Raw genomic sequence first — 57,671 nt, 5'->3', positions numbered from 1 at the left:
GTAAAAGCAGGATTCTGAAAAGGTACAACGTGGAACGTTCAACGTTAAACGCGCGCTAATGCGAATGATAAAATCGTCAGAAAACAATAATTGAATTAAGAATGAAATTATCATCTGCAAGAACTAACGTTTAACGTTACGCGTTTAACTTTCCACGTTTACCCCCTCCCCTTCATTTTTCTCTCGATAAATGCGCGCGCTTCCGGCGATTGCTTGCTTAGCATCACGCAATTGAAATAGATCAGTTCGCGGCCATATTTTTCCTGCGATTTATAATGCAGTTTCTGAAATACCAGTTCCACACTGGCATCAGGAAACTCGCGTACTACCTGCACAGATGGTCTGCTTTTAAATTTCAGCGATATGAGGAAATAAGGCATGACACAAAGATATGGGTTTTGCTAAATATTTTAGTATTTTTTAGTGAAAAGTTATTTATTTAATAGTCAGGCAACAGGCCCACACAGCATTGTGGGGGGAAACAGGTAATGGATAGAACCTAAAATTATAGGCTCTCGAACTTGTCGGGTTGACAGCGCCGATCTGCTGCCGTTGCCTCCTAAGACCTTGCCTAAGTGTCCGTGACATTCACTAACTTCCGCTATTAATTATAATCAACATTACATATGAATTCCCGTCGTCATTTTTTACAGAAACTCACAGCATCTGCATTGACTATTCCCTTTCTCGGTGAAAACCGTGCAGCAACGCTGGAGAAATTTTACGAAGAGCCTTATGACGGACCGGTACTGCGGGTGGCGATTATGGGACTGGGAAGTTATGGTACACGTGTTGCAGAAGCGATGACGGCCTGCAAATCCGCAAAACTTGTTGGTGTTATCAGCGGTACCCCTTCAAAAATTACCGCATGGCAAACCAAATACGGAATACCGGAAAAGAATTGCTACAACTACGAGAATTTTGACAACATTAAAAGTAATCCCGATATCGATGCAGTCTATGTGATCACACCGAATGGATTGCATAAAGACCAGGTGATCCGTGTGGCAAAAGCCGGCAAACATGCTATCTGCGAAAAACCGATGGCAATCAATGCTGCAGAAGGTCGTGAAATGGTGGCAGCCTGCAAAAAAGCAAATGTAAAACTGCTGGTAGGGTATCGTATGCATTTTGAACCGAACACACTTGAAATTATCAGGCAAAGAGCTGCAGGCGAATTTGGAAAGGTCTATTTTTTCCAGGGTCTCAGCGGATTCAGGATCGGTGACCCTACGCAATGGCGACTGAATAGAAAACTGGCCGGCGGCGGTGCCATGATGGATATCGGCGTGTATTCGATTAATGGTTCCCGTTATATGATCGGAGAAGAACCGATCTGGATAACGGCACAGGAAACCAAAACAGATCCCGTCAAATTCAAAGAAGGTGTGGACGAAACGATCGAGTTCCAGATGGGCTTCCCCAGCGGCGCAGTCGCATCATGTCTTTCTACCTATTCCATCAATTACCTAGATAAATTTTTCCTTGTCGGCGATAAAGGGTTTGCAGAAATGCAGCCATCGACAGGCTATGGCCCTATCAAAGCAAAGACCAATAAAGGAGATCTGAGTTATCCGCATGTCACTCATCAGACAGTTCAGATGGATGAGATGTCGGCAATTATTCTCCAGAACAAACAACCAATTGTTCCTGTTGACGGAGAAGAAGGATTACGCGATCTCGTTATTATTGATGCCATTTTTGAAGCCGCGAAAACGGGGAAGAAAGTAACTCTCAAGGGTTAAACGTGTATCGTTGAACGTTAAACGTTAGCCTAAGCGACTACAAGCTTTTTCCTATTTTGTAATTAATTACCTTGGAGGTTGGTAATTATAACGTATCACGTATAACATACTCTCCAACTCTTCACGGAATTCAATTTTCTCAACATTTTGCTGTTTTATTACGGCACATTGAAGTAATAAGATTTGTGAAGAGGAAGGATTTTCCTGATTTGTCTTAAAATTGACATACACGATATTCTAACTTTTAAACCATCGCTCTCATAAAAAGCCAGGGGACAATAAAAATATTTACGGCAATCAGTACTGAACCATAAACTTTGTTTAAAACACCTCCGAATCGGTAAATAATTACTCCTGTTATTAACCCACCAAAACATAATATCCAAAAATCAAAATTCCCGGATATTTCGATAATTGGCAAATTCTTGAAGCCTAACTCAAACAGCAATTCAGTTATTACTACATATAATACATATAAAGAAGTGAGATAAAACAGAAGTTTTGCAATTGGTTTTTTCATTATCTAAGTTTTTCAATTTCCTCGGAAGTATAGGTCTTCTTTCACTTTTTCCAAACCAGAAAATATTTTCAATGATTGAATTGTAAATCTTTTGTTAGTGGCATCGTCAATATTATAATGATAAATTTTTTCTCCGTTGTACAGATGGTTGCTCTCATTAGTACCTTTAACCTATCCATTATCAACCTGATTTTCGTCACAGTGTGATTTCAATTAAAGGGCATCAAATGCTACAAAACAAGATTGTACCTGTTAAGCCCACCCGAAATAGTGAGGTGGCCTGGAATTAATTTGTATCGCGATCAGCCGGCACCTCCTCAAACTACTTCCCCAAATACTCACTCAACTCCTGCTCCGCAAACTGCTTCCATCCAAACTCAAAATTATGCGTCTGCAGTTCCGGTACATCCTGCGGGAATGTTTCAAGTCCCGTATGTGTAATCCTTAACATCGTTTGTCCTTGCCCGTCGGGAAGTAATTCAAATTTAACTTCTGAATTTCCGGGATAACCTTCATATCTCCATGTATATGCTATCACTGATAGCGGTATCACTGTTGTTACCCTGCATTTATGCAGCCATTTCTTTTTGTCGTCTCCGGCCCAGAACTCAAATTCAAACCCAGGTTCGGGTCTGAACTCCGCAAGTTCAAAATACCATTGTTTCATTTCTTCATTGACCGTTAAAGCATTCCATAACCGGGAAGCAGAAACGGGATAAGTTTTTTCAACTACAACCGGCATAAACTATTTTTTTAAAATTTAGATGAGTTTGTTTTTCATTGAAGATTCTACCATACACGGCTTTCATTTCTTTCTCCGGGTAGTATCCTCGCCGCCAAATGGACAAATTCCGGTTCTTCCTCCAGGTACCTCTTCCAGCTGATTGAGAATTATAGGTCAACCCACCGGCACAGTTTCGCACATGAATCAGGCACTTCACTTTAGGTGAACATAAGTTTACACGCCGCTTAACCTATCGGCTTTTATTGACACCTGACCAATTCATACCATCAAGTATAAATGATAAGTCAACGTGGATCGGACTTTAGGACTTTGCTGCTGATTTCCGTCCTTTGTTTATACGAACCAGATATTTATGTTACCCCCTCCTGCAAATCCAATTCCATATCGGTGAAACCAGATCCTGACCCTGTCCGGATCAGTAATTGTACTTCATACAATCGCTATCGGATCGGGCAGTTCGCCTGCGAAGCGGACATGGAACCCATACTTGTCGCCATCAATTCAGGGGTCTTGGAATTCATTGGCGTTTACTTTTTTTTGATGTCTTTGGTTGAGGATGGGTATCAGCAAGAAATTTTTCCAAAGCATCCAGTTTTTTATTCCAGAATTTCTGATAATAGTTTATCCATTCCTGCAGGGCATTAAAACCATCCGAACGGAGATAACAATATCGCTCTCTACCGATATCATCAATGCTGATAAAGCCAGCACTTGTCAGAATCTTCACGTGTTTGGAAACAGCCGGCCTGCTCATATCGAAATTTTCCGCAAGAGCATTGATTGTCTGCTTATTCTTCGATAGCAAATTCAGTATCTCCCGGCGACTAGGATCGGCAATAGCCTGGAAGGGATCACCCTGCAATGTTCGCATGTTCCACGCCGTTTAAATATTTCACTAATTTTTTCTGCATTATTTTTTGCCAGCCTTTTCCCATTACGATAAATGGTATAAAATTTTTCAGCCCTTTAAATCCACTATGCCTCAACGTCAGCAATGTGCCTCCGCCTGTGGGCTCAAGCGTCCAGGTAATAACAGTATCCAGGTTGATTTTACCATTACCTGGTCCTCCCTTCCACCCATATACTAACTTTCTGAAATGAATCACTTCCAGTACTTCACCATATATTATTCCATCAAAACCAAACTTCACTTTTGGCTTCGTTATAAATCTGAAGCGATGTCCGACAATAGGTTTGAAATCATTTTCCATGAGCCACGCGGCTAAAATATCAGCTTCAGTCAGACAGCTCCAGATGACTTCCGGCGGGTAATTGTATTGTTGTTGTAATTCAATCGTCTTCGGCATAATACGTAATTTAAACGTTACACAAACATACAAGTAACTTTTTAGTTACGCAAATTTTATTCTGAAGAAGATAATAATGCCCAGAGATAAAGACATATCCAACCATTGGCGGGCTGGATGCTCATCACTAAAAATATTAAAGCAGCGATTAAAAATTAGTATGAAGAAAATAAGATACTTTTTCCTTCAGTCGCCTGAATTCACAATTTGTCGCCCCTGCTCCGTCTGATCTCTGAAAAAAAAGTTGCTATTGATCAGCCTCATCTGAATTTCAGAAAGATGAACGAACAACGATGAACGATGAACGACGAACTACTTCTTCGGCCGCAATGCCCTCACCGGCGCCGCTGGTTCTTTTTGCAATTGTACCGGATGATCTTTCAACAACCGCAATGCCTCTTCAACAGCACGCTCCAGCTGAGGATCATGACCAGCAAGTACTTCTTTCGGCGTCATTTCCACATCGATATCCGGGGTGATCCCCACCCCTTCCACATCCCATTTTCCGTTGAGATCAAAAAAGCCACCACGCGGCGCCGTTATGTACCCGCCATCCATTAATTCAGGTGTATCCCAGATACCGACAAGCCCACCCCAGGTTTTCTTTCCTACCAGCGGACCAATCTTCATCTGTTTAAAAAGATAAGGAAGCATGTCACCACCTGAACCAGCCATTTCATTTATGATCATCACCTTGGGACCGAAAATGCCAGTAAGCGGTTCGGTCCAGGGACGCTGCTCACCAGAGACGTTATTGAAATATCCCCTCAGCTGACGACTTAATATATCCACAAAATAATCGGCAATAAAACCTCCGCCATTATACCTCTCATCAAGTATCACACCCTGTTTATCCTGTTGCGCGAAATAATATCGATTGAAATTATCATACCCATCTTCTGCAGTATTCGGTAACCATACATAAGCAAGCTTTCCACCGGACAATGAATCCACTTTTCTACGATTTCCTTCTACCCAGTCATATAATCTGAGTGAATACTCATTTGCAACAGGCACAACGATCACGTTCCTCGGACTCTTTCCATCGGCTGTCTTACTCACGCGAAGGGACACCTGCTTGTCTGCCTTGTTTTCAAAAAGGCTGTAAGGATTCATGCTGTCCGTAAGGTTAATACCATCGACAGCAAGGATATAATCTCCATTGTTTACATCAACACCAGGAGTACTCAATGGCGAACGCAACCCCGGATTCCAGTTCTCACCATTGTAAATTTTCTTTATCCGGTAACGCCCACCCGCAGTTTCGAGATCAGCCCCCAGCAGTCCGTTGTTGACATATCCCGTCGTTGGCAGATCTCCGCCACCAACAAACGAGTGACCAATACTCACTTCGCCCCCCAATATGTCCAGCAGGTAATTCAGGTCATTTCTATGCGCAACAAAATCCACCAGCGGACTGTACTTTTCATAGATTTTATTCCAATCATTGCCATGTACATTTCTTACATACAGATAATCGCGCTGGTATCGCCATGCCTCCCTGAAAATCTGTTTCCACTCTTTTCTCGCATCAGAATAAATCTGAACGCCGGAAACATTCAATGTCCCTGAGCCTGGCGCCGGTACTGCAGTTGACTCCGTTAGCACCCATTGCGCACCGTGGAAAAGGATCTTCTTTCCATCGGTCGAAAGTGTGAAGTAACTAACCGCATCAGCATATTTTTCTTCTTTCCTGCTCTTGAGAGTATACTTATATAAAGTCTGACCAGGTTGATTTTTTACATTTTCCAAAACAAAAATTTCACCCGCAACACCCGCTTTCAGATTTGTATAATCTCTTCCCGTCATCGAAGTTGAAAGTATACGCTGACTTAAACCATCAAGATCAATCTGTACCAGAGCTTTTGATTCTTCGGAAGTTTTTGCTTTTTCATCTGTTTTCTTTGTTGATTTTTTTGCCTGTACAACCGTACTGTCAACCGTTTTTTGATCCTTGTCTTTTTCTTCTTCATCGCTCTCCGGCAATAAAGGCGAAGGATCACCTTTTTTAAGAACCATAAAATAAACCGATCTGCGTACCGGTCTTTCAAGAGAGCTCATATCCAACCAGCCTGATGCAAGCGCGAGATTTGTACTTGCCAGAAAATAGAGATACTTACCACTTGCATCCCATGCAGGTGAAATGGCATCAGACATCCCGTCTGTTAATTGTAAAGATTTTGACTTTGCAATTTCATAGGCCATGATGACATGATACTGGCTGGGCAGGCGTTTTGTGTAGCCGATCCACTTACTATCCGGCGACCAGACAGGATTGATTGTTCTGTCGGGATGGAGGTAACTGTCTTTGTCAACCAGCGTTGTTTTGCCCGATGCAATTTCGGTCATCCATAGCTGTTGGATATGGTCTGTGAAAGCGATGTACTTTCCATCCGGCGACCAAGTAGGAGAATAATAAAATGTTGGGGAAGGAATTTTTATTTCTCTTGCTTTTTCGATACCGGATTGTGATCCGATCATCAGACTGTATTCGCCACTTGCATCAGAAAACCATGCAATCGATTTTCCATCCGGCGACCATACCGGATCATGCTCTCTTGAACCCGGGGCATTAGTAATATTACGGGCATCCCCTTTTTCCGCAGGTACTGTAATGATTTCTCCGCGTGCTTCGAACACGACGCGTTTGCCACCTGGTGAAAGCGAAGCTTTATCCAGATTATTTGAAACGTTTTTGTATTGAGGACGCAACCAGGGAAAATCACCGCGAACCTGGATAGCTAATTTTTTACTTGCTTTTACCGACGGATCAAACGTATATATATCACCACCATATTCAAAAACAATACTCCCTCCACCAGCAGATAATTGTTTTATATCAAACTCACTAAACGTTGTCAACTGTTCCACCTGTGATGTCTGCGGATCAAATGAGTACAGGTTCATGGCAAGATCGCGATCAGAAAGAAAATAAATTTTTCCTTTCAGCCAAACGGGTTGCATATCGTGACTGTTCTCCCAGGGCAACGTTTTGATGCTGTTGTCGCTCATATCCTGCACCCAGATCGGACGGTTCTGACCGCCACGGTAATTACGCCATTCTTCATCCCATGGCGATACCAATTCATAAGCGAAGAATTTCCCATCTTCTGAATATTCACCCCTGTATGCACGTGGGATTTTCAGTGCGTGCGGAAATCCCTCACCAATGCCCATCTCCCACATCTTCCCCCCGCCTGGCACCGATTCCCGCATGGAAGCAAACAATACTTTTCCGGCAGGGGTCCATCCATTCACTACATCCGAACCCGGGTGCCAGGTCAATCGTTTGGGTTCTCCCCCAATCGAAGGAATGACATATACGTCAACGTTACCATTGTATTGGCCGCTGTAAGCAATCATTGATCCATCCGGAGAAAACCGAGGATTGAATTCCGAACCCTGGAAACTGGTAAGTCTTCGGGCCTCACCGCCATTTTTGTCGGCAATCCAAAGATCATTTGCATAGCTGAACACGACTTGTTTCTCACTGATATCAGGATCGCGAAGCAGCCTGGTGTTCTGTGAAAACGCCGTTGCAGTAATAAAGGAATTAATCAAAATAAAAACGAATGATTTGCTCATGTTTGGGAATTTTCGAATATCAGGTGTCTGCTAAAGTTGCACAATATTTTTCTGCCTTTCGCTAGTCCGAAAGAAAAAACTTTTACTCGTTTAAAAAGGAAATTTCGCAGACAAATCATCAGCTTTAAAAATTTTGCAAAAAATGATGCTTTGAATCTTCCGGCACGCCAGAAGATTAGTTCAGACAGGCGTAATCTTTGATGTTGATATTCCTATGCATATGAAGTCACATAAGTTTTTTATTTTCCTGTATTTCCTGCTGCTGTTTGCAGCCTGTAAGTCGAATCGTGGATTGTTCAGTTCAAAAAAGTCCGCTCACAGCGAATATTCTGAGCGGTTGGAAAATGCCGGATTAAAACAGTCAGTACTGGGCAAAAAATGGAGCAGCTCGGCAGAAAAAAGCCTGGCTCAACCCGTGGATATAGTATTGCCGTATAGAGAAACCGGGTATTTCCAGGCAGCAGGTCCACGTGCGGAAGGACTACGATTTAATATTCGCCAGGGTGAAAAACTGGCCATTCATATTCATACAATTGCTGACAGCTCAGCTAAGTTGTTTACAGAACTGTGGCGTATTACCCCAAATCAACCTGCAAAATTTATTGCAGAAACCGATTCTTCCGGAGCGATTATTTTTGAATCTGACCAGGATCTGACTTTACTATTACGAATTCAACCTGAATTGCTGGTCAACCTGGAATACACTGTGAGTGTGAGCACGGGTCCTTCTCTCGCATTTCCGGTACGCATAACCGATAATCCGAAGATCAGCAGTTTCTGGGGTGCAGATCGTGATGGCGGAATAAGGAAGCACGAGGGTGTCGATATTTTTGCTAAGAAAAGAACGCCACTGGTGGCAGCCGCGAACGGAACAATTACGAGAGTAAACGAAAATAATCTCGGTGGCAAAGTGATTTTTTTGAGGCCACACGACAAATCTTACTCATTGTATTATGCACACCTGGACAGCCAGATTGCAACCCAGGGGCAGAAAGTGAAAACTGGAGATATTATCGGATTGATGGGGAACACCGGCAATGCAAAGACGACGCCTCCCCATTTGCATTTTGGAATATATACGAGAAACGGCGCAGTGGACCCATTTCCTTTTATCGAACGCGATCGCAAAATGCCGGCGCCTGTTATTTCGGATAAAAAGAATCTCAATGAATTGATGCACGCGAATGCGGAATCAACTGTTTTTACCCAACCGGATATAAAGTCAGGGGCAGTAACAAAGGTCAAGGATTCAGATCTTATGGAGATTGTCGGCGCGACCGATGAGTGGTATCGTGTATTGGTCAACGATAGTGTAAACGGATTTATCCCGGAGAAACTATTATCCAGCAAACCTCTGCAGAAAAAAACCATCAGCAAGACCGGAAGACTTCTGCACAGTCCTGATGTAACAACGGCAGCGCTCAAACTCGTTGCAGCCGGATCAACTATTGAAATTTTGGGGCGCCGAGGAAACTTTTTTTACGTGAAGGACAAGTCCGACTTTGGCTGGTTTCAAAATCCGGATTTGTTAACCACGAAATAAAAGGAAGAAAATTGATCTTCATGTCTTCCTGCCTTCTTGTAAAAAACCTCATCGCATTAAAAGTTTTGAACAAGAAGACGGTAAGTCAGGAAGAAAATTGATCTTCATGTCTTCCTGCCTTCTTGTAAAAAACCTCATCGCATTAAAAGTTTTGAACAAGAAGACGGTAAGTCAGGAAGAAAATTGATCTTCATGCCTTCCTGCCTTCTTGTAAAAAACCTCATCGCATTAAAAGTTTTTAACAAGAAGACGGTTAGCCAGGAAGCAGATTACTACTATCGATTTCATTTTCTCACAATCACCCTTCGCCGGTGAATCGCATGGCGCTTCTCTCCTCCTGGTTTCTCTTCTTCTTTTTCAGACTCCTCGATTTTGAGATCAAGATCATCCATGCCCAACGATTGCAGAATGTGGTTGCTTTTATTTCTTATTTCTGTCCAGACTTCATCATCGAAGACAGAATCACTTGAAAATGATTCTTCATCCAACCGCGCAACCATTGCACCTAATTCATCCAGTTGCTCCGCCTGGTCAAAACGAATCAATTTTGCCTGGATATATTTTTTGGCTGAGAGATCATAAAAAGATTCAAAATCCAGTACCATTTCTTCACCGGGATTTTCTGATTCACCGATGATGTCCATCTGTCGTTCCGGATCCGCAGCAAGAGTGATCAACGTCTTTATCAGCTCACTGAAATTCCATTTCAGGAGGTGATCTGCATCTCTGAGATTGTGCTGTCCGTAGTCGGTTAGCGGATCAAAATGCATGGAAGTTATAAGTTGTACGTGTTAGGTTATATGTAAAAACTCGGGCAGTGACTATTTTGCTGCGGCTATTGCTTCTGCAAATGCTTTTGTTAAAGTCACATTATCCTGATTGAGAAAAGTTTCATTGAACCTGATGCGGATGATTCCCTCTTTATCTGCGACTCCCGTAAAGATGGAATATTTGGTCCTGAGCGTAGTTTTGAATTTATCTATATCCATATTTTTCGCGAAGGCTAAATAATAGACATTCGTTCCACCATCAAGAGCAGTTAATTTTAACCCGGGAATTTGTTTCATTGTATTTATCCATTCCTTTGCTTTTGCGGCAACTGAAGAAAGGCGCTGTTCAATACCTTCAAGGTTATGCAATGCAATAGCTGCATTCGGCCAATTGCTGAAAATACTACCCCCATGAATTTTTATCAGGTGATCCATTTTTGAAATTAATGATTCATCACCACAAAGCACTGCACCACCATTTGCACCCAGATATTTATAGGTGCACATATAGACACTGTCGAAATACTTAGCATATTCTCCAACGCTCACACCGGTAAACGCAGCATCCAGGTGAATACGCGCACCATCCAGATGCATCTTGAAATTGTTCTTCCTGCAATAGGCTGAAATCTTTTTTATTTCATCGATCGGGAAAGTTCTGTTGTCGTTACGACGCACAGGAACTTCGATAGAAACGGCACCAATACCAGTTTTAAATACTTCTTCCTGTTGATGATAATTTACTGATGCCTCCAGTTCTTCAGCAGTAAAAAAGGGTTGGCCCTTTGCAAGCGGGATGAGTCTTTTGTTGAACAAGGTTTGCGCAGCATCGGCTTCATCACGATACACATGACTTGTTTCCTGTACAAACACTTTACTGTTTTCTCCACTGAGTGTGGCCAGTGCAAGCTGATTGGCAAGCGTACCTGTGGGGATAAATACAGCTGCTGATTTCCCGGTTATCGAAGCCATCTTCCTGCATAGTTGTTCCACTACTCCGCCCTGTCCATAAAAATCACGGGCCACCTCCTTACCAGTAGTAATCTCTTTCAATTTATCAATATACTGCGCCGGATTATACAGAGGGCCCTCAGAAACAAAAGATACCGTTTGCGGATTTGCAAATTGCATTTCCTCGTCGGCAGTTTTGTCCGCAAAAGCATGAGCAGGCACTGTTACAGGAATGGCAGCAAGGCCTGATAGTTGCAAAAATTTGCGCCTGTTAAATGAATTCATAATCATCTTTTAAAATATAGAATGCAATTGATATCCGAATATACCGACCCGATAATCAAAATTCGCAGCAATAACAGAAAAAATATTTCCGCAATCTATTGACAATAAATAATTTAATAGTCCTCTCATACAATAAAATTTTACCTTGCGACGATTATTTAAAAATCATTACAAGGCTTTGTAGCCACTGTCAGAAAATATTACACCTGGCGTCGCGCTAATCAAAAAATCACTACATGAAAAAATCATCAATTTTAATTTCTGCACTGGGATTTGTGTCATCGGTTGCTGTTGCGCAAACAGCAAAATTCGGAATGCCAGAGGAAATGCTTCAAAAAAGAACTTCTGCAATTGAAAACGCAGTCGGTGCGTTGAACAACAGTTACCTGGTCGTTGAAAGTGATTATGGGAAGGCATCAGATTTCAATAATAATATTCGCACCAATATCCGCAAATATGCTATAAACAATCTTGGAAATAAAGGAACTGTTTATTTGAATCCCCTCGTGGCGGACGGTCTTGATGAAGACAAAATCATTTTTACAGATGTATTTCAATGGGGAAACCGGGTTGCAGGATTTTACACCATCAAAGGAAAGAGTACTAAGAAATCTTTTCCGGTATACGCACGATTCTTTGATGGCAACCTGAAACCAATCGGCAAAACTGCGATTGATATCGGTGACTTTACGCATGGCCAAAGTTCAGGTGGAACAATCTGGCAATCCGGCACAATCATTAACGGACGTAACAAGCTGGCTGTACGCGATGAATTCAGGTTCCGGATCTGCAGTGATTCGTCTAAACTGGTAATGATCATGCATGATGGTGAAAAAGATGGATATAATCTTATACTTCGTCTTTTTGATAAGGACCTCAACAAACTGAATGAAGTAAAAGCTTCTGTTCCCATTCGCGAAAAAGGTGCTACTCTTTCGGATTTTGAACTCGGAAACAATGGTATCGTGTATGTTTTAACGAGGACACCTAAAAGCAGGGCCGATCGTAAAGAGGCGAAAGAGGATGACAATTTTAATTTCGAAATGCACGCGATCAATACTGCCGACGGTAAAGTGCAAACGAAAGAAATCGGTGCCCCAGGCAAATCCATGTTGAAGCCTTCTTTTACACTTGATGCAAAAGAAAGGCCGACAGTCATTTCTATGTATTCTGACAACAACAGAAATAAAGATGCCGGTGGTCACGGCATTTACACAGCCAAATTCGATCCACATACATTAGCGATTACAGTCCAGGATCAGCAGGATTTCAGTAATGAAATGTTGTTAAAAGAAATTGGTGAAAAAGACATTAAAAAAGGTCGGGGTATCAGAAGTGCTTCCTTAGCGAAGATCACGCGCAGGAGTGATGGCGGCATTTATGCATTAGGTCAGTCTGTATCAACGGTAGTAGTATCAAGAGGAACCACTGGAGCAATGAACAGTTATTATACAGAATATGGAATGACGGTATTTTGTTATATCGACACGGAAGGAAAAGTCCGTTGGAGCAGAGCGATCGATAACAGCAGCATGAACCAGGAAGCATTAACGACATCTGCCGGCGCGATTGCTCTTTACCGTGAAAACAAACTATTTGTTGGCACACTCGCAGACAACGGTCTTAAGAAAAAAGAGTTGAAACAAGGATTTCGATTCAACTCCTACGACGACTCCGGAAAAGAAGTGCAGGGAAAGTTTATTGAATTCTCTGAAGACCTGCAGGAGTTTGCCGTTATTCCGCAATCATTTTTCAACACATCTGACAATACAATTATGGCTTGCCTGTATCACGGTTTCGAACGTGGACACAAGGAAATGGAAGTGGCGGTGATGCAGGTAAAGTTTTAACGTTGAACGTATAACGTTAAACGTTAAACGTTGGCTTTCCGATGCCGGCCTGTTGTCAAAATACAATCAGCATTAGCGGCAGATATCAAAACCCTTTGCACCAGCAGGTTCTGCGTTCTACGTTCTACGTTCAACGTTTTACGTTTAACGTAGACCATACTTCAAAAAAAATGGTCCCGCTATGCGGGACCGCGAAAACATCCAGAAAGCTGACATTAAACTTCCTGGACTGTTTTCCTGGTTCGTGGTACAGACACCGATCTTTTCTTTCGGATAAAGAATCGTTGAACTATAAAGTAGATGACGAGAGCAGAGAGAACGCCGGTAAGAAAATCGGTAAGCGGCACCATCACTGCAGTGTATACCATCATCGAAAATTCAAACTTTCCGTGTGATTTGATTTCACCGATCTCCGAAGGCTTGATCATATTGCTGGCCACCCAAACAAGGATACCACCAATACAAGCCATCGGGATCAGCTCCAGGTACGGAGCTACATAGTAGGCAAGCACCAGTTTGAGGACACCTTTAAAATAACCAGCCATCGGCGTCATGGCACCGGCCTTAATGCTGGTTGCAGTGCGGGCAAGCGCACCTGTACATGGAAAACCATTGACCAGGGGCGTTACGATCTGTACAAGACCCTGCCCCCAGAATTCTTTGTCGGGATTGAAGGGCGTTCTTTTGTTGTTCGCCAAACGGTCAGCCATAGACGAACATAAAATGCTTTCGACCCCGGAAACAAATACGATCCCAAACACGAAGTATAACACATCCATCGCAACACCGAATGTAATCTCAGGCATCGATGGCCCGGTGAATACAAAGAAATTATTCGGAATGGATCCGTAAATATCTTTCACCAGGAGAATTCCTTTGTCTTTAAACAGGGTTGCAGACACTAACGTCATGGAAGCCATTGCAAGCAATGGCGCAGGAATAAATATGGAGATTTTTAACAGATAACGCGCCATTAGAAATGTGGTCACCCCTATCAGTACCGACCAGATATTTATTTTATAAAGATTACCAAAAGCGGTAGAGATATGATTCATCAATCCACCCCGGATATCTTCATCCTGGCCAAGAATAACTTTAAAACTTTCAATACCAAGAATGTCTTCCAGGTTGGTAAATGCAATGGCGAACGCAATACCAACGGTGAAGCCAACAATGATTGAATTCGGCACCAGCTTTGCATATTTCCCAAAGCCCAGCAGCCCCAGAATCATCAAAATAATTCCAGCGGCAATGGACACTGTCACCAGCATACCATGCGCCTGTGCCGCAGACCCTCCCCCCGCGTCTCCATACTTTAAATAAAGTGCTGCAAGCAAAGGAATAAATGCGGCTGTTGGTCCATATACCTGGTATTTGGAACCCCCGAATGTTCGTCCGACGATACATGCAAGAGCGCCTGCGATGATGCCCTGCTCAGGTCGCATACCCATCGCCATAGCAAAACCCATGGCCATTGGAATCGCTGTCATCGCCACAATAAGTCCTGCACTGAAATCCCGATAAACTGTCGTCTTCCAGTTCTGTCGCGTGAGGTCTTCCCATCGGCTGTCAAAAAACGTGAAGAATAATTTAAGCCGTTCGAGAACGGTTGTCTGTTTCTGTAATGTCTTCATGATGTTTTCGGTATTTATCGCTTTTAATCGAGGAACAACTCCGCGATCCTGTTTCTTTCCGGGTGTGCCCGCTGAGGATCCCAATCGACCTGGCGGATCGGCATGTCAATACGAAGAATGAATGGCACAGGATCGAAACTGCTTTTAGGCAGGATCAGCTTATACTTGGCAGGAATAATAGCTTCATCGATATTGTTCGCTTCAAGGAACTGAATAAATGCAGACTTTGTAAAACCGTGAAAAAGTTTAACCTGTATAGAAAGAAATTTTTTGGGGAATTTATTTTTGACAATGTTACAGGCTTCGTGAAAATCGTCCGACATCAACGGCTCAAGTATCCTTTGAGGAGAATAAAACATCAGGTCTGTTATGGAATCAGTTAGTCTCGTACAATGAATAAATACAATATTCAATTTATCAAACTCAGAAACTGTTGAAGCATATTTCAGCATCATCAATGACTCAATTGAAAAATCTGTAGGAATCAGTAGTGTACGCGCCATATCGGGAATTTGAATGCAATACTATATGCCGCATTTTAAGAACTGATGTGAGAAAAATTAAAATGTTATTATATCCTTTATAAGAACATTATCAGATCATTTTAAGAAAATATTAATTTTCGCCTATACTATACCGCTATATCACTACGGTTGATGTTTCCGGCTTGAAGAGTGGAAGACTGATCTGTACAGTTGTGCCTTTATTGATCTCAGCATCAACCTGTAACACACCGCCATGGAGGCGAATTATATTTCGGGAGAGAGGCAGTCCGATACCAAAACCTTCATACTGTTTTGTATTGGATGCACGAAAAAAGGGGTCGTAAATGTATTTTAATTCTGAAGAAGGAATACCGATACCTTCATCTTTCACAACAATAATGACATGCTGATTTCCAGTGCCGATGGAAATTTTAACGGGTTTATTACCGGAATACTTTATCGCATTGCTTACGATATTAGAAATTGCTAAGTGAAGCAACTGCATATTTCCCCGAACCTTTAATTTCTCGGGACTATCCGGGATCAGTGCGAGATCGATAATGATTTTATTGCCAGGAACCAAGCGGTCCATAGTCTCCTTAACATCCCAAATGATCTGATCTGCACGGATCCTGTCCATGGATTGTTTTTTACCGTCAAATCCTGTTTGTGCAAGGAATAGCAAAGATCGTGTAACTTTTTCTAGGCGCTCCGCTTCGTTGAGGATCACCTGAAGAGAATCTTTATAGTCTGCCGCTGCACGTTCCTTACTCAGCGTTACTTCGGCTTCTCCTATAATTGCCGTTAACGGAGTACTCAGCTCATGCGAAGCATTGCTGATGAAATTATTCTGTGTGGCAAAAGCTGTTTCCAGCCTGTCCAGCATATGATTGAAAGTAACCACAAGATCGCTGATCTCATCACTGTAATTTTTCTTCTCTACCCGGAGGTGCATGTTTTCAGAACTGATCTCTTTCACCTTCTGCGTAATCTGTCGCACGGGATCAAACACCTTCCGGGAAAAAATAACCGCGATCATGAATGTGAGAAGCGTTGCAAGTACTACTGCTCCAATCAGTACTTTCTGTAAATAAGATTGATGCTCCCTGTAAAATTTATTACTTGCCGAAACGATCACTGCATAAGTACCTTTGTCACTCTGGTATTTCAACCCTGTAAAAAGAGTATTGTTATCGCGATAGGTGGAATTGCCTTTCTGAATCAGGTCATCAAAAAATACTTCCGGAAGTTTTAAAGCTTTTGCTTTTTCTTTTAAACCAGCAGGAGAAGCAATAGGAAAAAAGAACTCCTTTTCGTCAGGAAGTCGCTCGAGATGTTGCTCACGTATCTCCCGATATGCGGGCGTGCGTTCATCTTCCACATCCAGCACCGCTTTTGCTGCAACTACGGCCCTGATCTTCAGCCTGACATTAAACTCAGTATAGAAATGTCGCGCAGAAAAATAATAAACAAACGCACTGATGAGCAGGATGATAGAAATACTGAAACCAAAAAAGAGAAGCGCAATTTTAGCTTGACTTTTCATACACTTCCTTTAATACATAACCCATACCCACTACTGTATGAATTAATTTGTTGTCGTGCGATTTATCGACTTTTTTGCGAAGATAGTTTACATACACATCAACAACATTAGTACCTATATTAAAATTAACGTCCCATACGGCCTCCAGTATTTCCGTACGTGAAAGGACGCGACGTTGATTTTTCAGGAATAATAAAAGAAGTTTATACTCCGTAGTGGTAAGTGTGACGAACTCTTGTCCACGTTTAACTGTCTTAGTATAATCGTCCAGTTCCAGGTCACCGATCGTGTACTTACTTTCTTCGCGCTGCTGTTGAGCCTGGAGGTTGGTATTTCTTCTTCTCAGGATGGCTTTGATTCGGGCAAGCAATTCGATAAACTTGAATGGTTTTACCAGGTAGTCGTCTGCTCCGCGATCAAGACCAATAACAATATTCTCAGCAGTTCCTAAGGCGGTTAAAAACAGGATCGGCGTTGTGATCTGCTGTTTACGAATTTCCCTGCAGATATCAAGACCATTGATACCAGGCAGCATGATGTCCAGTATAATCAGGTCGTACCGGTATTGCAGCGCCATTTTCTGACCCTGTTCTCCATTCATTGCAACATCTACCAGGAACCCTTCTTCAGAAAGACCCTTCTTAATAAAGGAAACAACGTTTACTTCATCTTCAACCAGTAGAATTTTATTCGAAGCAGTCATAACGTTCAGGGCTAAACGCCGTATTTTAATTTTATTTTAATAACGATGGTTGTCGTTCAAATATAGGTCAGAACTCTCAAAAGATTAGAAAATGTTAAATCGGAATACTTTAATCTCCGGCATGAAACTCTTATCGGATAAGGCTTCCAGTAGGTATAGCTGAATCGATTATCCGGAAAATTTAACAAAATAGTTCACAGTTAATTGTTGTTCGCTCATAGTTCTGAAATTCAAATGTGCTGAGTAACAGCAGTTCTTTTAATCCTGCGTTGTTCGTTCATCGTTGTTCATTTTTCGTTATGAAATTCAAACCAGGTTAATTTATTGCTGGTCAGTTTGACATTTTCAACCCAGGCAATGATACTTTAAATTCGATCAGGTCTCCCGCTGATTTTCGCAGATTGAATACACGCTGATCACGCAGAGTTGATCTGCGATCATCTGTGCGTCTTCAGATCCGCGGAAATCTGCGGGAAATTCTCTCAGCATTCGCATGCTCTGCCATTCCACCTACAGAACAGCAATTTATAACGAACACAGTAAAACGATCAACGAACACCGCATACTCAACTTCTTCCTTTACTTTTATTTTTCAAAAACATAGAATGAAAGACACAAAAACTTATCCCGATTATGACGATTACCTACAACCTAAAGGAAATGTCCTGGTAATAAGTTGCATTGATCTCCGGTTGACAGACAACCTGCTTGACTTTCTGCACTTTGATAACCTGATCAATCGTTATGATCATCTTGCGCTCGCGGGAGCATCGTTGTGCGGCACTTATGAAAAGAATAAATCAAAATTCAATCCCGATGCTATCAAATCATTTCCAAGCATACCCCAATGGGAAAAAATGATTGAGGACCATGTGAAAGTGGCAAAAGTGCTGCACAAGGTCAGCGACATTTATATTGTGGAACATGAAGACTGCGGCGCCTATAAAAATTTTCTTGCCGACGGCAATCCAAAAAACCGCGAAAAAGAAATTGATCTGCACAGGAAGTTTGCCGATGATCTGAAAAAACATATCAGGTCAGTACATCATCATGAATTACATATTCATAAGTTCATTCTTGATCTGAGGGGAAACGTTAGTATGTTATGAGGTTAAACGCGGAACGTTGAACGTAACACGTAGAGTGTTGACGGTACAATACTGACTCGGAAAGGCTAATAGGCGATCCTGATTTTTTGGCAGAGGGCATCGGGCACCGATCGTTTTCGCGGGTAATTGCATATCGACATTTTGTGTAGGATATGCACTACCGAGTTCCGACACATTAATGTTAAGAGTAAAAATGCAAGCGCGAAAATTAATCAAACCTGAATTCGAAGAGTTCTGCGTATAACGGTCAACGTTATTCAATTTACGTTATACCATTTCAACCTTCTTCCCCATAATCTTCTTCCGATGAGAAATGCCCCAGTTTCTTAATTCTTCAATTACTTTCCAGAGTGTCTCTCCGTGTTTAGTAATGTCATATTCTACCACCGGTGGAAAATCATCATAAACTGTTCTGCTGATCAGCTCATTCGCCTCCAGCATTTTTAATTCCTTGGATAACATCTTATCTGTGATCCCGGGGATCTCTCTCGAAATCTCTTTAAATCTTTTCTTTCCAAATGACAATGCGATCAGTATCGGTAGCTTCCAACGACCATTTAATACCTCGAGCGCATCTCTTACAGGCATAATGTTACGCGAACATTCCTGTGAATTATGGATTTTTTTATCGGCAGGACACATATTTTTTGAATTTACTTTCTCATTGGATAGTGCTATACGGTTGTATAGTACTATCCTTTGGAAAGCAAATGTACATAAGTTTGTGACTTCAAAAAACCAAAGTCATGAAAAAAAACAAAATTATTTACTGGATAGCCACAGGGCTGATTGGGGCTATGATGCTCTTCAGCGGATTCAGCTATTTCGCCAACCCCAAAGTGGCTGAAGGATTTCAGTTTCTTGGGTTCCCTGATTATTTCAGGATAGAACTGGGCATTGCTAAACTTGTGGGCGCCCTGGCTTTGCTCGTTCCAGCAATTCCACGCAGGATTAAAGAATGGGCATATGCCGGCTTTACCTTCAATCTGATCTCTGCCGCAGTGGCGCATATTGCTAAGGGGGATGTTGCTGGATCGATGAGCCCGATCATCATGTTCGCAGTGTTGGTGGTATCCTGGGTATTTGTAGACAGACAGGCAAAAGAAGCAGACTCACTGGCATTTGCCGCATAGGAGGATAGATTGACTGGGAAGAAAGGTATTCTACGGCGTACCTTTTGTTTGCACGACTCGTGTTTCGGCGAAAGTTCCCAGGTATCCGATCCCCGCTGTCTTGTGGGGATCGGATACCTGGCAGATTTTCAAATTTCGGAAAAGGGAAGGCTAAAAAACAAGTGTTTTTTCACGGAAGTTGACAGAATTTTCCCGGCAGACAATGTTTTATTCCACCTTCAATGCGCTCGCGGATTTGTAATATATTCATACCAACTTCCATCCTGTCTGTTTAAGTAACGGGTATGAAAAACGAATCTTTAAGTTCGCTGCGACCGGTGGGGATTTATTTGTTGATCACACTGGCACTGAGTTCTGTATTTTACTTCCTCATTATATCAAAAGGTTCACTCAGCGGCGGACGCGGAACTTTCGTTACCGGACTGATGTGGTGCCCGGGAATGTCGGCAATACTTACTTCGCTTATTCTTAATCGTAAGCTGAGCTTGCTGGGATGGCAATGGGGAAGAACCAGGTTCCAGCTTTTGAGCTATTTGGTACCGCTCATGTATTCTCTTATTGCTTACATCATCATCTGGTTTACGGGATTTGGAAAATTTTATAATACTGAATTCGTCGAAAATCTTGAATCCATTTTTGGTTTTAGGAAACTGCCTGATCTGCTTTCTGTACTTGTATGTTTTATACTGATTGGTTTGTTTGCCTTACCGGTATCCTGCGCCACAGCTTTGGAAATGAGATCGGATGGCGCGGGTTCCTAACGCCCGAATTGTACAAACGTTTCGGTTACAAAAAGGCCTCCTTTTTCACTGGCATTGTCTGGTCGGTCTGGCACTACCCTATCCTGATTTTTGCAGATTACAACAGCGGCACCCCGACCTGGTATGCGCTCAGTTGTTTTACCGTGATGGTGATCAGCATCAGTTTCGTGTTTACCTGGTTCAGGATAAAATCCGGAAGCCTCTGGACGGCCATGCTTCTTCATGCCAGTCATAATCTTTTTGTGCAGGCATTTTTTACACCGATCACTGCTGACACGGGTAACACAAAATATTATGTTGATGAGTTTGGGGCGGTATTGCCGTTGGTGACGGTGTTTTTTGCGATTTATTTTTACCGACATCGAAAGGAACTGGCACTAATGACCGTTTTACCGAAATTTACCACTACCGTATAATGCGTTGATTTTCAACAGCAAACATCTCAAATCAATCATGAAAAAAAATTTGGTGGAAACGCTGCGCAGTTTATCTTTGCACTCCCAAAACAGGAAAGGGAGTTTAGCTCAGCTGGTTCAGAGCATCTGCCTTACAAGCAGAGGGTCGGCGGTTCGATCCCGTCAACTCCCACTCAATACAGACAAGGGTTTCAGAGGATTCTGGAACCCTTTTCTTTTGCCCTGGTTTAAACATGGTTTAAACAAATCGCAAATAATTCCTCTCCTATAATTAGCATTCCCTTCAAATCTGTATCTTTTAATACATGTTCAATTTTCAAATAGCAGAACAAAAATTAAAGGATGAACCTTCTTTAGTTGACAACATTTCGTTGTTGCTAGAAAGAATATTTACAAACAAGAAATTTGTATTTGAACTTGATGGAGTTTCAGAATTACTCCCAATTTTACTCGAATATGGCATAATTGAAAAAAACGGTGAAAAGTATCAAGTAGCTCATAATAATCTGTTTTATTATGCCGTATATCGGGAATACACAAAAACTAAATCTTTTGTTGTTAATAATAGTGTCGAAGATTTATTTGCTTTCCTTGATTTGTTTGAAACTGAGTTTGATGGAATTACCCAAAAATTTGGAATAACACGATTTTTGTCAGGAGTATTTTCGATTGCAATTTATCATCAACATCTTAATTTCCAGACAGACATTATTGAAATTTCAAAAAAATGGGAAGGACTTCCTAATCGACAACTAGAAATATTTACAACTGCATTAATAAAATTCCTCCCTTTTCATAGGTACCAGTTAGATGATTTTCTTTTCTTGTTGCATAGGGTATTTACCCTTTACAAATACGAAGAAAAAGAAGTCTTTAATATAACATTAAATGAAATAGCTAAAAGTTTAACTGCTTATTCAATTCTGCAAGAAGGCAATTCCCTTGCGCTTCTTGAAAAAATAAAATCGAATCACGACCCTATAGATGATATAATAAACAATTCACTTTTTATTGGTTTTATTAACTCAATAGACAATTATCTAGAGAACCTGGTAATTTTATTCTCAAACAAATATTCACAGCCCTCAATAATAAATGCATTATCTGCAAAATTAACTTTTAACGAAAAGGAAACTGCAACAATTCTCGGCCTTCTAAAAACACATCAACCATTTGAACAAAAAGCTTTAGTTCAAATCCCCAGGCTGATTAATGCATTGGTTAACCGTACAAGTGAGATTACCGAAGAAAATATTAATACCTGTTTTGATATATTATTCGATTTGCTAAATATCAAAGAATTTGAAGTACAGATATCTGTATTAAATTCTGTCAGACACATAGATAATTATGATAGCAAGAAAGTAAAGTTGCTGGAAAAAGTATTAACTCTTAACCATTCTACAGAAAAGCTTATTCCTCATATTGCATGGGTACTCTACTCTTTCAAAGACAGTAAATTCTATTTTGATTTTTTAATCACATATGCATATACATTTAAATTCAGAATAAATGAAGATGTTTTTGAACACAATATACCTTGGATAAGAAATATTTCTCCTGAAGTATTTGATAAAGATTTGGTGCATCTTGTGATACATAATGATGGTGAAATAAGGTGGCTGGGACGCATTCTAGTAAAAACTGTTTCGGCACATCAAAATGGTTTTGAGTTGTCTAAAGCTTTATTACACCTTCCTGCAAAAGAACAATTTAAATTTTTTGTTTCAATCCTTTCATATTTACACGACCCAGAAATGGCGATTCCAATTTTATTGCCATTGCTCGAATCGAAGGATGATTTAGTTGTAGAGTCCTTATTATGTAAACTGGAGCTTTTAACCGAAGATTATGGAAGTTTAATAACTGATATTCTAAATCATCAATGGCCTGAAAAAACAACATTCCAAGAGTCAGTCATTTCAAGAATTCATGACTACTTAGTAAACCATTCAAAAATAATTGACGAAAAAAATAGTATTAAAGAGATTGATCCTTACTATACTCAACAACGTTTTCTAAATGAATATCTAAAAGTATATACCAAAAATTTACAACAAGGAGTTTCAGAGAACGTAGACCAAAAAAGCCAATTTTTAAGGTTTGCGAAAAAAGTTGTGGTAGCGAAAAGCGGTGGATGGAAAAATCCAGGAAGTGGTGAAATTACTAAACTCTCAACTTTTTCTACGAAAATGACACTGCCTATTAGCTATTTTATTTCCCCAGATAATTATGAGTGGGAAAAACTTATCGAACGAACGGAAAATTGGAGTAATTTTTTTCCCGAATGGAATCCCCAAACTTAATTGTAAGCGACTACCTAGCAAGTTTAAAAGAAGATGGCGAATTAGACCATCTCTTTCCAATTTTGCTAAGACTGATGGGGTATAACATAGTTGTCACCCCAAAAGATGCTAAAGGACAACCTCAGTTTGGAAAGGATGTCATCGCAGTAAAAATTGATGCAGATGGCATACGCAAAAAATTCTATTTTGAATTGAAAGGCCACTCTGATAAGGATATTGACGATACTGTAATGTCAAAAAAAGACGGGATTATCGAATCATTGCGGGCAGCAAAACTAACAAAATTCAATGACAGCTCCATACCAGGGTTTAACACGCTTCCTCTGAAAGTTATATTAGTTCACAATGGAGTTTTAAAATCCAATACGAGACCTTTTTTCGAAGGATTTATAAATGACGAATTTCCTGAAAACAATTTTGAAAGGTGGGATATTTATAAACTCACTGAATTATTTAGCAAATATTTTTTCAACGAATACCTTTTTATTGACCATGAAAGCGTTCAATTACTTAAAAGGACATTGATTTTTATCGATGTACCTGATTATAACTATTCAGATTTCATACAGCTGGTAGAATTGCAACTGGAAAAAATAACGACCGTAAAAGGCAGACCATTGTTGAAGTTCTTTGCCTCCATGAATATTCTGTCATTACTAATTATTCGATATTGTACAGAAAAAAATAACCTAGAACCTGCTAAACAATGCCTGACATTTCTACTTCTAAGGCTCTGGAAATGGATTTTAAGCAACAACTATTTTCGTAGAGTTTCAATTAGAAAGGCTTTCGAAAAACTTTGTGGAATTCAATTCGATCTATTGAAGGCCTATTTTAATAAAACTTTGCCTATAACATGTAAATTAAATGGTCTTTTTTCTGAAAGGGGCGGACCTTTCGAAACAATAGGTTTTCCCTTGAGATGTTTTGAGTACATCAACTACCTGGTATATTATTTTGAATATCAAAAATCTAAGTTTAGCCCAGATGAAAGTATTTATAAAACAATAAATGAGTTAAAAGAGAGTCAGAAAGAAATATTAAAATTAATCATCACAAATAATATTGGTTGCAAAAGAGCGATTTTCGATTATCACATAATCGCCATTCTAAATGTTTATTTATTTTTTCTTCGTTCTGGTAACATATCCCAAAGTGATTTCGATTTTTTAAACGAGTATTTGATCGAAATTTTTGACAATATACTTATAACGCATTCGATTCATAAAAGGTACCCCGAATTGCATGGAAATGTTCATGCAATGATTGAATTTCTTACCTCAAAAAATCGTCCTTACAATTATGTTGATGAATCGTCTTTGCTAATAACAATCCTTTTTGAATTATCCGCAATCTTACACAATAAGAGTATTTATGACTATTATAGTCCTGCGTTCAGAGAAAATATTGACTTGCAAATTGCATTGTCTGAACATGATGATATGGAGTTGGAAATTTTATTATTCAGCAAAAATTTGCAAGAAGACTTATATGTTGAAACCGGAATAATATTACCACCCTTGTTTTCCGAATTTAAAGCTCAACTGAAAAGCACGCTTGCCCCAAAAAGAAATTATGTGACTGATCGACTAGGATTATTTCATCTTAGACTCCTCGCTCACATTTATTACAAAAATGAATTCCTCCCGGATGAGTGGCGAAGATATCTTGACGTATTTGAAGAAGTAAAATGAAGCGTATTTCAATTAGAGTAAAATCTACTTTTAATCAAAAATATTGGAGTAATTCAACAGCAACTTAGTGAAACGTTAATTAAATGAACTTTTATTATTTCACAGACACCTTGAAAACAATCGGCTCGATATCGTATGTGCTTTCAAACATTTTGGCACATTCGATTATTTGAATCTCTCCTGTTTCATCTTCCATATTTATATTAAACACCCTGTAAATAAAGTAGTTCTTTTCATTCTTCATCAATGTGTATTCGATATCGCTTATAAAAAAAGGTCGGGTGCATTCTAGGTTTGTTGATTTTACTTCAATTAACTTTTTTTCTCCTTTTTGTGTAAAGGATAAAATATCATAACCTAGTGAATCATCTAATAACGACACATGCTCCAAGCTTATAATCTTATCTGAAATCCCTTGTTCGTAAAGTTGTGTTTTCTCATAATTGAGAGCAATCAACTCTCCTAAAATCCCTATGTCCTGTTTAATTCTATTTAGTTCCAGAAAATCAATTTTCCGGCCAATTCCGAATCTACCTTTTTTGCTTGTGTTTTTGTCTTCATTTGAAGCTTTCGTGGCGGCTTGCTTTTCACTTTCTTCTTCTTCTTCTACTTCTTCTTTTATCCTGTACAAATCATTTTGAGAAACTGATTTACCATCTGGCGACACATAGATTTCTTCTTTTTTAAGGAAGTTATCGGATTCTTTTGCATTACGTTCCCCCGATTTTTTAGATCTCTCTGAAAACGAACTTTCACTTTGAATCAGTTCTGTTTCTCCTTCAATGAATCCATAATTCGAATTATGTTTTTCCTGATTTATTTCAGTCCCTGGTTGCGAAAAATTAATTTGCTCTTTGGGATTACCTTCGTTGCCTTTCCTTTTTTTCTCACTTTTATATTCCTTTAGCAGGGTTTCATAAAAGGCCCTATCATAGTTGTTATACCAAAGTACTACTTTTGTTATCAGCTCTGATAAAATCAAACCCATAACCCCACCAATTAATAGTCCACACCATATTGCTGCAAACTCATCCGTAGACGAGAACATTAGCATGATTACAACACCTAAAATACTGCAGGTGTATTGACATATGTTTTGTGCTAGTACGATTTTCTTAATGATATCAATCGTTAATTTTTGTCGACTCACTTTTTTTAACATTTAATCTCAAATTATTTGATTGGGTATTTGGGTGTCTTAAACACTGATTTATTTCAAATAAATCTAAGATTGCCACAAACAATTTTTTCTAGATGCCTTAAATAATTTACTGTAACAGGGTCAATTTTCTGACTGCCTTTTAAAATTTCGGGAATTTCTAAATGTCTCAGGAATGCACTGCTCAGGGAGCTTGCTAGTTCAATAAATTCAATTTTGTTCAATTCACCATATAAAAATTTAATAAAAGACCATTGTTCAATTGACAGGTGTGGGATTTTCAAATTGAATAGTCGACTTGGTATTCCTCTCCGTTCAAAAGTTAATGCACATGCTGGATTGTCGTAATATAATTGCCACCTATCTGTACCAGGAGTAGCAGGTTTAAAATGGCTTTCTAATTTTTGATAACTTTTTACTTTTTCCTGGATTTTGATATAGTCTCTATAATCCGCCAATGAAAAATCAATTACGGCTTTAGTTTTATTGGTTTCTTGACTTTGTCTAATCACTTTGAGTTCAGCCCTGTGGTAATAGCCGAATTGGCGGCATTTGGACGAGCAATAGAGTTTTGATGCACGACAGTTGGAAAACATTTTATTACAGATAATACAATGAGTGTTCTTTATAGGATGGATTGTTACGCTTTCGTTATTCATTTTCTTACAGATTTCAACTCTGTATAGAATGGAAATTATGCAATATCCAGTTGAATACCCATCCATTTACCCACTTTTGTTTGCATTTTAAACAGACAGGGGCGCTAACATCTGCTACACAGTATCCACAAGTCCATTTTTTTTAGGCGCTGTTGTTATTCTGTGCTTTTGGATCTTAATTTTTGTTAATTGGGCACTCAAGGAAATGAATAAAAAGGCAACTACTCCAGGTAAAATGAATTATTTGGACGGGAGGGCACGAAAAAAATAATTATGGGGTACCCTAAATTTTAGCACGGAAAATAATGTATCTGTTCGCCCCGCTTTTTATCTCGTCGTCTTTAGTTACTTCAGCAAAACCTGGGGTATATCTGGCGAATAATTTCAGTGCCTTCGTAAACCCAGCCATTTGACCTAGGTGAGATTTGCCGGTGTATTCTGGATAATCCCTTAAAAAGAGTATATGAAGGTCTTTCTTAAGGCATTTTTCACCAGTTTTTAGATTACCAGACTCAAATAACCCTTCCATGAACTCTATAAAATCCGAGCTTGTAGCCTCTATCAATTTTCTCCGATCAAGGGAAATTGACTCCGCTGCTATCAAGCCCTTTTCAAGATATACTGAAACACAGTATAACATAAAATTGTCAAATTGGCACCAATCCTGGTCGGTAAAATCGTCTTTAAAAAACCACTTTCCGAATTCATCATAAGGACTGAATTTATCGCTGTAGTGATCAGCAAATTCAAATTCGAAGGCTCTATCTTTGGCACTCGCACCTTCAATAGATATCGTCCGATTTGTAGTAATTGCAATTTTAGGCCGAACAGAAAGCGGTTGTTTGTTTTTCTTGTTTACACGAACCCCTTCTGTTATAACATTAAACATTGTTTCTATATTAAATCTTGGCTTTACATCATCGAGAGCAAGTAATTTGGTATCAATATCTAACTCATCATATTTAAATTTGTCTCTGTCATCAAATTCTTTACCCTTTAATATCGTGGTCTTTTTCATTTGCGATAATGCTTGAAGGACTAGCGATTTCCCAGTTCTTCCATCCGGAGATTCTGATATTTTTCCGTCTGTTAATATTATAGCTTTGAGTTTCATATTCATATAGCTGTGTAACATGTAACCCATCGCTGTGCATAGGCTAGCGATGCGTTTATCCTTACCTGCGCAGACATTGTAAATAAATTGAGCGAAGATTCCCAAATTCTTAAACTTTGGAATTTCCTCTATCTGTTGATGTAGGAATATTCTGTCCAGAATCTGGCTTTTCCAAATAACTTTCTCTAACTGATCATATGACTTTAGGTACCATCCAGAAGGCGTGCATTCAACGTAACCGTTCCGGTAAAAGAAGTACGCTGACGTCATGCTGTCTTCTAAAAATTCAAACTGCGTGTCAGATCGTAGTAATGAAAACCTCTTGGTTGAGAAATATGTATCTGGGCTTTTGTTGAACTTTTCTATCAACATCTCCTTACTTAATCCCCCTGGTAACTCATCCGGAAACTCTTTGATATGATCAAAGAATACATCTTGAATCTCATGAATACTGACTGGCTCTATGATATTATTGTTTCTCTTCACCATTATAAATTCACGGCCAATATCAAAACGGAAAAAGCCCAATGACATCAGGAACTCATATAGCTTTGTATAAATGACTTTTACATCTTTAACATTTCCGTTCCTATCAACTAGTCGCTCAAAAAAAATAATACCTCTATATTCCTGTACAACACTAGAACTAAGCGTCTCTAAATTCTGAATTTCCTGTGTGATCATAAAGAGTTATTAATTTTTACTCCATACAGTGCTGCCATGTAGAACAATGATTTAATAGTTGTAGCAGGCTTGATATTTTTTACACATGCTGAGTATTGTCGATTAGTCCGACTTGCATCATATTGTGGGCTCAATGCAGAAATCCTATGAAAATACACCCTGCCATTTTCTCCCAAGTGACTTGCTAACGCAAACCCAATTTTTAGCCAGTTACTATATCCGTTTGTAATGTCAACTTTATATTTTTCAAGGTGCAATACAAGCTTCTCTATTTCCTCAGTGAACCTCCGCGTTATACACTGTTCAGTCCTTGTAACTTCGACAGGTAATCGAAAATGTTCAACGATATATTTCTTTGCATCGGGATTGAGGTAAATCTTTGGATCGTGGCTTAAAAAGCAAAGGCGCCCAACGTCTTTGCACTTCTTATCTATTTGGATTTTGTATTTTTTAAGAAAATACTGTTCCAGGCTACCAAAAGCAATTGAATGCTGTTCGCTTTCAATTTTTACCAAAATTTTGAAGCCATTTCCTGAAGGAGAAGCAAATAATGCAAAAGTGAATAAATCATCTTCGAGACTTTTCCTTAAATCATCCTTAGATCTCCAGCTTTCAGATACTTCATCGATATCAATCTGGATTAGGCCGCTGTGTGAGATAATATCGCCACTTCTATGTCCGGAATGGAAAGTTCCGCTGGCTGTAAATGCAGGTAGGTTTTTAAGTTTATACTCCAGCTTTTCATCTTTATACTTTAAGGATCGAAGTCTTTCACAACAGAATTTCAAGTTTCTATCAAAAGCAACTGCATGGAATATATTGTTAATTGAGACTGTCTGAGGGTCTTTGTCATAGACATGCCTATATAAAGACACAGAAATGTTATCTTGCATCAAAGTAAATTTATAGGTGAGTTAATGAAGCGTCATAGCAGTGACGCTTTTTATTTTTGAATTTTATTTCCCGCGTTAAGCCATTTCAAAATATCAGATCGCTTGAAATAAAGTTTTTTTCCCTTCTTGATAAATGGTATGGAGCGATTTGAAGTATATCCATACAAAGTCTGTGGGGCAATATTCAAAAAGTCCGCCGTCTCTCTAAGACTGAGAATTTCCTTTTGACTTTCCTTCTTAATCTCATTAGAACTCTCAAGCAATTCTTTCACAGAATTCTTGAGCAGTTCTTTAAATTCCTTTTCGCTTAATTGAATAAAAAATGCGTTTTGCATAACGTGAGTTTGATCATGCAAAACTTATAAATTTTACTACAAGTCTTATTGAAAGCTAATCCCAGTGGGATTGAGGTGGGATTAGTTTTTCCTATTTAGCCTTATTTTTTGCCCTATTTTGTTTCTGGCTATTGGCATATAGGATGTAACTACTTTTTAGCTTATCAAAAATTTGAATTTGGTAGTCGTTTTTTCTATTATGAATGCTTTTAGAGTGATTGGATTTCCAATTTTTCCCTAATTCATAATTAAATGCTGTGCAAATACTTTGAACTACGGAATCTATTCTATTGGGCTTGCATGAAATAAAATCGCCGTGAAACATTGCGTAGATGAGATGAATAAGTTCTGTTTCATTCTCTCCTTTCCAAATAATGTTTGATCTCTGGTCATTTGATTTCTTTGAGACTTTCTTGTTCTGAATACTAATTTTTTTGGTTTCCAAAAAAGCCTGAAATTCAATGATAGCTTGCCAAGCAGCAAGGTTTTCGATTACCTCTTCAATTTTTTCAGAATTGATTTGTGCAAACTCGAAATTGTATGCTGCCTCCAGTGATATCTTTCGGTCACGTTCATAATTATTTTTTGCATTATTGGGGATATTCATATTCAAACTTAGTTTGTTTTGAATCTCTCCAAACGGCTGTCTAAAAAAGGTATCAAAGTAAGTTTCAATGACCTTGTCCCTATTTCTTGCTTCGCTTACTCTTGCCCGAAATTCTGACTTATAATAGTTGAATTTCTCCTTTTTGGTATTCTTATAAGTCGAATAGAAATTATTCATGTCCTTAATTTATAAAATTGATCTACTTGCTTGATCTATGATATCATCTTCAAAACTTTCCAGATAAATTTGAGTCGTCTTTTCACTGTCATGCCCCATTGCCTGGCTTATAACACTTGTTGAAATTCCGCTCTTTTTTAAAATGGTCGCATAACTATGTCTAGCAACATAGGTCGTAAGTTCAGTGTCCAGTTTAGCCAATGCTCCTATTTCTTTCAAGTCTTTATTAACCTGCCTCAACATTTTTATTTGTCTGTTGTGCAATTTCTGTGGGGTACTGTGGGATTCGTCAAAAATTGGGAAGACATATTCGTCCGGTAAACCAGAAGAATGTTTTCGATAGAACTGCAATATCTCTAACGCAGGATCAAGAATCAAAATATTAAACAATTCCTTCGTTTTTTTACGGGTATAATTCAACCTATCAGCTTTTATATTTTTCCACTTCAAGAAGGAAATATCTATGAAATTCATTCCACGGCAATAGTAGCTGAACATGAAAATATTTCTGGCATCAATTAAATGCGGACTTTTTTTGAGATTGACTTTTGCAACTTTTAAAATATCCTCCTTAGAAATCGCTCTCTTCTCAGTCTTGATCTTGGCATACTTCGCCAAACTGAATTGTTTGAAAGGATAGTATTTTTCACTGCAAACATCTTCCTTAATAGCTTTATTCAACAATGCCCGAAAAGTCCGCAGGTACAAATAAATAGTATTGTCTCCTTTCCCTCGATTGCGTAGGAATTCAACAAACTTGTTTAAAAAGGCTACATCAACATCAGAGAAATGTATTTCATCAATCTTACAGAAGTGCCCCAGATTCCGTTTACAATCCTTGTAGATGTCGCCATTTTTTAGCTGACCACTATTCTTGAATCTTTCAATCACCTGGTCAAAATATGAACCGACAATGGGATTATTCACTTTGGCTCTTTTCAGCTGCTTTTTGATTTCATAGGCTGATAGGTGCTGATTTTCATTTTCGAGATCCAGGATCAGTTTATCCGCTTCAAGCTTTTTCCTGCCGATCAAGATCTTTGCTTCTTTGTACAATGGATGTTTTTTTATTGGTAATCCTTCGACCTCATTCCACATATCCTTTGTACAAGAAAATCCAACTGACAGGTATTTGGGTTTCCGGTTTTTAATGATGCGAAGCATTACCGGATGTTCACCATTTTTGAACATTTTTGAAGTGAAAAGTATAGCCTTGACCGATGTATTCATTTAAACCTGGTTTAAACATGGTTTAAACAAATCTAATAAAAATGGGTAATCATCGATAATTATCGGGAAAATGAAAACGTTTATCTAATTGATAATCAATATTAAAATAGACAAAGAAAAATATCGGTAAATATAAATTGACCGCCTTACAAGCAGAGGGTCGGCGGTTCGATCCCGTCAACTCCCACAGAGGGTCTCATTTGAGGCCCTTTTTTATTTCAGTTAAGATTTATTTTTTGCAAGCAGAGGGTCGGCGGTTCCCTGTGCGACTGTCCCGAAACATTCTCTAAATATATTCTGTGAGTCGGTCAGGCGGGGATCGCGTCAAAGCCATCAACAGCATTTTAGAGTAGATTTTCTAAAATCTTTAATTCATTTCGGGTCAGACTAATTGCTGTAGAATTATCAGGGAGCATAGTATTTGAAGTATCCCATTTAAAAATTACAATCCGGACTATATCATAATTTTAGTTTCTATTGTGACCGTTTTCTGTCATTTAATTTTTACATCTGCAGAAAATAAACTGTTACAATTATTGCCGCTAAAATGAAGAGATTACTTCTCATGGACTCTACCTTATCAATAACCTCGATGATCAAATCACCTTGCACACAAACGTACAGTAATATATTCCTCCCAGCGATGGTCCTCCAATATAACTGTAGTAGTACCGGTTTAAAAGATTAACACCTCCGATCTTTACACTCCAGTTATCTTTCTTTGGATGATACTGAACCTGCCCATCCATAGAGGAGTACGCTTTCACCTCTCCTGTCGCAAGTGACGACTGCCAGAGACATTCGCTTTGCCAGCGGAAATTAATCTGAAACCCAACCCCCGACCACAGATCCGGATTGCCGACCGCAACATTATAGATCCACATGGGCGTGTTAAAAGCATCCTCCAATCCATCGTTATTGGTCTTCCTGTCGAGTTTTGCCAGTGTCACATTTCCCGCAAGCGTATAATTCTTAAAGAAATTCCAGGTCAATCCTAACGTGCTCCCATAGTTGTAGCTTACTGTTTTGGAATTCGTCCATAAACGATACCTGGCCTGCCTTTGCCTGTTGTTCAGAATATAGAGTAAACTATCAGGCGCTGTCGAATTAGGGATATTTGCTTCGACCTGGGCCATCAGATTTTTGTAAACGTTGTAATAAAGATCGAGATCAATAACTATTTTATTATCAAAAACCACTCCCCGATATCCGAATTCGATACTCTGTATTTTTTCTGGTTCCAGGTAAGTATACTCATTCTTTTTCAGCAATCCCTGGTTTTTCTGTACAGCCTCATCCAACGTCAACCCACCTGAATTAATATCTTTTGTATTTGCAGCCTGGAATGCATCAATGGATGAACGCAAATAACTGTTCTCGAAAATACCATTAGACATGACCGGTAGTCCGCCCACACGCTTCACTCCTCCACTGTTGATATTTGAAAAAGCTTCGAACAGGCTCGGGAAACGATCTCCCTGCTGAAACGCAATTCGGAAATTGTGTTGCTGAGAGGGAGAATAGACAACAGCAAATCGTGGGTTTAGTTTCGCCTCGTAGTACTGGTTTTTATCAATTCTAAGCACAGCATTCAGTTTTAATTTTTGCTTGAACAGCTGTTGCGTAGCCTGGATAAATCCACCAGCTTTCCTGTAGTGAAGGTTGCTTCCGGGTTTGGAAGGATTGATAAAATAGTTTCCATCCGGTACTACTGCATATTCGCGATAATCGAGCCCGTACATGATGGACAATTTGTGCACCGATTGTAATTTTTTAAAAATATCATTGGTAATCGTATGCTGAATTTCTGCATGATACATCTGTGCTTTTACACGCAGCGCTGCTCCCTGGTCCCAGTTATTGATATCGCGCAATTTATCGATAAGAGAATCCATTTCAGGTGTGTGCGGAGCGGGCCGGTCATTATCTGCATATGATCTTGCTATATTCATTGCATCACTTACATCAGAGCCTTGAGAAATTGCATTATTGTAACTATTGGTAAAATCAGAAAACCAGTTATTGTCCGATTTAAATCCGCGGTCAACATTTTCAGCCATCGAGCGGATATTGTATGAATCGCCCGTATTCTCGGTATTTACATAAGCTCTGAATTGTATACTACCTGTCTTCAAAGAAATACTATGTTGCCCGGTGGCATATCTATCCAGCCGGAAACGATTGGTACGCTGGTAAATCGTATTGGTATGTGCAAAGCGAAATGTATAGTTGATGTACATCTTCTCTGACGGTCGGAATGCAAGAGAAACATCGCCTTTAAAGTTCCCCAGGTCATAACTGGCCATATCTTTTTCTGCATACCCCGACCGGCTTACGATGTATTGTTTTCCTCCGAGAGTCAGCGTTCTTCGATTTGAAGCCTCATCACCATATATATTTACAAGGTCTTTTCCAGGATTGAGTTCACCGGTTAAACCTGTAGACGCATTGAGATTCGGAGCCAGGTCCATCCGGTTGTCCGCATACCAGTCTACTCCGGCTGTGTAACTAGTATTTATTTTGAAAGCCCAATTACTTCCAAGAACCTTTGCCCATCGCAAAGATGTTTCACTATTCAATGCAGCACTATGTTCGCTGCTATTGATGTGATTGACTCCTGTTTTCTGGTAAATGCTCAAACCTTCTGTATTGAATGGATCATTGAGAAGAAAGTTGGCTGTTCCGTTGATCGCATTCATGCCATACAATGCAGAAGCAGCACCGGGCAATACCTCTACCGATTGAATATCCAGATCACTAGGACCCAGCGAATTTGCCATTGGTGCGCCGATATGTGGTGCCTGGATATCCATTCCGTCAACCATCTGTACAAAACGAACATTTGTGGTGTTGCTGAAGCCACGCGCATTGATCACTTTAAAGCCCAGGCTCGGAGTGATCATGTGAATCCCTTTCAGATTTTCAATGGCGTCAAAGAATGAAGGTTGAGCTGTCTGACGAATATCGCGCGGACTGAGTTTTTCAATACTTACTGGTGCCTGCAAAAGTTTCTCGCCACTCCTGGATGCAGAAACGACAATTTGCGATAATTCAACAACACTGTCTTTTATGCCCGGCTTCTCCTGGGAATGAGCGCTGAACGTCATCGATGGAAAACAGAATACCAATAATATCCATAAAGATATTTTTATAACCATAGCTGGAAATGCAGGCCTCATTAATTTATCTCCTCTACCATTGATAAAAACAAACAGGATAAGTTGATGTTCTCGCAGCCATTAATATTTTAAGATTAAATGGGAAACCCAAAACATAAACCCTGTCCGCATACACTACATACGTTGTGTAAGCGAATATACAACGCTTCCGTCATTATCGATTTCTGACTTGTTAATCGACTGACGAGGGCATAATAAAAATTTGTAATTGCAAGCCAGCTGAGATCCGGCTAAATCTATATCAGTAATGACGAGGTAGAAATATTTTAATCAATTTATTGAAAAAGTAACAATAGAACCCGAAGGCTTTTCTTTCGTGCCACTTACGCAAACTGAAACGTATTGCTTTCCTTTCACTGAAAACGTACAGGCGGTCGCGTTAGTGATTCCAGGCAATACCGTTTCCCAAACAACTATCCCCGTTTCCTTATCCAGGGCTCTGAATTTTTTATCATCACCACCACCAATAAAAATTAATCCCCCGGCAGTCACAATAGGTCCAGCCTTTCCCTCCTGACCAGTTTCAGGCTCTCCTGCTGCCTGTCGTTTATCATCATTACCTAGCGGAATTTGCCAGTTGTACTCGCCTGTTGAAAGATTCAGTGAATGCAATCTTCCCCAGGGAGCTTTTATCGCAGGATTACCTGAAGGATCTTTCCAGGTAGCATACCCTGTTGTATTGAGGTATAGCTTTTTTTTCTCTGTTGTATCAGCTTTAGCTTTCGCAGCAGTATCCTGAGTTTTTCCTGCACTATGAACAAATGCAAGTATCGCCTGCTGCTCATCTTCTTTTAATACTCCTGCAAATGGCGGCATTAAACCCCCACCCTTCTGAATTTTATCAAGAGCAGCTTCACGACTCATTCGTTTATTCAAGTCAGTTAGGGATGGATATGTTGGAGTGTTACTTACTTTATTTGCACCATGGCAGGAAGCGCAATACACGGCATACATTCTACGACCCTGATCAATGATCGGCATATCAGCCACAGCGTTTGGATCCACTTCAATAATCGTTTGTATATCCGGTGCTTCACTTGACCTTACATACAATGTGTTTGTTGTTTCATCAAAGGCAGCACCGCCCCAATTTGCGCCACCTCTCGTTCCCGGAAACATCAATGTACCTTTTAAATCCGGTGGTGTATAGATCCCTTCATATCGCATTGACCTGAACTTTTTCAAAACCGCCTCATGACCGGAATCTGAAAAATGAGACAGATCGTTTTCCGAAATCAGCTGTCGTGCAAATGGTGCGGGTTTGGTTGGAAATGGTTGTGTGGGCCACGCCTGTTCTCCAGGCAGATTTGATGCGGGTACAGCACGTTCTTCAATCGGAAACACCGGCTGACCGGTTTCACGATCTAAAATGTAAATGAACCCTTGCTTACTTACCTGGGCAACTGCATCAATTGTCTTCCCATCTTTTTCCAATTGTACAAGGTTGGGAGGTGAAGGCAAATCATAGTCCCATATATCATGATGAACTGTTTGATAATGCCATTTATGTGTACCTGTTGCAGCGTCCAATGCGAGTACACAATTCCCGTAAAGATTTTGTCCGATCCTGTCTGCGCCGTAGAAGTCATAGGTTGGCGAACCGAGTGACATGAATACCATTCCGCGTTTTGTATCTACCGCCATCCCGGACCAGTTGTTTACACCGCCTGCATACTTATATGCATCCTTCGGCCAGGTGTCATACCCGGCTTCACCAGGTAATGGAATCGTATGAAATGTCCATACCAATGCACCCGTTTTGCAATTATATGCGCGAACATAACCGGGTGGTGTTCCATACAGATCGGGAAGTCTTGAACCAATAATGATCAGATCATTGAAGATGATTCCTGGAGTAGTTAAGGTTACTGCAATTTTTTCCGGATCATCACGCACACCTTCATTGAGATTAACCTTACCACTATCACCAAAGCTTGTTATCGGTTTACCATTTGTTGCGTCCAGTGCAACGAGGAAACTCCCTGCTGCATAAATTATTCTTTTGTCCCAATAGGTCACTCCACGGTTTACACCACCACCGCCACCTCCGTTAAAAAAGTCATACGCCCAGATCTGTTTTCCCGTAGCTGCTTCAATTGCAAATACTGAACGTTTGGGTGAAATGGCATACATGATGCCATCAACGATAATCGGATTGCATTGATTGTTGGCAGCCTGTGCAGATGCAGGAAGGTCATTCATCTCAAACGTCCATACCTGTTTAAGCTGGCTTACGTTGGCAGCGTTGATTTGGTTAAGTGATGAATAACTGCTGCTTCTTTCATCTCCTTTGTATACACTCCATGATCGTTCACTTTCATTTGATTTACAAGCCATCATTCCAATCAAGGCAAACATGAAAGTTAATTTGGTAAACCCGATCCTTGTTGGTTGCATGTTTTCTGTTTGTAATTATTATAATGTTGGAATAGCAGCTGATAAATTAATCCAACTTCTTTTCCTTAAGAAATGCAGACATCAAGTCTGCAATCTGAATATTGTTCAGGTCAGAAAATGGAAAATGCGTATTGCCTTTGATTCCTATTTCCGGGAGATGAACAACAGTTACATCACCACCGTGTTTGTTTACTGCATCACGCCAAAGCCTTGCCATCGCCAGTCTTGCGCGCCATCCATCTGCACCACCATTCGGAGAAGGCTTATCAGGAATATTATCTCCGTAGTAAATAATGATCGGAATTTTTGTGAGTTTCATAAAATCCGACATGGGAACTGGTACTGCAGCCAGCGTGCCACCAGAACTTTCAATGGGCGCCGGTACTTCTCCTTCGGGAAAAAGAAAACCGCTGCCAGGTTCATAAGAAACAACCCCTTTTACATTTTGATTTTTAGTAACCGTCAACCATCCCATTCCACCGGAGTGTGAATGCGTAACAAGAATTGCGGGGCCAATTTTATTAAACAATGCTGATGCTGCTTCAGCATTGACATTAATATCGATTGGTCCGATATTAGGTACCATCGAACGGAAATACTGATTCAATGTATTTGTATCGCGTGCAAATTGTACACCTTCAAAATAGTTAGGCCATATACCTACGCGAAACACACCAAACCATTGCTGCTCGTCGGGGTTAGGGTTAACAGTGCCGCCTACTGTACTTCTTCCTGCATCTCCTCTCCTGGGCTGGTCCATTATGTACACGCCAAACCTGCGACGTAAAAATATATTCTGGTAACCTTCGCGTCCGTCCGGTGTTGTTTCCCAGGTTTTTGAAAACTGACCGATACCATGCCACATGACCAGCGGATATTTTCTTGCATTAACAGGAACCTGGTAAAAAAGATACGCGTGATCACCGCGATAGGTTTGGCCTTCCGGTGTTGGCTTATATGGATCAAAAGTTCCGGGGTTAGTTATTATTGTACCGCCTACTGTAAAACTTCCCTGTTCGATGATTGTAAGTGCCTCCTTATTTGCATTTTTTTTAGATACACCACATGATGTGCCAAGTAGTGCGATGACGGCTGCAAGAAGAAAATCTATTTTTCGTTGGGAATGTTTCATGCAGAATTCAATTTTATTATCGCGATCGCCGATTTCGAAAAGGACATTTGTACTCTGCAAAAATCTGTCAATCTGGAAAACTATCAATTATATGAATTCCGGCTTTCTCTACCAATATTACCGATATCCCGTGGAGACTGATAGTGTAATCGTATACTATGTCAAGAGAATGAATATCCAGTGCGGTTTGAATATCGCAAAATCCGAAGTGAATATTGCGGGTAGGCTGAATGAAGAACGTAGGATTAGGTAGTTAGACCGATGAGTCGCTTTGCATCTGGATTTACTTGATGTGATTAGGGAATTTATTTACCGTTTCTTCATTCCCCCGCCGTCACTTCGTTTAGTCGGTCAGGCGCTCTTGCCGCCTTCCCGACTACGTCTATTTAATAGCAACAAGGATGATATTATTCAGAGGTAGACGGGAAGCCGGTAATAACGGAAAGAATACGGGAAATTATACATGCAGAAATTGAACTACAAAAAACAATTAGGCCCACCCCAAATCAAGATTGAATTATCGCATAAATTACCTAATGTTATGAAGAACCTTTCGCACCAACTTTTTACTACTTATTTCCTGGGTGCATAACCGCCTGTATTGATCCAGGTATCCCAGGCTTTCACAAATTGAGAATAAGTCAACGGCGGAGGTTTTCTTCCTTCTCCCATATCCCATGCTGCTTTCACAAGTGTGTCACGCGCATGTTCGATGAGCATTTCCTTCGTCTTGTGCCCGTTTCTTTTTATATCCAGGATTTGCTGAGCCAGCTCTCGGGCAGATTTACCTTCAAACACCATTTTCATATCTGCTGGTGGTAATGCCCATTTAGGATTACCGGGAGGTGTATTTAATCCAGGTGTATTTGATGGTTGATGACAGTTTTTACATTTCATGGCATAAATACCGTTTCCATCCTTGCCTCTTTTGGGAAGCATCTGGTGAATATGACTATCATCTCCCTGTAGCGGCACTTCGCCTGCGGGATGACAGTTCATGCAACGTGGACTCATTAATACACGGTATACGTCAGCAAATGCTTTTACGGAAGCTGCGCTGTCTTTCGCTTTGTATCCAAGGTATTCATTACCAGTTGTTGAAGAAGCCGGCTCCAATAAAAAAGCGCTCATCCCAATAAATAAAATCAGGCTTATAACAATCACGAAAGCTTTTGATAGCGGGCTTTTGACATTTTTCATCTGATTTCATTTTGTTTGGAAAAAATCTGGAGACGATTATATTTTAGCACCTTGCTTTTGCATATCAGCAGCCAGGTGGATCGCTTTGCGGATCAGCAGATAAGTTCCGCAACGACACAGATTACCGTTCATAGCATCATCAATATCCTGGTCTGTCGGATCTGGTTTTTCACGCAACAATACTGCCGCCGACATGATCTGTCCTGACTGACAATATCCGCATTGCGGTACATCTGCTTCCAACCAGGCTTTTTGAAGCGGATGATCTCCGTTTGGAGATAGTCCTTCAATTGTTACTACTTCCTGGTTTGCTGCGCGACTGATTTTTGTTACGCATGAACGAACTGCATCACCATTCAAATGCACCGTGCAAGCACCGCAGGAGGCAACACCGCATCCGTATTTTGTACCTGGCATCTGGAGTACATCTCTAAGCACCCACAACAATGGCATGTCCGGGTTAACATCAACATCGTATTGCTTCTGATTTATTTTTAAGGAGATCATGAGTTGTTATTTATTAAAACCTGGTAATGAAATTTTATAAGAAAACGTTCACATGATGTCTACGGCGTCCGACCTTTTTTAATTTTTGGTTGCGGCAATTTTTTGTCGCCCTGTTGTTTTGTATTTTTTTCAGCAACACCAAATTTTTCACTGATAGTACTGTTGAAATAGGGCTGATTATACACGCGCTTCCCGGTGGTTTTATATACTGCATTTGCCACTGCTCCAAATACCGGTGGGAAAGGCGGTTCGCCTAATCCTGTTGGATCGATCCCGTTTTCAACAAAACTTACATCGACAATTTGTGGTGCTTCCCGCATCCTGATAATGCGGTAGCGGTTCAGGTTATTTTGTTCCGGTGCACCATCCTTTAGTGTTAATCCACCATAGAATGAATTACCAATTCCATCAACAACGGCACCCATCACCATATTTTTTGCTGATTCAGGATTGATCACAATACCGCAATCAATTGCGCTATACACACGTTCGACATATGGCTGACCATCTCTTTTCACCATATCTACTACATGAGCCGCATAAGAGTTATGGCAGAAATAAGCCGCAACACCACGGTTGTATTTTTTATTCTCTGTTTTATTCCATCCGGATTTCTCTTTTACCAATTCCAGAACAGCTGCATACCTGTCTGCGCTGTATTCATTGTTTTTTCCGACTGGATTTTCCTTTGCTCTTTTCAGCAGTTCCAACCTGAAATCAATCGGATCCTTGCCCATTGCCTCTGCTAATTCATCAAGGAAAGATTGCTCTGCTGCCGCATTGAAGTTTGATCGCGGGGCCCTGAATGCACCGATAGTAATATTTGATGGCAGTTCCCACCCTTCTGCGAGATAATTGTCAACTGCTCCTGCAGGAAATCTGTTTGCATGAATTGCATGTTCAGGAATACCACCTCCTTTTACATGAAAGCCAATCAGATTTTTATTCGCGTCCAGGGCTGCGCGATAGGTTGCGATATACATTGGCCGGTAGATACCATAGGTCATATCATCTTCACGGCTGTAGATCAATTTGACAGGCGCCTTTATTTTTTTAGAAATAAGTGCGGCTTCAAACATGTAATGTGCATAAGCTCTGCGACCAAAACCACCACCCATGCGGGTCATCTGAATTTCAATCTTTTCAGCCGGCAGGCCTATCAGCTTTGCCAGGGTAGGTTCAGACCAACCCGGGGCTTGCTGAGGTCCAACTACCAGGGCCTTTTCATCTGTTACATCAGCAAAGAAATTCATCGGCTCCATTGTATTATGTGCAAGGAATGGAGCTGTATATGTACGTTCAATAATTGTAGCCGCGTTTTTGAACGCGGTTTCAGGATCACCATCTTTTCGCAAAACCGTTGCTGGTTCTTTTGCCCTTTCCTGCATTTTTGCATATTGAGATTCGGTAGTTTCCAAACCTGCAGGTACAACCACTTCCTGTTTCCCTCTGAAGCCCCTGATGGTTTCTTTTGTATCTGCAATCGGCTCCCATTGCACACTCAATTTCTTTCTTGCATTCATCACGTCCCATGTTGTTTTACCAACCACCACCAGGATGTCATTGAATGTCCTGGTATCAAACCCCGCCTGTTCAAAACCATCTTCATACAATTTTAAACTGAACACATCTGTGATGCCCGGCATTTTTGACGCCTCCGATGCATCAAATGATTTCAGTTTCATCCCGAAGGCAGGCGGGTGATGAATCATGGCGATCTTCATGCCTTCTTTGTAATAATCCAAACCAAATAATGGTTTACCAGTTACAATCTTCAGTCCCTCCACATTTTTTTGTGAGCTACCAACTACATTAAAACTTTTTACCTCTTTCAGCTTTACTCCTTTCGGAACAGGTATGGCTGCGGCTTTTGATGCAAACTCACCATAAGTACCGGATTTTCCGCTTTTCTCATGATAAAGCATTCCGGATTTTGCAGTAATTTCTGCCGCGGGTACATTCCAGGTTTGTGCTGCTGCTTCAGTCAGCATCACCCGTGCGGCTGCTCCTGCGTCGCGCAAAGGTTTCCAATACATCCTGACCGAATTACTTCCGCCGGTAAATTGCGAACCTAATTTCACGCTATCGTGAGGCCCCATTTCAACCACCACCTTCTTCCAATCCGCTTCCAATTCTTCTGCAACGATCATCGGAAGAGAAGTCATTACATTTTGTCCGAATTCCGGATTGGGATTGAGAATTTTTATAACATTATCCGGAGTGATTTTTATATACCCGGTGAGTTCAAACCACTGATCAGGCATTCCCGGACCAGCCAACTTTTTCGATGGCAGAAATTCAGCCAATGCGCTAAAGCTGATCATCAAGCCACCACCGGATAACAATGAAGATTTCAGAAAAGATCTTCTGCTGTGTAAGGCGTCCTGTTTTTCCATTATTCGGGAATTTATTTTTTTGCGTATATCAAAGTCAAAACTGAAGATTAATATCGGTCAACCTTGGTCTAATCCCTCCTGGTTAAGCGCATTTAGTAAGATACTGCTTCATCACTACAAAATTGTGCCATTGCAGGTTCACTCCGTGATATCTATTTCAATATTTTAATTTTCTTCAGCCAGCTGACGACTTCTGCTTCTGCTTCAACGGCTTTATCGTCCTTTATCACCAGGAGCTTACCATATACTTCTTCTCCCCCCTTCATGGAAAATCCCTCCGGAATTTCACTCGCAGGACAGAGTTCTTTTACAGTCTGAAAGCTTGTTCCGATGCCATATCCACCGTTGGTATTAAAAGGTATTACTTTCTTACCGCTTAAATTGTACTGCTTCAAAAACGTTTTCATCGGTGGCGGTAATTTCATTCCCCAGGTTGGGAAACCGACAAATACAATATCATATCTCTGAATGTCGTCAATTTTTGTTTTTAATGGCGGTAGATATCCCGATTCATTTTCTTCAACTACCTGTTGCACAGTCGCTCTGTAGTTTTCCGGATAAGGTGTTGCTAATTCCAATGCAACTAAATCCCCACCCGTATTTTTATGAATTATTTCAGCGACTGCTTTTGTGTTATTGGTTCTTGATAAATACACAATCAGAATTTTATCCGCATGCAGGTATTCTTCAGATTTTAACCCAGAACATTTCAAGAGGCTACCAGAACCCAAGGAAATGAAATAGAAAAAAATAGGAATTACTTTAACCATATCAAATTTAAATTATGTGTACTATAGCTAGACTACTTATCAAAAGCTGTTCTTAATAAATGGTTGATGATAAAAGCGTTTGCCCGTTGCCTTATATAGAGCGTTTGCCAGGGCGCCAAATACTGACGGGTAAGGTCCCTCTCCTAAGCCTGTTGGGGCAATATCATTTTTGACAAAATGTACTTCAATATTTTTGGGAGCTTCATTCATACGGATCAAGCGATATTTACCAAGGTTCGAACTATCAGGTTTACCTTTGGTAAAAGTTAATTCTCCATACATTGCGTGCCCGATAGCATCGACAACATTTCCTTCTACCATATTAGTTGCGGAATCCGGATTTACCACAATCCCACAATCAACAGCAGAAAAGACACTCTGAACTCTTGACACATTATCTTTCACTACAACATCAATCACGTGAGCGGCATAAGCCCTATGACATAAATATGCAGCAACGCCACGTTTTTTATTTGCCGCCCAGTTGGATTTTTCACGGACAAGCTCAAGTACACCTGCATATCTTGAAGCATCATAATCAGCTCTCGCACCAACAGGCTTTTCTTTTGATCTCTTCAAAAGCTCCAGCCGAAATTCTATCGGATCCTTACCCGCAGCCTCAGCTATTTCATCAAGGAAGGATTGCTCAACACCTCCTATAAAGTTATCACCAGGCGCACGGAACCAGCCAGAAGTTATATTGGATGCTATGCTAAAACTTTCTGCCAGATAATTATCTACAGCCCCAGCTGGAAATGCATTTGCGTTTAATCCGTTATCTGGCACACCTCCAGCCTTTACATGGAATGCTATCAGGTTATTATCCTTATCAAGTGCTGCTCTGTAAACAGCTAAACATGCAGGACGATATGAACCCATATTTGTGGTATCCTCACGAGTGTACTGAAGTTTAATCGGAGCTTTAACTTTTTGTGAGATGACAGCCGCTTCAGTAAGACAATGGGCGTGGAAATGTCTTCCGAATCCGCCACCCATACGTGTCAATTCAATATGGATTTTTTCTGGTGGCAAGCCTATCCTGGATGAAATGGTATTAATTGTAGTTTCCGGAGATTGAACAGGTCCTGCAACAAAGAGTCCTTCATCGGTGTAATGCGCAAAACTGGTAATAGGCTCCATCATATAATGCGGTAAAAATGGAGCTGAATATGTGCGTTCAATTACTTTTGCTGCGTTCTTAAATACCTCTTCCGGATTCCCATCTTTTCTCATTTGACGTCCTGGTTTATCCGCCGCATCCTTCATTTTTGCTTTGTGATCTGATGAACTTTCAAGACCTGGTGGAACTACAACAGTTTGTTCGCCTCGGAATCCTGCCATCACAAAGGATTGTTCAGTAAATGGCTGCCACTCTACTTTTAGTTTATTTTTTGCATTCAGTACTTCCCAGGTTGAATTCCCTACAATAGCTACAAGTTCAGGGAAAGCATTTGTATCGAACATATTTCTTTTATATCCATCTTCATAGGTTTTGAATGAAAAAACATCCTTGATACCAGGCATAGATTTGACTGATAAAGCATCAAAAGATTTCAATTTCATTCCAAACGCTGGTGGAATCACAACCATCGCATAAAGCATCCCTTCTCGGTTGATATCAGAAGAATAAGGAGCTTTTCCAGTCACCATTTTTATTAAATCAACATTTGCGCGAGAGGTCCCAATAATTTTAAAGTCTTTCGGATCTTTCAATGCGACCTTTTCTGGCACTGGTATCTCTGCAGCTCGTGCTGCCATTTCCTCATACTTCGCAGATTTTCCACTTGCTTTGTGATATAACACTCCACCTTCAGTTGTAATTTCTGCCTCCGGAACATCCCAGGTTTTGGCTGCAGCCTTTATCAACATTTGCCTTGCGGCAGCGCCAGTAGTACGAAGAGGGACCCATTTTTCCATAACTCCTCTACTACCGCCAGTATACTGTCTCCCATAAATACTTGGTTTATAGTCTGCTTGTTCTACAACAACTTTTTTCCAGTCCACGTCTAGCTCTTCTGCTACCATCATAGGCAAAGAAGTCCTTACATCAGTTCCAAATTCCGGATGTGGTGCTTTGATAGTGAAGACACCATCAGAACTTATTTTCAGGTATGCATTAATGTTAAACCATTCGTCAGGTATTGTCTCAAGTGCTCTTCCCTCAGTTATTAGCGAGGCCAATGAATTAAAGCCCAGCATCAAGCCGCCTCCGGCAAGAAAAGAACTTTTAATAAATGATCTCCTACCGTATTTTGTATTAATGACTGACATACCTATCGGGTTAAATGATAAAATTGAACTGTAGTTATTTACCAGGTGAATAAGTTAAGTTCGCGAGACTGATTTAATCGCCTCTTTAATCCGCACATAAGTTCCACATCGACAAATATTACCTTTCATAGCTGTTTCAATTTGTTCTTCACTGGGTTTAGAATTATTCTTTAACAGAGCAGCTGCTGCCATAATTTGACCGTTTTGGCAATAACCACATTGTGCAACATTGTGTTCGATCCACGCTTTTTGAACCGGGTGTTCACCAAGTTCAGATAGACCTTCAATAGTCGTTATAGCCTTACTTCCAATTGAGGATACCGGTAAAATGCAAGAACGCGTGGCAACACCGTTTAGATGAATCGTGCAAGCGCCACATTGTGCAATGCCACATCCGTATTTTGTGCCAGTTAGCTTTAGTTGGTCTCTTAAAACCCAAAGCATAGGAGTCGCACCGTCAACATCGACCTTTTGTTTCGTTCCATTAACATTTAAATTGAATACTGCCATACTCGATAAATTTTCAAGCACTTTGTATTGAAATTCTAAATTGAATTTTAAATAGTGCTTGTGATTGCTGCTTTAAAGAATTTCCTCAAGGATTTTATGTCTATTTCTAATTGCAACATCAGCCAGAATAAAGAGAAAAGGCCGGGATAAAAATCCCAGCCGACGGTCGAACTTTTGATTCAACCGTATGACTAAAGTTGAAAAAACTACCATTTTATATGTTTACAAGTCATCTTCAATTGAATCTTAATGTTCAATCTTATGTGTGTCCCTCACACTGCTGAACGTTAGCGCTAAAAGCTGCCAATTCTTATTTTGTTTTTTATAAACCTCGGTAACTGTAAACTCTGTTACTGCATCATTACCTCTCACATCTGCTGTTAATGTGATCCGACTCCAGACTGTGGCAACGTCGTCAACAATTTCTACAGCAACATCATGAACATCCGCTTTCTTATACCAGATACGACCTGTCTTAATAATATCCATTTCTTCCGGTTTCCTCCAGGTGCCACTCATATGCACGAATTTGGATTTTTCGTGAAAGAGCTTGTCCAGTTTTTCTACATCTTTATCTGCCATCCATTGCCACTTTTGCGCAGATAGATTCTTAATTTCCTGTTCAGTAGTGTTCTGTGCAAATGTTAATTGTGTACTTATTATTACCAGAAAGCCGAAAAGTATTTTTTTCACTTTATAAGTTTTTCAAAGGTTTATGTTATTGTTGCGCAGGTGTGGTACCTGTCTTAACAGGTCGCATCAGTCTCGAAAACGAAAGTGAACCCATTTTCCATTTTCCATTTTCTTTAATAAAAACTTCTGTAACCATAAAAGGATTGACTACTTCATTTCCACCAACGGCAGCGACGAGATCAATATCACTTAAAATAATAGCGGTATTATCAATAAGATTTACAATTGTGCTGTAGACAGTAGCCGTTTTATAATGGATACGTCCGGATTTAATAACATCAATCTCCTGAACTTTACCCCAGCTTCCTCCCATATGGACGAACATGGATTTCTCGTCAAATAACACGCCTAATGAATCGACATTTTTTTCAGACATCCAGTTCCATTTCTTTTTTGAGAGATTGATGATTTCCTGTTCAGCCGCAGTAGGTGCCGGCTTTGGCTGTTGAGCAGAGGCAGTATGCATTCCAAGCACAAATAAAAACATTGCTAACATTGACAATTTCATACGTTGAATATTTATTTCTTCTTATTTATTTTTTCCCAATACGGTATAATTTCCCCTGATCAGTTATCGCATATAATGCGCCATCTATCCCCTGCTTGATATCCCGGAATCGTTGTTTCTCGCCAGATAAAAGTCTTTCTTCTCCAACCACTTTATTATTCTCAATTACAAGGCGGCAGATATGCATTCCACTAAGTGATGAAATGAATAAGTTGTTTTTCCATTCGCTTATGCCGCTACCATCATAAAATGTAATTCCGCTTGGTGAGATCACCGGATCCCAATAATAAACAGGTTGTTCCATCCCTGCTTTCTGTTGAATAGAATCTCCAAACTTTTTTCCGTTATAATCTATCCCATAAGTGATGATCGGCCAGCCATAATTCTTACCAGGTACTATTCGATTTACCTCATCACCACCTCTTGGACCAAATTCCGCTTCCCACAAATCTCCGGTCTGCGGATGAAAAGCAATACCCTGAACATTTCGATGTCCGTAAGAATAAACTTCAGGTCTGGCATTTTCCTTTCCTGCAAAAGGCCCTCCGGGTGCAGGTTTGCCTTCAGTTGTAAGACGAATTATTTTTCCTAATCCGGAATTGATATCCTGTGCCTGGAACCTGCTGTCCGGATCAGCATGTTCGCCTGTAGAAAGAAAGAGAGTTCCATCCTTTGCAAAAAGGACACGACCACCATAATGGTAAGGACCTCTCACAGCGGGGGTTGCGCGATAAATTACGGTTACATCTTCCAGGCTTTTCTCATCTGAGGAAAGCTTTGCCTTTCCGACAGAAGTAATGTTTCCTTCTGCCAACGGTTCGGAGAATGCCCAGTATATTAATTTGTTTTGTTCAAACGCGGGGTCAATACAAATACCCAATAAACCTCCCTGGCTCCGTGGATTTACTTTTGGCACTCCACTGATATGTTCACCCGGCTTCCCGTTTGCTGAAAGTATACGTATGTTACCTTCCTTTTCTGTCACAATAAATCTTCCATCGGGAAGAGGAGCTATTCCCCACGGTGAACGTAAACTGGAATCAAGCAGTTTCACTTCGTAAGTAGATTTTGTAACTACTGCACCTATGCGCGTCTGTCCAACAAATGCGGGTTTATAGGTTGAATTGGGAGTTTTCGTTTCAACAGGCAAGCCAGAAGCCTGTTGCGCGTTTAATCCTAATAAAGGAGTTAAGGACGCCAAACTTCCAATCAAAACAAAAAGCAATTTTCTCATTCCTGTAATACAACTGTTTTAAGCTTCTGAATTATGCTAATTGACGACAAAAAATGACACCGATTGAATCGAATCAATGGTCGTCCTAAATCACTCACCGAAATAACCGATTTCATCTACGATTGAAAAATGGCTAGGTTAAACCAATGGTTACGTCGGCCACATTTGACGAGAAAAAATGGTTATCGGTAGATTGTATTGTGAATTTGGACGATCGATGATAATGGAAAATTTTTTATTGCTTACATTTCGAAATGAAACAGGATGTCTTGTCGCGTGGGACCTTTTACACTCTTAATATACTTTTCTGGTTCTGTTATGGAGCGATTTTATATGCTTCACTGACTACCTGGATTCATTCTTCATACGAAATCTGGAGCGCCGTTATTTCAGATGTCCTTACTTCTTCGGCAATATGCTATATTAACTTCTTTTGGTTTTTACCGAAACTTTACGGGAAAGGCAGATACACCCTGTATCTTGCGGCCTCAATCGCATTGATTGTTGCTATCGTATTTCTAAGGGTCAGCGTCCTGGGAATGACCCATCGATCGGTTGTTTATACCTACTTTATCCGATCAGTTCCCGCTATCGGATTTTATTTAATTACCACCGTCATCTGGTTTTTCAACAACATGATCACTGCGCACAGGAGAGAAATTGAACTTCGTAACAGCCAGCTGAACTCGGAACTTAAGTTTTTAAAACTTCAATTAAGCCCCCATTTTCTATTCAACACATTGAACAATATTTATTCAATGGCTTATTTCAGCGACACCAATACAGCACCCGCTATTTTAAAGTTGTCAGGACTGATGCGCCATATGCTTTATGAAGACCAGGGAAAATTCATTTCTCTATCCAGGGAAATAGCATTTATGGAAAACTTTATTGAGCTCTGGCGATTGAAATTAGATGAAAAACCAAATGTTGTTTTCAGACACTCCGGTGTAAATGAAGGACACCAGATTGCCCATTTAATTTTCCTGGTATTTCTTGAAAATGCTTTCAAGCACGGAAATACAATGAATGGCTCTATATTCATCAGTATTGATGTAAACCAGGAAGACATACTCACCTTTCAACTCAAAAATGATGTGATTGATACTGTTAATACCCTGGAAGAAAAAAGCGGAGTTGGTTTATCCAATGTAAAAAAGAGACTAGAACTGATATATCCTGGTAAGCATAAACTGATTTTACACAACGACTCTAATTCATTTGAGGTAAATTTAACTATAGATCTGAAATGAAATATCGATGCCTGATAGCAGATGACGAAGCGCCGGCACGGAAACTGTTGACGGATTATGTTTCAAAGACTGCAAATCTTGAACTGGCTGCAGTGTGTAACAACGGCGCTGAAGTGGTTCAATTCCTGGAAGAAAATGCGGTTGATATCATGTTGCTGGACATTCGGATGCCTATAAAAACAGGCATAGATGTTCTAAAGAACCTGAATGAAAGACCCATAACAATTCTTGTGTCTGCTTACGAGGAATATGCAATTAAAGGATACGAGCTGGACGTTATCGATTACCTGGTGAAACCAGTATCGTTCGAGCGGTTTAAAAAAGCAATTGATAAGGCTATGGACTTTCTTGCTGTTCAGGTCGCGGCGCATGAAAAAGGCGATAAACCAGATTATTTTTTTATCAAAACTGATACACGAATTGTAAAATTCCTGTTCTCGGATGTGAGTGCCATTGAAGCTCAGAGAGAATATATTAAAATTATTACTCCTTCAAAAAAGGTAATGTCGTTGGTAAGCCTTTCAAGTATTGCCAATGTATTGCCTCCTGATTTCATAAGAATTCATCGATCATTTATAATCAATATGAGGCATATTGATGAAGTGCAATCAAATGAAGTGATCATTGGTAAAGAAATCTATCCGATAAGCCGTAATTACCGGGACACTTTCTTCGCAAAGCTCGGAGATAGAAAACTATTATAAGTGAATGTACCTGTCCATCAATGAAAATTATACGACTAATTTCCTTGTACCTAACCATTCGACCATCGCAGGATCTCTGTGATCAAAAAACAAACTTGTTTTTGTATCGAGTTGTTTGATGGATTCCATATCGTCGTCTTCTATATGAAAATCGAATATGTTGAAGTTCTCTTCCATTCTTTCTTTACGCACCGATTTGGGAATGGCAACTACATTTCTCTGCACCAGCCAGCGTAGAATAATCTGTGCGACGGATCTTTGATATTTCTTAGCCATCGTCAATAATAACTGATTCCCGAATATGTTATTTTTCCCTTCCGCAAAAGGGCCCCAGGATTGAATGTGGATATTATGCTTTTGAAGAAATTCCTGTGTTTCCATCTGTTGTTGAAACGGGTGGGTTTCAATCTGGTTGACTGCAGGTACAACTTCGTTATGAATGATTAGATCAATTAACCTGTCCGGTGTAAAATTACTCACGCCGATTGCCCGCACTTTTCCAGCTTTATACAAATCCTGCATTGCGCGCCATTCACCGAATACGTCCCCATAGGGTTGGTGTATCAGGTAAAGATCCAGGTAATCCAGTTGCAATCTTTTCAGTGAGTTTTCGAAAGCTTTTATTGTACCATTGTAACCATCTGATTGAATCCAGAGTTTGGTTGTAATGAACAAACCCGACCTTGGTATCGAACTATTTTTAATCGCTTTGCCAACTGCAACTTCGTTCAGGTAAGAAGCCGCGGTATCAAACAATCTGTATCCTGTCAACAGTGCATTTGACACGGCGCGTTCACATTCCTCCGCGTCGGGTATCTGAAATACGCCAAATCCGAGGACAGGCATTTCGACTCCGTTATTCAGTTTCACATTTTCCATTTTTTATAATTGTTCTGTAAAGGTCACCAAAGCAATCTTGTTGTACGGTATACACATTACAGTTATTTATACCAAAATCACTGATACTGTTCAAAAATGTAATCTTCGTTAATATAAAGTTGCTTTTCCTTCAAACAGACTTACCACTGTCATATCAATATTTCATTTCAGATACTCTTCATCAGACACAGCATTTAGCCATACCGTTTCACCTTTTTCCCTGCCGGTAATAGCTAACTGAACAAAGAAGGTATCCGGGCTTGCGCCATGCCAGTGTTCTGTATTCGGAGGACATTTTACGGAATCGCCTTTGCGGAGGATTTTCTTTAACTTCCCCTTTTCCTGGTAATAGCCAACGCCATCTGTTACTAATAAAATCTGACCAGCCGGATGCAAATGCCATTTTGTTCTGGCACCGGGTTCAAAAGTTACATTTCCGACTGATGTCTGGTTCAGACTATCAGCGTTGATCAGCATTTGCAGGTATGCGTTCCCGGTAAAATTGTTGTTGGTTATTTTTTCACCTTTTGCGAAAATCAGTTTCTGATGAATAGCATCCACATTTGATTTCTGTTCTTCAGCATCCCGGCAGGAAGAAATGGTAATCATGATCACTACGATAGAAATGATCGCCAGATCTGTCCTGCTATAAATTTTTGCCATAAAAAACTTTTAGTTTTTCAACGAATTGTTTCACATACGCAGGTTTCCAGTAGGTGGTGATATGCGTGGCTCCATCAACAACAAACAGTTCCTTATTTTTTGCATTGACGGCCTTACTGAATGCCTCATCTGTCATATACTTTGTGTCTGCTTTGCTACCGGCCATCATCAGCAAAGGCTGGTCAATTAATTCCATATTGCTCGTGGCATCCCAGGTCATTAAATCAAAAAGACTACTCATCGTATACAGGAAAGTTGAATTTGGATGCGCATGAGTTCTATAATAATACTCATACCCTTCACGGTATAAATCCGTTGGGATTTTTGCGATCTCCTCATCCGTGACACTTGCTACACCGGCATAAATTATTTCGCCGCCTGCAGCCTCCTGCGCCCGGGCATCAGAAGCTTTTTTCAACCGATCCTGAATTGTGTTCAACTGTGAATTCTGAAAACCATTGCGCCTTACTTCTCCTGAATTAAACATGCTCAGGGTTGCCACTGCTTTAAAGCGTTTATCCGATTGAACGGCTTTCAATGTATATCCTCCGCCACCACAAATACCGAGAACGCCTAACCGATTCTCGTCAACACCTGCATACTGAGTAATAAAGTCAGCCATGCCATGAATATCTTCCACCCTGTTGGAAGGTTTATCAGTATGACGTGGTTCTCCACCGCTGGCGCCCTGGTATGCTGCGTCAGCTGCAATAGTTATATAGCCCTGCTCAGCCAGCCGTTGGGCATACAATCCTGCAGTCTGTTCCTTTAAGCCACCATTGGGATGTGCCACAACAACGGCAGGATAACTTTTTGAAGAATCATAATTGGCTGGTGTATATACATTCGCTGCAATATCAATACCGTTCAGCTTATAATTCACCGGATGTATGTTTACCTCTCCCGGTACATTATTGGCGATGGCCCCTTCATATACCAGCGTATATGGATTTGCCTGCGTTTTGCTTTTCCCGGTTTGGGCCTCAGCGATATTAACTGTTGCCATGGACATGGTTAATACCGTCACTATAGATAATTTTTTCATTGTTTCTCTTTTTTTAAACCACTTCTAATTTCTCCGATTAGCGAGCACTTTATCTAAAATCTTTTGCGCTGCATCAGCTTTCTCGCTGCCAGCTGATTCTTTAATAACAGTAATAAATTCCCTGAGCTTTTCAGGGCTTATCCCAGTGTTTAAAGAAATAGACAAATGTGACTGCAACATCGGATCCGCATAGCCAATGCTGCTGATTACAGAAATAGTTACCAATTCTCTTTGAGCGTAGTTCAATACATCTCTTTCAAAAATATCTGAGAACAAATGTTCTTTCAGGAAAGTATCGATTACAGGAGCGAATGCAGAATAACCAGATAATTTGTCCGGTTGTTGCACCCCGGTGAGTGCACCTAAAGTCGCTTTGCCACGTTCGTATTTTGTACCACCTGTTTTTACCGGGGAAGCTTCAGCTCCGGCAACATCTGAAATTCCCTTTGCTTTCCGCTCATCCAATACTTCCATAAAAGTCTGCAGCCCACGGATGCTTCGCGGGAAACCACAATAAGCATATAAGTGAACCAGCACTTCTTTTATTTCATTTATTGTTAAACCCGATGTCAAACCTTCATTAAGCGCAGGTTTTAATCCTTTCAGGTCACCGATTGCCGTGAATGAAGCAATTTTTATAATGCTCCTTTCTTTTGCGCTCAGTTGACCTTTATAATTATTTTCAGATTGAGCCATAGCACCTGATAAACAAATATTATTGGTTAATATCACTAAGCAAATCACTATCCTTTGTTTCATCATCTTTATTTAAAACTTAGTGTAAATTTCCGGATGTCACTGCTTTTTCAATCAGGTCCAGCCTTGCTTTAGTTGGATCAGCTTCGCCCACAGCAGTACCATCTGCTTTAAATTCAAGGATCTCGTTCTTTTTTGGATTTGCCACCGGCCATTTCGGTAGTCCGTTGCCGTTAGGATCGCCGGTTTTTGCAAAATTCGTCCAGTAAGTATTCATCATCTTAGCCACTTCAAAATCTTTCGGTGGCAAAACAGCTCCGTTCCTGCCCCTTAGATTATCAAAAACATAGGCGATCTCAGATGCATGTCCCGCGCCATAACGCATGAATTGTTGTGCTGTAGGAGAAACATAGGAGAAAAGATAGATGAAGGCTTTATCCTTTTTTTCTACTGTTGCATTTGCGATAAAACGAGCAGGTTCCGCCCAAACCTTATCCGTATTCACCAGTGTGAGAATTTTTGCAAATTCGGTATTGGTTGTATCATAAACTGTTGCAGCTTCTGACTTCATTTCACCAAATAAATTGATCAGCTCTGCTTTGTTGCGTGCATTGACAAAACCACCACCGACCTCTGCGCTGTTTGATCCGATGATGACAGGCACCTTGTTCTGCCGACCTGCCTTAAATGCACTCTCTGCAGTTTCAACAACAAGCTTTCCATCCAGGATCGGACCTGAATAAATAGGTAGGTTGTTTGCATTTTCCTGTCCGCCATCAACAATCTTTTCCACCGGCAGCGCACGAAGTTTAGCCAACGCAGCCTCATCAGTACCTTCAATACCGTGCTTGCGTGCAAAGTTTATTCCAATCGTTTCTGCTGAAACAGGATAGTATCGGTCAGCATTTTCTTTTGCAATCGGTCTGCCTGTGAGTACACCATCACGACCACCACCAGACTCGCTGATTGCTTTTTGAAAGAGACCTTTTGCTGATGGAATTGTCATCAATGAAATCACGGAAACACCTCCAGCTGATTCACCGAAAATGGTTACGTTTTTCGGATCACCACCAAATGCTGCAATATTCTGCTGTATCCATTTCAATGCGGCAATCTGATCCATGTACGCGTAGCTGCCTTTGAATTCATCCGGATGTTCACGGCTGAGTGCCGGGAATGCAAAGAAACCAAGCCGGCCTAACCGATAATTGATGCTTACTAAAATGACTCCCTTGTCAGTAAAAGATGATCCCGAAAATTCATTAAACACTCCGCTCCCGAAAACGAAAGCACCACCGTGTATCCAGACCATCACAGGCAATTTCGCTCCTGCTGAAGCATTTGCAGGTTTCCACACATTAAGAAAAAGACAGTCTTCTGATGAAGATCTTGAAATTGAATCTCCGCGACGCGGAAAGCCCATCTGTGCACAATCAGCACCAAATTTAGTTGCATCTCGTTCGCCTTGCCAGGCAACAACCGGCTGCGGTGGCCGCCACCGAAATTCACCAACAGGTGGTGCAGCGAAGGGAATTCCTTTAAAACTGGAAACTGTGCCTTCCGTAACACCACGCAATTTCCCTGAGGAAGTTTGGATAAAAGGGCCTGAACCGTTTTCCTTTTGAGCTGGTAAGTTTAATGAGATCAACAATGCAAGGCAAATTGCAACGTGTTTGGTTGACAATACCTTTTTAGCCGAAATTTTAGTGTAACAAACTATTTGCTTCATCATGCGTAAAGGTCAATTCATCAGCCTGATTGCATGGTATACAGATTACGGATATATCTACCATTATCCCGGATTTAGTATGATGTTCATATCAATGCTGTGTTAATGAAGTAATTTTAGTGAGTCAATAAATTACGATTATGGAAATGAGAAGATTTGAAACCGTTAACGACTACAATGTTTTCAACAATAATGAAACATTACACCCACTGGTAAGTGTAGTGGATTTGTCCAAATCAAGCCCAAGACAGGGATCGCAGATGTATTTTGGTTTCTACACCGTTTTCCTTAAAGATGTGAAATGCGGAGATCTTGTCTATGGTCGCCACACTTACGACTACCAGGAAGGCACATTGGTGTTTCTTGCGCCTGGCCAGGTGGCAGGTATAAAAGGCAACGGTGAATATTACCAGCCCAAAGGATACGCGTTGGTCTTTCATCCTGATTTAATACATGGAACATCACTCGGTAAGCATATTCACGATTATACATTCTTCGGATATCAGTCAAATGAATCATTGCATATTTCAGAACGTGAAAGAAAACTGGTACTGGATTGTTTTTCCAAAATTGAGTATGAGTTGGAACGTGCCATAGACAATCATAGTAAAAAACTGATCGTATCCAACATCGAATTATTCCTTAATTATTGTTCAAGGTTTTATGAAAGGCAATTCATCACCCGCGACAATGCACATAAAGGAATCCTGGAAAGATTTGAAACATTGCTGAATGAATTTTTCTTTAGTGAAAAACCACACCAGATCGGTCTTCCATCAGTGGCTTACTGCGCAACCGAACTAAATTTATCTACAAATTATTTTGGCGACCTGATTAAAAAAGAATCCGGGAAAACCGCCCAGGAATTTATTCAGTCGAAAGTTATTGATATCGCAAAAGAAAAAGTATTTGACCGGAATAAAACCGTTAATGAAATAGCATTCGAATTGGGATTTAAATATCCGCAGCATTTTACACGGCTGTTTAAGCAGCGGGTGGGAATGTCACCATCAGAATATAGAACTACGAATTAATTCTTCACTGGAATATTCAACTTTAGTCATACGGTTCGATTTTATTGAACCGATAGCCGGGATGTCCATCCTGGCTTTACATTTTACTCTCTAAACCTGCCATACAATTTCGAAACAAATTGAGAATATCCTTTGCAATCATAATTCATAGCAAAAAATCAACATTAAAAAACAATTTGGATCAGTAGCGATGCAAGACATTAAATTGAAGCTCATCTCTGCTTGAATACATTTTGCAATAATGAATCTTCAGGTTGATCTAGTTGTCGCTCTAGCTTGTAGTAAACGTCGCGGACAAGAACTCAAGAAATTGCGAAGAAAACATGAAAAAAAACTAGCTTGAATTTGATGCAACTACTGTAGCGCACAACGCCCACGGCCTTGCGCAGTACGGGAATTTCATGTTCCGTCTGCCCGGACCCCGATAGCTATCGGGGCTGAGTAATGTTATATTGCTGAAGTTACACCTGCCTGCCGGCAGCTAAGCCTTACCCAAATTTGAATGGGTAAAAATAATAGATGTTCTTTGACATAAATACTTGCAGTGCATAAGATAACCATGAAGGATTTTCCTCATCTCGATTTCGGTGACATCCGCAGAGATGAACGTTTTGTGACTGTACTGAACAATATTAGTTCACAACCAGGTAGCAGCATACCCAGGCACAATAAGAGCTGGTATGACACTAAGGCAACGTATGAGTTTTTCAAGAATGAAGAAGTAAGCCTGGAGGAGCTGAAGAAAACAATGATGCTCTATGGGGCTCAGCAGCTTTCAGAAACGACAACCGTCCTGGTAGCGCATGATATCAGCAATGCAGAAGGCCCCGGCTATCTCGATAATAAGGAAGGGCGCGGTATATTGTGTTACAGCAGTATAGCCGCAACCACTGATGGAATGCCCCTGTCGTTGCTGTATCAGCAA

Annotated in this window: 51 protein-coding genes and 1 tRNA gene (1 of these 52 running past the window's edge); 15 read left to right on the top strand and 37 right to left on the bottom strand. The window is 40.3% G+C overall.

Annotated features, from left to right (window positions below; translation table 11 throughout):
- A protein-coding gene (locus tag P2W82_RS13770; protein ID WP_336516479.1) for a DsrE family protein crosses the window boundary here: on the top strand, positions 1-18 show its 3' portion. The gene continues 396 nt to the left of window position 1, outside the view; 18 of the gene's 414 nt are visible here — the last part of the coding sequence; its start codon lies off the left edge, out of view; it ends in the stop codon at positions 16-18.
- 140 nt (positions 19-158) lie between these two features.
- Here the strand turns inward: P2W82_RS13770 and P2W82_RS13765 are convergent, their stop codons facing one another.
- Positions 159-380: a hypothetical protein gene (locus P2W82_RS13765; RefSeq protein ID WP_336516478.1), complete on the bottom strand. Its 222-nt coding sequence runs from the start codon at positions 378-380 to the stop codon at positions 159-161.
- A 246-nt stretch (positions 381-626) separates the two neighbouring features.
- On the opposite strand from P2W82_RS13765, the gene P2W82_RS13760 reads away from it, so the two are divergent.
- Complete coding sequence (locus P2W82_RS13760) at positions 627-1,745, top strand: Gfo/Idh/MocA family protein (RefSeq protein ID WP_336516477.1); 1,119 nt, start codon at positions 627-629, stop codon at positions 1,743-1,745.
- 244 nt (positions 1,746-1,989) lie between these two features.
- On the opposite strand, the gene P2W82_RS13755 is transcribed toward P2W82_RS13760, so the two are convergent.
- From P2W82_RS13755 to P2W82_RS13735, 5 genes are all read right to left on the bottom strand, one after another.
- On the bottom strand, positions 1,990-2,265 hold the full coding sequence (locus tag P2W82_RS13755) for a hypothetical protein (protein WP_336516476.1): 276 nt from the start codon (positions 2,263-2,265) through the stop codon (positions 1,990-1,992).
- Between the two features lie 322 nt (positions 2,266-2,587).
- A complete protein-coding gene (locus P2W82_RS13750; protein ID WP_336516475.1) occupies positions 2,588-3,007 on the bottom strand; it encodes an SRPBCC family protein in 420 nt (139 codons plus the stop codon).
- A gap of 520 nt (positions 3,008-3,527) precedes the next feature.
- On the bottom strand, positions 3,528-3,881 hold the full coding sequence (locus P2W82_RS13745; RefSeq protein ID WP_336516474.1) for an ArsR/SmtB family transcription factor: 354 nt from the start codon (positions 3,879-3,881) through the stop codon (positions 3,528-3,530).
- The gene (locus tag P2W82_RS13740; RefSeq protein WP_336516473.1) at positions 3,862-4,317 is read right to left on the bottom strand and encodes an SRPBCC family protein; all 456 of its coding nucleotides are present in this window, start codon (positions 4,315-4,317) and stop codon (positions 3,862-3,864) included. Before P2W82_RS13740 ends, P2W82_RS13745 begins: the two co-directional genes overlap by 20 nt.
- A 312-nt stretch (positions 4,318-4,629) precedes the next feature.
- A complete protein-coding gene (locus P2W82_RS13735; RefSeq protein ID WP_336516472.1) occupies positions 4,630-7,902 on the bottom strand; it encodes a S41 family peptidase in 3,273 nt (1,090 codons plus the stop codon).
- Positions 7,903-8,650: 748 nt separating this feature from the next.
- Here P2W82_RS13735 and P2W82_RS24825 point away from each other — a divergent pair.
- Entirely contained in the window at positions 8,651-9,445 is a 795-nt protein-coding gene (locus P2W82_RS24825; protein ID WP_419555720.1) for a peptidoglycan DD-metalloendopeptidase family protein, read from the top strand.
- 284 nt (positions 9,446-9,729) lie between these two features.
- Here the strand turns inward: P2W82_RS24825 and P2W82_RS13725 are convergent, their stop codons facing one another.
- Positions 9,730-10,215 (bottom strand): hypothetical protein, encoded by a 486-nt coding sequence (locus P2W82_RS13725; protein ID WP_336516470.1) that lies wholly within the window; start codon positions 10,213-10,215, stop codon positions 9,730-9,732.
- 51 nt (positions 10,216-10,266) lie between these two features.
- On the bottom strand, positions 10,267-11,451 hold the full coding sequence (locus P2W82_RS13720) for a threonine aldolase family protein (RefSeq protein ID WP_336516469.1): 1,185 nt from the start codon (positions 11,449-11,451) through the stop codon (positions 10,267-10,269).
- 236 nt (positions 11,452-11,687) lie between these two features.
- Between P2W82_RS13720 and P2W82_RS13715 the strand changes: the two genes are divergently transcribed.
- Positions 11,688-13,301 (top strand): hypothetical protein, encoded by a 1,614-nt coding sequence (locus tag P2W82_RS13715; RefSeq protein WP_336516468.1) that lies wholly within the window; start codon positions 11,688-11,690, stop codon positions 13,299-13,301.
- Between the two features lie 215 nt (positions 13,302-13,516).
- Here the strand turns inward: P2W82_RS13715 and P2W82_RS13710 are convergent, their stop codons facing one another.
- From P2W82_RS13710 to P2W82_RS13695, 4 genes are all read right to left on the bottom strand, one after another.
- Complete coding sequence (locus P2W82_RS13710; RefSeq protein WP_336516467.1) at positions 13,517-14,935, bottom strand: SulP family inorganic anion transporter; 1,419 nt, start codon at positions 14,933-14,935, stop codon at positions 13,517-13,519.
- 23 nt (positions 14,936-14,958) lie between these two features.
- Entirely contained in the window at positions 14,959-15,438 is a 480-nt protein-coding gene (locus P2W82_RS13705) for an adenine nucleotide alpha hydrolase family protein (RefSeq protein WP_336516466.1), read from the bottom strand.
- 136 nt (positions 15,439-15,574) lie between these two features.
- Positions 15,575-16,966 carry a sensor histidine kinase gene (locus tag P2W82_RS13700; RefSeq protein WP_336516465.1) on the bottom strand — a complete coding sequence of 464 codons (1,392 nt, stop codon included), beginning with the start codon at positions 16,964-16,966 and terminating at the stop codon, positions 15,575-15,577.
- On the bottom strand, positions 16,950-17,669 hold the full coding sequence (locus P2W82_RS13695; RefSeq protein WP_336516464.1) for a response regulator transcription factor: 720 nt from the start codon (positions 17,667-17,669) through the stop codon (positions 16,950-16,952). Before P2W82_RS13695 ends, P2W82_RS13700 begins: the two co-directional genes overlap by 17 nt.
- 605 nt (positions 17,670-18,274) lie before the next feature.
- Between P2W82_RS13695 and P2W82_RS13690 the strand changes: the two genes are divergently transcribed.
- On the top strand, positions 18,275-18,778 hold the full coding sequence (locus P2W82_RS13690; RefSeq protein ID WP_336516463.1) for a hypothetical protein: 504 nt from the start codon (positions 18,275-18,277) through the stop codon (positions 18,776-18,778).
- A gap of 267 nt (positions 18,779-19,045) precedes the next feature.
- On the opposite strand, the gene P2W82_RS13685 is transcribed toward P2W82_RS13690, so the two are convergent.
- Complete coding sequence (locus P2W82_RS13685; RefSeq protein WP_336516462.1) at positions 19,046-19,420, bottom strand: winged helix-turn-helix transcriptional regulator; 375 nt, start codon at positions 19,418-19,420, stop codon at positions 19,046-19,048.
- Between the two features lie 104 nt (positions 19,421-19,524).
- Between P2W82_RS13685 and P2W82_RS13680 the strand changes: the two genes are divergently transcribed.
- From P2W82_RS13680 to P2W82_RS13655, 6 genes are all read left to right on the top strand, one after another.
- Positions 19,525-19,911 (top strand): DoxX family protein, encoded by a 387-nt coding sequence (locus tag P2W82_RS13680; RefSeq protein WP_336516461.1) that lies wholly within the window; start codon positions 19,525-19,527, stop codon positions 19,909-19,911.
- A 284-nt stretch (positions 19,912-20,195) separates the two neighbouring features.
- Entirely contained in the window at positions 20,196-20,672 is a 477-nt protein-coding gene (locus P2W82_RS13675) for a hypothetical protein (protein WP_336516460.1), read from the top strand.
- Positions 20,588-21,088 carry a CPBP family intramembrane glutamic endopeptidase gene (locus P2W82_RS13670; protein ID WP_336516459.1) on the top strand — a complete coding sequence of 167 codons (501 nt, stop codon included), beginning with the start codon at positions 20,588-20,590 and terminating at the stop codon, positions 21,086-21,088. Before P2W82_RS13675 ends, P2W82_RS13670 begins: the two co-directional genes overlap by 85 nt.
- 97 nt (positions 21,089-21,185) lie before the next feature.
- Positions 21,186-21,260: transfer RNA gene (locus P2W82_RS13665), tRNA-Val, on the top strand.
- A 133-nt stretch (positions 21,261-21,393) separates the two neighbouring features.
- A complete protein-coding gene (locus P2W82_RS13660; protein ID WP_336516458.1) occupies positions 21,394-23,394 on the top strand; it encodes a hypothetical protein in 2,001 nt (666 codons plus the stop codon).
- The gene (locus tag P2W82_RS13655; protein ID WP_336516457.1) at positions 23,376-25,088 is read left to right on the top strand and encodes a hypothetical protein; all 1,713 of its coding nucleotides are present in this window, start codon (positions 23,376-23,378) and stop codon (positions 25,086-25,088) included. Before P2W82_RS13660 ends, P2W82_RS13655 begins: the two co-directional genes overlap by 19 nt.
- A gap of 94 nt (positions 25,089-25,182) precedes the next feature.
- On the opposite strand, the gene P2W82_RS13650 is transcribed toward P2W82_RS13655, so the two are convergent.
- The 19 genes from P2W82_RS13650 to P2W82_RS13560 form a co-directional block, all read right to left on the bottom strand.
- Positions 25,183-26,250 (bottom strand): protein NO VEIN domain-containing protein, encoded by a 1,068-nt coding sequence (locus P2W82_RS13650; RefSeq protein ID WP_336516456.1) that lies wholly within the window; start codon positions 26,248-26,250, stop codon positions 25,183-25,185.
- A gap of 53 nt (positions 26,251-26,303) precedes the next feature.
- Complete coding sequence (locus P2W82_RS13645) at positions 26,304-26,906, bottom strand: hypothetical protein (protein ID WP_336516455.1); 603 nt, start codon at positions 26,904-26,906, stop codon at positions 26,304-26,306.
- Between the two features lie 283 nt (positions 26,907-27,189).
- The gene (locus P2W82_RS13640; RefSeq protein ID WP_336516454.1) at positions 27,190-28,704 is read right to left on the bottom strand and encodes a DUF5906 domain-containing protein; all 1,515 of its coding nucleotides are present in this window, start codon (positions 28,702-28,704) and stop codon (positions 27,190-27,192) included.
- Positions 28,701-29,597, bottom strand: coding sequence for a BT4734/BF3469 family protein (locus P2W82_RS13635; RefSeq protein ID WP_336516453.1), 897 nt, complete (start codon positions 29,595-29,597; stop codon positions 28,701-28,703). Before P2W82_RS13635 ends, P2W82_RS13640 begins: the two co-directional genes overlap by 4 nt.
- 50 nt (positions 29,598-29,647) lie before the next feature.
- Positions 29,648-29,932 (bottom strand): helix-turn-helix domain-containing protein, encoded by a 285-nt coding sequence (locus P2W82_RS13630; protein ID WP_336516452.1) that lies wholly within the window; start codon positions 29,930-29,932, stop codon positions 29,648-29,650.
- Positions 29,933-30,023: 91 nt separating this feature from the next.
- Complete coding sequence (locus P2W82_RS13625) at positions 30,024-30,716, bottom strand: RteC domain-containing protein (RefSeq protein WP_336516451.1); 693 nt, start codon at positions 30,714-30,716, stop codon at positions 30,024-30,026.
- Positions 30,717-30,725: 9 nt separating this feature from the next.
- The gene (locus P2W82_RS13620) at positions 30,726-31,946 is read right to left on the bottom strand and encodes a site-specific integrase (RefSeq protein ID WP_336516450.1); all 1,221 of its coding nucleotides are present in this window, start codon (positions 31,944-31,946) and stop codon (positions 30,726-30,728) included.
- Positions 31,947-32,542: 596 nt separating this feature from the next.
- Positions 32,543-35,104, bottom strand: a complete 2,562-nt coding sequence (locus tag P2W82_RS13615) for a TonB-dependent receptor (protein ID WP_336516449.1) — start codon at positions 35,102-35,104, stop codon at positions 32,543-32,545.
- Positions 35,105-35,395: 291 nt separating this feature from the next.
- Entirely contained in the window at positions 35,396-37,522 is a 2,127-nt protein-coding gene (locus tag P2W82_RS13610; protein WP_336516448.1) for an outer membrane protein assembly factor BamB family protein, read from the bottom strand.
- Positions 37,523-37,568: 46 nt separating this feature from the next.
- Positions 37,569-38,654, bottom strand: coding sequence for an alpha/beta hydrolase (locus P2W82_RS13605; RefSeq protein WP_336516447.1), 1,086 nt, complete (start codon positions 38,652-38,654; stop codon positions 37,569-37,571).
- Positions 38,655-39,227: 573 nt separating this feature from the next.
- Positions 39,228-39,854, bottom strand: coding sequence for a hypothetical protein (locus tag P2W82_RS13600; protein WP_336516446.1), 627 nt, complete (start codon positions 39,852-39,854; stop codon positions 39,228-39,230).
- Between the two features lie 36 nt (positions 39,855-39,890).
- Positions 39,891-40,361, bottom strand: a complete 471-nt coding sequence (locus P2W82_RS13595) for a (2Fe-2S)-binding protein (protein WP_336516445.1) — start codon at positions 40,359-40,361, stop codon at positions 39,891-39,893.
- A gap of 59 nt (positions 40,362-40,420) precedes the next feature.
- Positions 40,421-42,757, bottom strand: a complete 2,337-nt coding sequence (locus P2W82_RS13590; RefSeq protein WP_336516444.1) for a xanthine dehydrogenase family protein molybdopterin-binding subunit — start codon at positions 42,755-42,757, stop codon at positions 40,421-40,423.
- Between the two features lie 152 nt (positions 42,758-42,909).
- A complete protein-coding gene (locus P2W82_RS13585; protein ID WP_336516443.1) occupies positions 42,910-43,413 on the bottom strand; it encodes a flavodoxin in 504 nt (167 codons plus the stop codon).
- Positions 43,414-43,566: 153 nt separating this feature from the next.
- Positions 43,567-45,798, bottom strand: coding sequence for a xanthine dehydrogenase family protein molybdopterin-binding subunit (locus tag P2W82_RS13580; protein WP_336516442.1), 2,232 nt, complete (start codon positions 45,796-45,798; stop codon positions 43,567-43,569).
- Between the two features lie 54 nt (positions 45,799-45,852).
- Positions 45,853-46,308, bottom strand: coding sequence for a (2Fe-2S)-binding protein (locus P2W82_RS13575; RefSeq protein ID WP_336516441.1), 456 nt, complete (start codon positions 46,306-46,308; stop codon positions 45,853-45,855).
- A gap of 246 nt (positions 46,309-46,554) precedes the next feature.
- Positions 46,555-47,001 (bottom strand): nuclear transport factor 2 family protein, encoded by a 447-nt coding sequence (locus P2W82_RS13570; protein WP_336516440.1) that lies wholly within the window; start codon positions 46,999-47,001, stop codon positions 46,555-46,557.
- Positions 47,002-47,026: 25 nt separating this feature from the next.
- Complete coding sequence (locus P2W82_RS13565) at positions 47,027-47,509, bottom strand: nuclear transport factor 2 family protein (protein WP_336516439.1); 483 nt, start codon at positions 47,507-47,509, stop codon at positions 47,027-47,029.
- Positions 47,510-47,534: 25 nt separating this feature from the next.
- Entirely contained in the window at positions 47,535-48,743 is a 1,209-nt protein-coding gene (locus P2W82_RS13560; protein WP_336516438.1) for a PQQ-dependent sugar dehydrogenase, read from the bottom strand.
- Positions 48,744-48,997: 254 nt separating this feature from the next.
- On the opposite strand from P2W82_RS13560, the gene P2W82_RS13555 reads away from it, so the two are divergent.
- Together P2W82_RS13555 and P2W82_RS13550 are read left to right on the top strand one after the other, a co-directional pair.
- Complete coding sequence (locus P2W82_RS13555; protein WP_336516437.1) at positions 48,998-49,996, top strand: sensor histidine kinase; 999 nt, start codon at positions 48,998-49,000, stop codon at positions 49,994-49,996.
- Positions 49,993-50,700 (top strand): LytR/AlgR family response regulator transcription factor, encoded by a 708-nt coding sequence (locus tag P2W82_RS13550; protein WP_336516436.1) that lies wholly within the window; start codon positions 49,993-49,995, stop codon positions 50,698-50,700. Before P2W82_RS13555 ends, P2W82_RS13550 begins: the two co-directional genes overlap by 4 nt.
- 27 nt (positions 50,701-50,727) lie before the next feature.
- On the opposite strand, the gene P2W82_RS13545 is transcribed toward P2W82_RS13550, so the two are convergent.
- The 5 genes from P2W82_RS13545 to P2W82_RS13525 form a co-directional block, all read right to left on the bottom strand.
- Positions 50,728-51,579: an aldo/keto reductase gene (locus tag P2W82_RS13545; RefSeq protein WP_336516435.1), complete on the bottom strand. Its 852-nt coding sequence runs from the start codon at positions 51,577-51,579 to the stop codon at positions 50,728-50,730.
- A gap of 162 nt (positions 51,580-51,741) precedes the next feature.
- Positions 51,742-52,242: a cupin domain-containing protein gene (locus P2W82_RS13540; RefSeq protein WP_336516434.1), complete on the bottom strand. Its 501-nt coding sequence runs from the start codon at positions 52,240-52,242 to the stop codon at positions 51,742-51,744.
- Entirely contained in the window at positions 52,226-53,287 is a 1,062-nt protein-coding gene (locus tag P2W82_RS13535) for an alpha/beta hydrolase (RefSeq protein ID WP_336516433.1), read from the bottom strand. Before P2W82_RS13535 ends, P2W82_RS13540 begins: the two co-directional genes overlap by 17 nt.
- Positions 53,288-53,311: 24 nt before the next feature.
- The gene (locus tag P2W82_RS13530; protein WP_336516432.1) at positions 53,312-54,046 is read right to left on the bottom strand and encodes a carboxymuconolactone decarboxylase family protein; all 735 of its coding nucleotides are present in this window, start codon (positions 54,044-54,046) and stop codon (positions 53,312-53,314) included.
- 16 nt (positions 54,047-54,062) lie between these two features.
- Entirely contained in the window at positions 54,063-55,715 is a 1,653-nt protein-coding gene (locus tag P2W82_RS13525; protein ID WP_336516431.1) for a carboxylesterase/lipase family protein, read from the bottom strand.
- Between the two features lie 137 nt (positions 55,716-55,852).
- Here P2W82_RS13525 and P2W82_RS13520 point away from each other — a divergent pair, with 137 nt between their 5' ends.
- Together P2W82_RS13520 and P2W82_RS13515 are read left to right on the top strand one after the other, a co-directional pair.
- Positions 55,853-56,746 (top strand): helix-turn-helix domain-containing protein, encoded by an 894-nt coding sequence (locus P2W82_RS13520; RefSeq protein ID WP_336516430.1) that lies wholly within the window; start codon positions 55,853-55,855, stop codon positions 56,744-56,746.
- 544 nt (positions 56,747-57,290) lie between these two features.
- A partial coding sequence (locus tag P2W82_RS13515; RefSeq protein ID WP_336516429.1) for an IS4/Tn5 family transposase DNA-binding protein occupies positions 57,291-57,671 on the top strand: 381 nt, incomplete at its 3' end.

The sequence above is a fragment of the Pollutibacter soli genome (assembly GCA_029269725.1).
Taxonomy (GTDB): domain Bacteria; phylum Bacteroidota; class Bacteroidia; order Chitinophagales; family Chitinophagaceae; genus Pollutibacter; species Pollutibacter soli.
This window is presented reverse-complemented; position numbering and strand designations above follow the sequence as displayed.

What these genes read in the sequence shown, in the direction of transcription:
- P2W82_RS13760 (WP_336516477.1), top strand. Translation starts at nt 627, where the DNA reads ATGAATTCCCGTCGTCATTTTTTACAGAAACTCACAGCATCTGCATTG.
- P2W82_RS13675 (WP_336516460.1), top strand. Translation starts at nt 20,196, where the DNA reads ATGAAAAACGAATCTTTAAGTTCGCTGCGACCGGTGGGGATTTATTTG.
- P2W82_RS13660 (WP_336516458.1), top strand. Translation starts at nt 21,394, where the DNA reads ATGTTCAATTTTCAAATAGCAGAACAAAAATTAAAGGATGAACCTTCT.
- P2W82_RS13530 (WP_336516432.1), bottom strand. Translation starts at nt 54,046, where the DNA reads ATGAAACAAAGGATAGTGATTTGCTTAGTGATATTAACCAATAATATT.
- P2W82_RS13550 (WP_336516436.1), top strand. Translation starts at nt 49,993, where the DNA reads ATGAAATATCGATGCCTGATAGCAGATGACGAAGCGCCGGCACGGAAA.
- P2W82_RS13680 (WP_336516461.1), top strand. Translation starts at nt 19,525, where the DNA reads ATGAAAAAAAACAAAATTATTTACTGGATAGCCACAGGGCTGATTGGG.
- P2W82_RS13555 (WP_336516437.1), top strand. Translation starts at nt 48,998, where the DNA reads ATGAAACAGGATGTCTTGTCGCGTGGGACCTTTTACACTCTTAATATA.
- P2W82_RS13540 (WP_336516434.1), bottom strand. Translation starts at nt 52,242, where the DNA reads ATGGCAAAAATTTATAGCAGGACAGATCTGGCGATCATTTCTATCGTA.
- P2W82_RS13600 (WP_336516446.1), bottom strand. Translation starts at nt 39,854, where the DNA reads ATGAAAAATGTCAAAAGCCCGCTATCAAAAGCTTTCGTGATTGTTATA.
- P2W82_RS13625 (WP_336516451.1), bottom strand. Translation starts at nt 30,716, where the DNA reads ATGAATAATTTCTATTCGACTTATAAGAATACCAAAAAGGAGAAATTC.
- P2W82_RS13640 (WP_336516454.1), bottom strand. Translation starts at nt 28,704, where the DNA reads ATGATCACACAGGAAATTCAGAATTTAGAGACGCTTAGTTCTAGTGTT.
- P2W82_RS13580 (WP_336516442.1), bottom strand. Translation starts at nt 45,798, where the DNA reads ATGTCAGTCATTAATACAAAATACGGTAGGAGATCATTTATTAAAAGT.
- P2W82_RS13605 (WP_336516447.1), bottom strand. Translation starts at nt 38,654, where the DNA reads ATGAAACATTCCCAACGAAAAATAGATTTTCTTCTTGCAGCCGTCATC.
- P2W82_RS13740 (WP_336516473.1), bottom strand. Translation starts at nt 4,317, where the DNA reads ATGCCGAAGACGATTGAATTACAACAACAATACAATTACCCGCCGGAA.
- P2W82_RS13690 (WP_336516463.1), top strand. Translation starts at nt 18,275, where the DNA reads ATGAAAGACACAAAAACTTATCCCGATTATGACGATTACCTACAACCT.
- P2W82_RS13700 (WP_336516465.1), bottom strand. Translation starts at nt 16,966, where the DNA reads ATGAAAAGTCAAGCTAAAATTGCGCTTCTCTTTTTTGGTTTCAGTATT.
- P2W82_RS13595 (WP_336516445.1), bottom strand. Translation starts at nt 40,361, where the DNA reads ATGATCTCCTTAAAAATAAATCAGAAGCAATACGATGTTGATGTTAAC.
- P2W82_RS13645 (WP_336516455.1), bottom strand. Translation starts at nt 26,906, where the DNA reads ATGAATAACGAAAGCGTAACAATCCATCCTATAAAGAACACTCATTGT.
- P2W82_RS13750 (WP_336516475.1), bottom strand. Translation starts at nt 3,007, where the DNA reads ATGCCGGTTGTAGTTGAAAAAACTTATCCCGTTTCTGCTTCCCGGTTA.
- P2W82_RS13720 (WP_336516469.1), bottom strand. Translation starts at nt 11,451, where the DNA reads ATGAATTCATTTAACAGGCGCAAATTTTTGCAACTATCAGGCCTTGCT.
- P2W82_RS13635 (WP_336516453.1), bottom strand. Translation starts at nt 29,597, where the DNA reads ATGCAAGATAACATTTCTGTGTCTTTATATAGGCATGTCTATGACAAA.
- P2W82_RS13725 (WP_336516470.1), bottom strand. Translation starts at nt 10,215, where the DNA reads ATGCATTTTGATCCGCTAACCGACTACGGACAGCACAATCTCAGAGAT.
- P2W82_RS13535 (WP_336516433.1), bottom strand. Translation starts at nt 53,287, where the DNA reads ATGAAAAAATTATCTATAGTGACGGTATTAACCATGTCCATGGCAACA.
- P2W82_RS13575 (WP_336516441.1), bottom strand. Translation starts at nt 46,308, where the DNA reads ATGGCAGTATTCAATTTAAATGTTAATGGAACGAAACAAAAGGTCGAT.
- P2W82_RS13615 (WP_336516449.1), bottom strand. Translation starts at nt 35,104, where the DNA reads ATGGTTATAAAAATATCTTTATGGATATTATTGGTATTCTGTTTTCCA.
- P2W82_RS13565 (WP_336516439.1), bottom strand. Translation starts at nt 47,509, where the DNA reads ATGAAATTGTCAATGTTAGCAATGTTTTTATTTGTGCTTGGAATGCAT.
- P2W82_RS13685 (WP_336516462.1), bottom strand. Translation starts at nt 19,420, where the DNA reads ATGTGTCCTGCCGATAAAAAAATCCATAATTCACAGGAATGTTCGCGT.
- P2W82_RS13695 (WP_336516464.1), bottom strand. Translation starts at nt 17,669, where the DNA reads ATGACTGCTTCGAATAAAATTCTACTGGTTGAAGATGAAGTAAACGTT.
- P2W82_RS13755 (WP_336516476.1), bottom strand. Translation starts at nt 2,265, where the DNA reads ATGAAAAAACCAATTGCAAAACTTCTGTTTTATCTCACTTCTTTATAT.
- P2W82_RS13765 (WP_336516478.1), bottom strand. Translation starts at nt 380, where the DNA reads ATGCCTTATTTCCTCATATCGCTGAAATTTAAAAGCAGACCATCTGTG.
- P2W82_RS13745 (WP_336516474.1), bottom strand. Translation starts at nt 3,881, where the DNA reads ATGCGAACATTGCAGGGTGATCCCTTCCAGGCTATTGCCGATCCTAGT.
- P2W82_RS13715 (WP_336516468.1), top strand. Translation starts at nt 11,688, where the DNA reads ATGAAAAAATCATCAATTTTAATTTCTGCACTGGGATTTGTGTCATCG.
- P2W82_RS13650 (WP_336516456.1), bottom strand. Translation starts at nt 26,250, where the DNA reads ATGTTAAAAAAAGTGAGTCGACAAAAATTAACGATTGATATCATTAAG.
- P2W82_RS13655 (WP_336516457.1), top strand. Translation starts at nt 23,376, where the DNA reads ATGGAATCCCCAAACTTAATTGTAAGCGACTACCTAGCAAGTTTAAAA.
- P2W82_RS13545 (WP_336516435.1), bottom strand. Translation starts at nt 51,579, where the DNA reads ATGGAAAATGTGAAACTGAATAACGGAGTCGAAATGCCTGTCCTCGGA.
- P2W82_RS13590 (WP_336516444.1), bottom strand. Translation starts at nt 42,757, where the DNA reads ATGGAAAAACAGGACGCCTTACACAGCAGAAGATCTTTTCTGAAATCT.
- P2W82_RS13610 (WP_336516448.1), bottom strand. Translation starts at nt 37,522, where the DNA reads ATGCAACCAACAAGGATCGGGTTTACCAAATTAACTTTCATGTTTGCC.
- P2W82_RS13520 (WP_336516430.1), top strand. Translation starts at nt 55,853, where the DNA reads ATGGAAATGAGAAGATTTGAAACCGTTAACGACTACAATGTTTTCAAC.
- P2W82_RS13705 (WP_336516466.1), bottom strand. Translation starts at nt 15,438, where the DNA reads ATGGCGCGTACACTACTGATTCCTACAGATTTTTCAATTGAGTCATTG.
- P2W82_RS13620 (WP_336516450.1), bottom strand. Translation starts at nt 31,946, where the DNA reads ATGAATACATCGGTCAAGGCTATACTTTTCACTTCAAAAATGTTCAAA.
- P2W82_RS13710 (WP_336516467.1), bottom strand. Translation starts at nt 14,935, where the DNA reads ATGAAGACATTACAGAAACAGACAACCGTTCTCGAACGGCTTAAATTA.
- P2W82_RS13630 (WP_336516452.1), bottom strand. Translation starts at nt 29,932, where the DNA reads ATGCAAAACGCATTTTTTATTCAATTAAGCGAAAAGGAATTTAAAGAA.
- P2W82_RS13735 (WP_336516472.1), bottom strand. Translation starts at nt 7,902, where the DNA reads ATGAGCAAATCATTCGTTTTTATTTTGATTAATTCCTTTATTACTGCA.
- P2W82_RS13670 (WP_336516459.1), top strand. Translation starts at nt 20,588, where the DNA reads ATGTTTTATACTGATTGGTTTGTTTGCCTTACCGGTATCCTGCGCCAC.
- P2W82_RS13525 (WP_336516431.1), bottom strand. Translation starts at nt 55,715, where the DNA reads ATGATGAAGCAAATAGTTTGTTACACTAAAATTTCGGCTAAAAAGGTA.
- P2W82_RS13560 (WP_336516438.1), bottom strand. Translation starts at nt 48,743, where the DNA reads ATGAGAAAATTGCTTTTTGTTTTGATTGGAAGTTTGGCGTCCTTAACT.